General features: G+C 68.9%; 46 protein-coding genes and 1 pseudogene (1 of these 47 only partly in view). 24 read left to right on the top strand and 23 right to left on the bottom strand.

Annotated elements, in window-relative coordinates:
- Positions 1 to 10 precede the first annotated feature (10 nt).
- The 6 genes from badH (at position 11) to ACSVDO_RS01630 (ending at position 8,067) form a co-directional block, all read left to right on the top strand.
- Positions 11 to 778: a 2-hydroxycyclohexanecarboxyl-CoA dehydrogenase gene (badH, locus tag ACSVDO_RS01605; RefSeq protein WP_489594683.1), complete on the top strand. Its 768-nt coding sequence runs from the start codon at positions 11 to 13 to the stop codon at positions 776 to 778.
- 31 nt (positions 779 to 809) lie between these two features.
- Positions 810 to 1,592 (top strand): 2-ketocyclohexanecarboxyl-CoA hydrolase, encoded by a 783-nt coding sequence (badI, locus tag ACSVDO_RS01610; protein WP_332535724.1) that lies wholly within the window; start codon positions 810 to 812, stop codon positions 1,590 to 1,592.
- 21 nt (positions 1,593 to 1,613) lie between these two features.
- Entirely contained in the window at positions 1,614 to 2,765 is a 1,152-nt protein-coding gene (gene aliB / locus ACSVDO_RS01615; protein ID WP_489594684.1) for a cyclohexanecarboxyl-CoA dehydrogenase, read from the top strand.
- A 27-nt stretch (positions 2,766 to 2,792) separates the two neighbouring features.
- Positions 2,793 to 4,436, top strand: a complete 1,644-nt coding sequence (gene aliA / locus ACSVDO_RS01620; protein WP_489594685.1) for a cyclohexanecarboxylate-CoA ligase — start codon at positions 2,793 to 2,795, stop codon at positions 4,434 to 4,436.
- A 39-nt stretch (positions 4,437 to 4,475) separates the two neighbouring features.
- On the top strand, positions 4,476 to 5,465 hold the full coding sequence (locus tag ACSVDO_RS01625) for a Bug family tripartite tricarboxylate transporter substrate binding protein (RefSeq protein ID WP_489594686.1): 990 nt from the start codon (positions 4,476 to 4,478) through the stop codon (positions 5,463 to 5,465).
- Positions 5,466 to 5,538: 73 nt separating this feature from the next.
- Positions 5,539 to 8,067 (top strand): mechanosensitive ion channel family protein, encoded by a 2,529-nt coding sequence (locus ACSVDO_RS01630; RefSeq protein WP_332535717.1) that lies wholly within the window; start codon positions 5,539 to 5,541, stop codon positions 8,065 to 8,067.
- Here ACSVDO_RS01630 and ACSVDO_RS01635 read toward each other — a convergent pair.
- Positions 8,000 to 8,356, bottom strand: a complete 357-nt coding sequence (locus ACSVDO_RS01635) for a response regulator (RefSeq protein WP_332535716.1) — start codon at positions 8,354 to 8,356, stop codon at positions 8,000 to 8,002. The genes ACSVDO_RS01630 and ACSVDO_RS01635 overlap by 68 nt on opposite strands.
- Positions 8,357 to 8,836: 480 nt before the next feature.
- Here ACSVDO_RS01635 and ACSVDO_RS01640 point away from each other — a divergent pair, with 480 nt between their 5' ends.
- Positions 8,837 to 9,001, top strand: a complete 165-nt coding sequence (locus ACSVDO_RS01640) for a hypothetical protein (RefSeq protein ID WP_489594687.1) — start codon at positions 8,837 to 8,839, stop codon at positions 8,999 to 9,001.
- A gap of 80 nt (positions 9,002 to 9,081) precedes the next feature.
- Positions 9,082 to 10,074: a Bug family tripartite tricarboxylate transporter substrate binding protein gene (locus ACSVDO_RS01645; protein WP_489594688.1), complete on the top strand. Its 993-nt coding sequence runs from the start codon at positions 9,082 to 9,084 to the stop codon at positions 10,072 to 10,074.
- Positions 10,075 to 10,138: 64 nt separating this feature from the next.
- Here the strand turns inward: ACSVDO_RS01645 and ACSVDO_RS01650 are convergent, their stop codons facing one another.
- Positions 10,139 to 11,152, bottom strand: a complete 1,014-nt coding sequence (locus tag ACSVDO_RS01650) for a tripartite tricarboxylate transporter substrate binding protein (RefSeq protein ID WP_332535712.1) — start codon at positions 11,150 to 11,152, stop codon at positions 10,139 to 10,141.
- A 155-nt stretch (positions 11,153 to 11,307) separates the two neighbouring features.
- Between ACSVDO_RS01650 and ACSVDO_RS01655 the strand changes: the two genes are divergently transcribed.
- Positions 11,308 to 13,524 carry a rhodanese-like domain-containing protein gene (locus ACSVDO_RS01655; protein WP_489594689.1) on the top strand — a complete coding sequence of 739 codons (2,217 nt, stop codon included), beginning with the start codon at positions 11,308 to 11,310 and terminating at the stop codon, positions 13,522 to 13,524.
- Positions 13,525 to 13,815: 291 nt separating this feature from the next.
- Here the strand turns inward: ACSVDO_RS01655 and metC are convergent, their stop codons facing one another.
- From metC to ACSVDO_RS01725, 14 genes are all read right to left on the bottom strand, one after another.
- The gene (gene metC / locus ACSVDO_RS01660) at positions 13,816 to 15,039 is read right to left on the bottom strand and encodes a cystathionine beta-lyase (protein WP_489594690.1); all 1,224 of its coding nucleotides are present in this window, start codon (positions 15,037 to 15,039) and stop codon (positions 13,816 to 13,818) included.
- Positions 15,036 to 15,659, bottom strand: a complete 624-nt coding sequence (locus ACSVDO_RS01665) for a cysteine dioxygenase family protein (protein WP_489594691.1) — start codon at positions 15,657 to 15,659, stop codon at positions 15,036 to 15,038. The genes metC and ACSVDO_RS01665 overlap by 4 nt, the downstream gene beginning before the upstream one ends.
- A gap of 21 nt (positions 15,660 to 15,680) precedes the next feature.
- Positions 15,681 to 16,538, bottom strand: coding sequence for an amino acid ABC transporter ATP-binding protein (locus ACSVDO_RS01670; protein ID WP_489594692.1), 858 nt, complete (start codon positions 16,536 to 16,538; stop codon positions 15,681 to 15,683).
- The gene (locus ACSVDO_RS01675; RefSeq protein WP_489594693.1) at positions 16,525 to 17,325 is read right to left on the bottom strand and encodes an amino acid ABC transporter permease; all 801 of its coding nucleotides are present in this window, start codon (positions 17,323 to 17,325) and stop codon (positions 16,525 to 16,527) included. Before ACSVDO_RS01675 ends, ACSVDO_RS01670 begins: the two co-directional genes overlap by 14 nt.
- The gene (locus ACSVDO_RS01680; protein ID WP_489594694.1) at positions 17,315 to 18,064 is read right to left on the bottom strand and encodes an amino acid ABC transporter permease; all 750 of its coding nucleotides are present in this window, start codon (positions 18,062 to 18,064) and stop codon (positions 17,315 to 17,317) included. The genes ACSVDO_RS01675 and ACSVDO_RS01680 overlap by 11 nt, the downstream gene beginning before the upstream one ends.
- Positions 18,065 to 18,072: 8 nt before the next feature.
- Entirely contained in the window at positions 18,073 to 18,924 is an 852-nt protein-coding gene (locus ACSVDO_RS01685) for a transporter substrate-binding domain-containing protein (RefSeq protein WP_489594695.1), read from the bottom strand.
- Positions 18,925 to 19,048: 124 nt separating this feature from the next.
- Positions 19,049 to 20,641, bottom strand: coding sequence for a rhodanese-like domain-containing protein (locus tag ACSVDO_RS01690; RefSeq protein ID WP_489594696.1), 1,593 nt, complete (start codon positions 20,639 to 20,641; stop codon positions 19,049 to 19,051).
- A 426-nt stretch (positions 20,642 to 21,067) separates the two neighbouring features.
- On the bottom strand, positions 21,068 to 22,054 hold the full coding sequence (locus ACSVDO_RS01695; RefSeq protein WP_489594697.1) for a Bug family tripartite tricarboxylate transporter substrate binding protein: 987 nt from the start codon (positions 22,052 to 22,054) through the stop codon (positions 21,068 to 21,070).
- 60 nt (positions 22,055 to 22,114) lie between these two features.
- Positions 22,115 to 23,320, bottom strand: coding sequence for an SDR family NAD(P)-dependent oxidoreductase (locus tag ACSVDO_RS01700; RefSeq protein WP_489594698.1), 1,206 nt, complete (start codon positions 23,318 to 23,320; stop codon positions 22,115 to 22,117).
- A gap of 2 nt (positions 23,321 to 23,322) precedes the next feature.
- Complete coding sequence (locus ACSVDO_RS01705; RefSeq protein ID WP_332682355.1) at positions 23,323 to 24,090, bottom strand: SDR family NAD(P)-dependent oxidoreductase; 768 nt, start codon at positions 24,088 to 24,090, stop codon at positions 23,323 to 23,325.
- Positions 24,087 to 25,076 carry an acyl-CoA dehydrogenase family protein gene (locus ACSVDO_RS01710; protein WP_489594699.1) on the bottom strand — a complete coding sequence of 330 codons (990 nt, stop codon included), beginning with the start codon at positions 25,074 to 25,076 and terminating at the stop codon, positions 24,087 to 24,089. The genes ACSVDO_RS01705 and ACSVDO_RS01710 overlap by 4 nt, the downstream gene beginning before the upstream one ends.
- Position 25,077: 1 nt before the next feature.
- Positions 25,078 to 26,265 carry an acyl-CoA dehydrogenase family protein gene (locus ACSVDO_RS01715; protein ID WP_489594700.1) on the bottom strand — a complete coding sequence of 396 codons (1,188 nt, stop codon included), beginning with the start codon at positions 26,263 to 26,265 and terminating at the stop codon, positions 25,078 to 25,080.
- Entirely contained in the window at positions 26,255 to 28,411 is a 2,157-nt protein-coding gene (locus ACSVDO_RS01720; RefSeq protein ID WP_489594701.1) for an acetate--CoA ligase family protein, read from the bottom strand. Before ACSVDO_RS01720 ends, ACSVDO_RS01715 begins: the two co-directional genes overlap by 11 nt.
- 3 nt (positions 28,412 to 28,414) lie before the next feature.
- Positions 28,415 to 29,185 (bottom strand): enoyl-CoA hydratase/isomerase family protein, encoded by a 771-nt coding sequence (locus ACSVDO_RS01725; RefSeq protein WP_332535687.1) that lies wholly within the window; start codon positions 29,183 to 29,185, stop codon positions 28,415 to 28,417.
- Between the two features lie 288 nt (positions 29,186 to 29,473).
- Between ACSVDO_RS01725 and ACSVDO_RS01730 the strand changes: the two genes are divergently transcribed.
- The gene (locus ACSVDO_RS01730; protein ID WP_489594702.1) at positions 29,474 to 30,379 is read left to right on the top strand and encodes an SMP-30/gluconolactonase/LRE family protein; all 906 of its coding nucleotides are present in this window, start codon (positions 29,474 to 29,476) and stop codon (positions 30,377 to 30,379) included.
- Here the strand turns inward: ACSVDO_RS01730 and ACSVDO_RS01735 are convergent.
- Complete coding sequence (locus ACSVDO_RS01735) at positions 30,364 to 31,302, bottom strand: LysR family transcriptional regulator (protein WP_489594703.1); 939 nt, start codon at positions 31,300 to 31,302, stop codon at positions 30,364 to 30,366. The two genes, ACSVDO_RS01730 and ACSVDO_RS01735, sit on opposite strands and share 16 nt — an antisense overlap.
- A gap of 130 nt (positions 31,303 to 31,432) precedes the next feature.
- On the opposite strand from ACSVDO_RS01735, the gene ACSVDO_RS01740 reads away from it, so the two are divergent.
- The 7 genes from ACSVDO_RS01740 to recD all read left to right on the top strand — a co-directional run bounded on the left by ACSVDO_RS01740 (position 31,433) and on the right by recD (position 44,680).
- The gene (locus tag ACSVDO_RS01740; protein WP_332535683.1) at positions 31,433 to 32,503 is read left to right on the top strand and encodes an LLM class flavin-dependent oxidoreductase; all 1,071 of its coding nucleotides are present in this window, start codon (positions 31,433 to 31,435) and stop codon (positions 32,501 to 32,503) included.
- 10 nt (positions 32,504 to 32,513) lie between these two features.
- Entirely contained in the window at positions 32,514 to 33,299 is a 786-nt protein-coding gene (locus tag ACSVDO_RS01745) for a flavin reductase family protein (RefSeq protein WP_332535681.1), read from the top strand.
- A 14-nt stretch (positions 33,300 to 33,313) separates the two neighbouring features.
- The gene (locus tag ACSVDO_RS01750; protein ID WP_489594704.1) at positions 33,314 to 34,069 is read left to right on the top strand and encodes an SDR family NAD(P)-dependent oxidoreductase; all 756 of its coding nucleotides are present in this window, start codon (positions 33,314 to 33,316) and stop codon (positions 34,067 to 34,069) included.
- A gap of 57 nt (positions 34,070 to 34,126) precedes the next feature.
- Positions 34,127 to 35,092 carry a Bug family tripartite tricarboxylate transporter substrate binding protein gene (locus ACSVDO_RS01755; protein ID WP_332535678.1) on the top strand — a complete coding sequence of 322 codons (966 nt, stop codon included), beginning with the start codon at positions 34,127 to 34,129 and terminating at the stop codon, positions 35,090 to 35,092.
- A gap of 266 nt (positions 35,093 to 35,358) precedes the next feature.
- Entirely contained in the window at positions 35,359 to 38,892 is a 3,534-nt protein-coding gene (recC, locus tag ACSVDO_RS01760) for an exodeoxyribonuclease V subunit gamma (protein WP_489594705.1), read from the top strand.
- On the top strand, positions 38,889 to 42,581 hold the full coding sequence (gene recB / locus ACSVDO_RS01765) for an exodeoxyribonuclease V subunit beta (RefSeq protein ID WP_489594706.1): 3,693 nt from the start codon (positions 38,889 to 38,891) through the stop codon (positions 42,579 to 42,581). The genes recC and recB overlap by 4 nt, the downstream gene beginning before the upstream one ends.
- Entirely contained in the window at positions 42,578 to 44,680 is a 2,103-nt protein-coding gene (gene recD, locus ACSVDO_RS01770) for an exodeoxyribonuclease V subunit alpha (protein WP_489594707.1), read from the top strand. The genes recB and recD overlap by 4 nt, the downstream gene beginning before the upstream one ends.
- 22 nt (positions 44,681 to 44,702) lie before the next feature.
- Here recD and ACSVDO_RS01775 read toward each other — a convergent pair whose 3' ends face one another.
- Positions 44,703 to 45,674: a tripartite tricarboxylate transporter substrate binding protein gene (locus ACSVDO_RS01775; RefSeq protein WP_489594708.1), complete on the bottom strand. Its 972-nt coding sequence runs from the start codon at positions 45,672 to 45,674 to the stop codon at positions 44,703 to 44,705.
- Positions 45,675 to 45,700: 26 nt separating this feature from the next.
- Positions 45,701 to 47,017: a sulfatase family protein gene (locus ACSVDO_RS01780; protein ID WP_332535671.1), complete on the bottom strand. Its 1,317-nt coding sequence runs from the start codon at positions 47,015 to 47,017 to the stop codon at positions 45,701 to 45,703.
- Positions 47,018 to 47,153: 136 nt separating this feature from the next.
- Between ACSVDO_RS01780 and ACSVDO_RS01785 the strand changes: the two genes are divergently transcribed.
- Complete coding sequence (locus tag ACSVDO_RS01785) at positions 47,154 to 47,687, top strand: MarR family winged helix-turn-helix transcriptional regulator (protein ID WP_489594709.1); 534 nt, start codon at positions 47,154 to 47,156, stop codon at positions 47,685 to 47,687.
- A 6-nt stretch (positions 47,688 to 47,693) separates the two neighbouring features.
- Here ACSVDO_RS01785 and ACSVDO_RS01790 read toward each other — a convergent pair whose 3' ends face one another.
- Entirely contained in the window at positions 47,694 to 48,341 is a 648-nt protein-coding gene (locus ACSVDO_RS01790) for a glutathione S-transferase family protein (protein ID WP_489594710.1), read from the bottom strand.
- A 130-nt stretch (positions 48,342 to 48,471) separates the two neighbouring features.
- Between ACSVDO_RS01790 and ACSVDO_RS01795 the strand changes: the two genes are divergently transcribed.
- From ACSVDO_RS01795 to ACSVDO_RS01815, 5 genes and pseudogenes are all read left to right on the top strand, one after another.
- On the top strand, positions 48,472 to 48,855 hold the full coding sequence (locus ACSVDO_RS01795) for a hypothetical protein (RefSeq protein ID WP_489594711.1): 384 nt from the start codon (positions 48,472 to 48,474) through the stop codon (positions 48,853 to 48,855).
- A gap of 104 nt (positions 48,856 to 48,959) precedes the next feature.
- Positions 48,960 to 49,469: a copper chaperone PCu(A)C gene (locus ACSVDO_RS01800; RefSeq protein ID WP_332535664.1), complete on the top strand. Its 510-nt coding sequence runs from the start codon at positions 48,960 to 48,962 to the stop codon at positions 49,467 to 49,469.
- Positions 49,470 to 49,590: 121 nt separating this feature from the next.
- Positions 49,591 to 50,379: a PhaM family polyhydroxyalkanoate granule multifunctional regulatory protein gene (locus tag ACSVDO_RS01805; protein ID WP_489594712.1), complete on the top strand. Its 789-nt coding sequence runs from the start codon at positions 49,591 to 49,593 to the stop codon at positions 50,377 to 50,379.
- Positions 50,380 to 50,423: 44 nt separating this feature from the next.
- A pseudogene (locus tag ACSVDO_RS01810) lies at positions 50,424 to 51,740 on the top strand (MFS transporter); the annotation flags it as partial.
- Positions 51,741 to 51,767: 27 nt separating this feature from the next.
- A complete protein-coding gene (locus ACSVDO_RS01815; protein ID WP_489594713.1) occupies positions 51,768 to 52,859 on the top strand; it encodes a serine endopeptidase in 1,092 nt (363 codons plus the stop codon).
- Here the strand turns inward: ACSVDO_RS01815 and ACSVDO_RS01820 are convergent.
- Both ACSVDO_RS01820 and tgt read right to left on the bottom strand, forming a co-directional pair.
- On the bottom strand, positions 52,836 to 54,302 hold the full coding sequence (locus ACSVDO_RS01820) for a GGDEF domain-containing protein (RefSeq protein ID WP_489594714.1): 1,467 nt from the start codon (positions 54,300 to 54,302) through the stop codon (positions 52,836 to 52,838). The two genes, ACSVDO_RS01815 and ACSVDO_RS01820, sit on opposite strands and share 24 nt — an antisense overlap.
- Before the next feature lie 128 nt (positions 54,303 to 54,430).
- Positions 54,431 to 55,603: a tRNA guanosine(34) transglycosylase Tgt gene (tgt, locus tag ACSVDO_RS01825; RefSeq protein WP_489594715.1), complete on the bottom strand. Its 1,173-nt coding sequence runs from the start codon at positions 55,601 to 55,603 to the stop codon at positions 54,431 to 54,433.
- Between the two features lie 95 nt (positions 55,604 to 55,698).
- On the opposite strand from tgt, the gene ACSVDO_RS01830 reads away from it, so the two are divergent.
- On the top strand, positions 55,699 to 56,172 hold the full coding sequence (locus ACSVDO_RS01830; RefSeq protein WP_489594716.1) for a universal stress protein: 474 nt from the start codon (positions 55,699 to 55,701) through the stop codon (positions 56,170 to 56,172).
- 9 nt (positions 56,173 to 56,181) lie between these two features.
- Here the strand turns inward: ACSVDO_RS01830 and ACSVDO_RS01835 are convergent, their stop codons facing one another.
- Positions 56,182 to 56,280: the 3' end of a hypothetical protein gene (locus ACSVDO_RS01835; protein WP_489594717.1), read on the bottom strand. The gene runs 294 nt beyond the window's last position; 99 of the gene's 393 nt are visible here — the last part of the coding sequence; the start codon falls outside the window, past its right edge; it ends in the stop codon at positions 56,182 to 56,184.

The raw sequence follows: 56,280 nt of genomic DNA on the forward strand, positions 1-56,280 counted from the left end.
AGGAGATGCAATGCAGCGATTTGAAAACAAGACCGTCGTGGTGACGGGCGGGGGCGGCGGCATAGGCGGCGCGACATCGCGGCGCTTCGGCCTGGAAGGCGCGCGCGTCGCGGTCTTCGATCTGAATCTGGCGGCCGCCGAGCAGGTCGCGGCGCAGATCCGTGCCGAGGGCGCGACGGCGCTGGCGCTGCTGTGCGACATCACGGACCGCGCCAGCGTCGACGCCGCCGTGGCCGCGACCGAAGCGGCGCTGGGGCCGATCGACGTGCTGGTCAACAACGCGGGCTGGGACGTGTTCAAGCCGTTCACCAAGACCGAGCCCGCGCAGTGGGACAAGCTGATCGCCATCAATCTGGTCGGCGCGCTGCACCTGCACCACGCGGTGCTGCCCGGCATGGCGGCGCGCAAGGCGGGACGCATCGTCAACATCGCCTCCGACGCGGCGCGCGTCGGGTCTTCGGGCGAGGCGGTCTATGCGGCCTGCAAGGGCGGGCTGGTGGCCTTCTCCAAGACGATTGCGCGCGAGCATGCGCGCCACGGCATCACGGTCAACGTGGTGTGCCCCGGGCCCACCGACACCGCGCTGTTTGCCGACTACAAGGAAGGCGCGGGCAACCCCGAGAAGCTGATGGAGGCGTTCACGCGCTCGATTCCGCTGGGCCGCATAGGCCAGCCCGCGGACCTGGCCGGCGCCATCGTGTTCTTCGCCAGCGACGACGCGGCCTTCATCACCGGCCAGGTGCTGAGCGTGTCCGGCGGCCTGACCATGAACGGCTGATTTCGTTGCAACCCCGAACTGGAGAGACACCATGAACTTCGAAGACATCCTGTACGAGGTGCGCAACGGCGTGGCCTGGATCACCATCAACCGGCCCGAGAAGATGAACGCGTTTCGCGGCCAGACCTGCGACGAGATCATCCGCGCGCTGAACAAGGCCGGCTACGACAAGCAAGTGGGCGCGATCGTGCTGGCCGGTGCGGGCGAGAAGGCGTTCTGCACGGGCGGCGACCAGTCGGCGCACAACGGCAACTACGACGGCCGCGGCACCATAGGCCTGCCGATGGAGGAACTGCACACCGCGATCCGCGACGTGCCCAAGCCGGTGATCGCGCGCGTGCAGGGCTATGCGATTGGCGGCGGCAACGTGCTGTGCACCATCTGCGATCTGACGATTGCATCCGAGAAGGCCATCTTCGGCCAGGTCGGACCGAAGATGGGCTCGGTCGATCCCGGCTACGGCACGGCTTTCCTGGCGCGCGTGGTGGGCGAGAAGAAGGCGCGCGAGATCTGGTATCTGAACCGCCGCTACAGCGGCGCCGAGGCCGTGGCCATGGGCCTGGCCAACGTGGTCGTGCCGCACGAGCAGCTTGACGCCGAAGTGCAGAAGTGGGCCGAGGAGATCTGCGAGCGCAGCCCCACGGCAATTGCCATTGCCAAGCGCAGCTTCAATGCCGACACCGCGCACCAGAGCGGCATCGCGGGCCTGGGCATGTATGCGCTCAAGCTGTACTACGACACCGAGGAGTCGCGCGAAGGCGTCAATGCGCTGACCGAAAAGCGCAAGCCCGACTTCCGCAAGTACGCCAAGTAGCCCGCGCGCGGAGGACACAGCATGAACCCCTATATCGACGAAGACCTGCGCACGCTGGCCGAACATGCGCGCCGCTTTGCCGCGGGCCGCGTGGCGCCGGGCTTTCTGGAGCGCGACCAGACCCGGGTGCTTGACCGCGCGCTGATGCGCGAGATGGGCGAGATGGGCTTCATCGCGCCCGAGCTGCCCGAAGCCGTCGGCGGCCAGGGCCTGGGATGCCTGGCGGCCGGCGTGATCCACGAGGAAATCGCGCGCGCCGACCTGAGCCTGAGCTACATCAATCTGCTGGCCTCGCTCAACGGCCAGATCCTCGCCGAACACGGCCGGCCCGAAGTCGCCGGGCCCTGGCTCGCGAAGCTGACGCGCGGGCAGGCGCTGTTCGCGATCGCGCTGACCGAGCCGCGCGGCGGCTCCGACGCGGCCAATCTGCGCCTGCGCATCGAGCGCGTCGGCAGCGAATACGTGCTCAACGGCGAGAAGACTTCGATCTCGGCTGCCGACCAGGCCGATGCCGCGGTGGTGTTCGGGCGCACGGGCCCGGTCGATGCGGGCGCGCATGGCGTCACCGCGCTGCTGGTGCCGATGGACGCGCCCGGCGTCACGCGCAACCGCTTCGACTGCCATGGGCAGCGCGCCATTGGCCGCGGCTCGCTGTTCTTCGAGAACGTGCGCATTCCCGTCGACCATAGGCTGGGCGACGAGAACCAGGGCTTCGTGCAGGTGATGCAGGGCTTTGACTTCTCGCGCGCGCTGATCGGTCTGCAGGTGCTGGCCGTGGCGCGCGTGGCGCTGGACGAAACCTGGGAGTACGTGGCGCAGCGCGAGGCCTTCGGCAAGCCGCTGTCGGCGTTCCAGGGCGTGTCGCACCCGCTGGCCGATTTCGACACCCAGGTGGAGGCCGCGCGCCTGCTGTGCCTGCAGACGCTGTGGCTCAAGGACCGGCAGCTGCCGCACACCGCCGAGGCCGCGATGTGCAAGTGGTGGGCGCCCAAGCTGGCCTACGACGCCATCCACCAGTGCCTGCTGATGTTCGGCCACGGCGGTTACGACCGCGGGCCGATGGAGCAGCGGCTGCGCGATGTGCTGGGCTTTCAGATAGGCGACGGCACGGCCCAGATCATGAAGACCATCGTCGCGCGCACCCGCGCCGGACGCCAGGCCGTTCCGGCCTGAACGCAGCGCACAACAAGGAGACAAAACATGGAATTCGACGCCGTACTCCTGCCCGCGCGCCGCGCGCGCATGGTGGCCCAGGGCCTGTGGCATGACCGCACCATCAACGACGATCTCGATGCCTGCGTCGCGGTCTGCCCCGACAAGCTGGCGCTCACGGCGCTGCAGGTCGAGAGCGGGGCCGTGCAGCGCTTCACCTACCGCGAAATGGCGCGCATGGCCGACCGCATTGCCGTCGGGCTGTCGCGGCTGGGCGTGGGCCGCAACGATGTCGTCGCCTGCCAGCTGCCCAACTGGTGGCAGTTCACGCTGACGTATCTCGCCTGCTCGCGCATAGGTGCGGTGATGAATCCGCTGATGCATATCTTTCGCGAGCGCGAGCTGTCTTTCATGCTGCAGCACGGTGAGGCCAAGGTGCTGATCGCGCCCAGGACGTTTCGCGGCTTCGACTTCGAGGCCATGGCGGCCGGCCTGCAGCCGCAGCTTCCCGGCCTGGAGCATGTCGTGCTGGTCGGCGGCGCAGGCGCCAACAGCTTCGAGGCGCTGCTCAGCGGGCCCGAATGGGAGAACGCGCCCGATGCACGCGAGATCCTCACGCGCAGCCGGCCCGGGCCCGACGATGTGACCCAGCTGATCTACACCTCGGGAACGACGGGCGAGCCCAAGGGCGTGATGCATTCGGCCAACAGCGTGATGGCCAACATCATTCCCTACGCCCGGCGCCTGCAGCTGGGCGCGGACGACGTGGTGCTGATGGCCTCGCCGATGGCGCATCAGACAGGCTTCATGTACGGGCTGATGATGCCCATCATGCTGCGCACCAGCGTGGTGCTGCAGGACATCTGGGAGCCCAGGCAGGCGATCGCGCTGGTGCGCCAGGAGGGCGCGACGTTCACCATGGCGTCTACGCCGTTCCTCACCGACCTGGCCAGAACCGTGGCCGAGACCGGCGAGGGCCTGCCCACGCTGCGCACCTTCCTGTGCGCGGGCGCGCCGATTCCCGGGCCGCTGGTGGAGCAGGCGCGCGCCGCGCTCGGCGCCAAGGTGGTCTCGGCCTGGGGCATGACCGAGAACGGCGCGGTGACGCTCACGCGGCTCGATGACAGCGACGAGCGCTCGTTCAACACCGACGGCTGCCCGCTGCCCGGCGTGGAGATCAAGGTGGTCGACGTCGACGGCCAGGACCTTGCCGTGGGCGAGGCCGGCCGGCTGCTGCTGCGCGCCTGCTCCAATTTCGGCGGCTATCTGCGCCGCCCGCACCTCAACGCCACCGATGCCGAGGACTGGCTGGACACCGGCGACCTGGGCTATCTCGACGCCCGCGGCTATCTGCGCATCACGGGCCGCAGCAAGGACGTGATCATCCGCGGCGGCGAGAACATCCCGGTGGTGGAAATCGAGTCGCTGCTGTACCGCCACCCGGCGATCGCCATGGCGGCCATCGTCGCCTACCCCGACGAACGCCTGGGCGAGCGCGCCTGCGCGGTGGTCGTGCCCAAGCCCGGCCAGAGCATCGATCTGCGCGCCATCCAGGACTTCCTCAAGGCGCAGAAGGTCGCGATCCAGTACATCCCCGAACGGCTGATCGTGCGCGACGCGATTCCGTCGACGCCCTCCGGGAAGATTCAGAAATTCAAGCTGCGCGAGATGCTGCTGGCCGATCCGGCCTGAACCCCCCCGGCCATTCCCACCACCATGACGGAGACAACGATGAGCTTTCCCCTGAGAAAAACCGCGCTGCGCCGCTGCGCGCTGGCCGCCCTGTCTCTGTGCGCTGCGGGGGCGCTGCAGGCGCAGAGCGCCGCGCCCTGGCCGACCAAGACAATACGCATCGTCGTGGGCTTTGCGCCGGGCGGCAGCACCGACGTGATGGCGCGCATTCTGGCGCAGTCCATGGGCGAGTCGCTGGGCCAGGCGGTGATCATCGAGAACAAGCCCGGTGCGAGCGGCAACATCGCGGCCGCCGAAGTGGTGCGCGCCGCGCCCGACGGCTACGCTTTCCTGATCGCGCCGACTTCGGTGGAGACCGCCAATCCCTCGCTGTTCAAGTCCAGCCTGCTGCCGTCGCGCGACCTCACTCCCGTGGGCGGCGTGGGCCGCACGCAGATGTACCTCGTGGCCAAGCCGCAGATGGATGTCAAGGACGCGCGCGGACTGGTTGCGCTCGCCAGGGCGCAGCCCGGCAAGCTGTCCTATGCGTCGGCCGGCACGGGCACGCCGCCGCACCTGGCCTGCGAGCTGTTCAAGCTGGCCACGGGCACCTACGTGACCCATGTGCCCTACCGCGGCGCGGCGCCGGCGCTGCTTGACGTGGTCTCGGGCCAGGCCGACTTCGTCTGCGATCCCGGCATCGCGTTTCCGCATATCCGCAGCCACAAGGTCAAGCTGCTGGGCGTGGTCAGCTCCAAGCGCTCGCCGTTCTTTCCCGAGGTGCCCACCATCGCCGAGCAGGGCTTTGCGGGCGCGGACCTCGATATCTGGTTCGGCATGTGGGCGCCCAACGGCACGCCGGCCGAAGTCATCGCGCGCATGAACCGCGAGCTCGCCAAGGCGCTGGCGCTGCCGGTCACCAGGGCACGCTATGCCGATCTCGGCGCCGAGCCGGTGCCGCTGACTACGCCCGAGTTCAAGTCGCTGCTGGTCAACGAAGGCAAGCTGCTGTCGGCCTTGATCAAGGAGCAGAAGATCGTCGTCGACTGAGCGCCTGGCGCCGACGGCAGCGTGATGGCAACAGGGCTTGCCAAGAACCCTGCATTGCTCCGACCATAGCGGAATGCAACGTTACGCTCTTTCGCTTTACGCCTTTGCCCTGGCCGCCTTCATGGCACTGGCGTGCACGCTGGCCCAGGCCCAGCAGGCGGGCGCCCCGGCGCCGCCCGCCGCGGTCCAGCCGATCGCGCTGCAGGACATCCTGGCGCGCGCCGATGACGATCAGCAGCGCGTCGAGCAGGCCAAGCGCCTGCTGGCCGCGCCCGACCCGCTGCTGCATCTGCAAAAGCAGCTCGGCGAGATCGCCGCGCCGGTCGATGCCAAACTGCACAACGCCGCCGGCGTTGCCTTGCGCGAGCTGCCCGTCATGCGCCTGGAAAGCCTGGCGCGGCACTGGCAGTTCGACATCCGCCGTCATGAGCGCTGGGAAGCCGAGGCGCGCCGGGCGTTTGCGCCTTATGGCGACAGCGCGCTCTATCTGGCACAGCGCCGCGCGGCCTGGTCGGCGACGCGCGCCCAGGGCCTGCTGGAAGGCCTGCCAGCGGTGCTGGCCGAGCGCGTGGAGGGCATGCTCAGTGGCATCGATGCCGCCGAGGCCGCGCTGGGCGCGGCGCTGTCGCGCCAGTTCGCACTGCTGCAGCAAGCCAGCGAACTCAAGGCGCGCATCGATGCCGGCGGCAACGATGTGGCCGCCGCCATCGCCGAGATCGACCGCGGGCTGCTGCGCAAGGACGCGCCGGCGCTGTGGCAGGGATTGGAGCGGGCGGATGCGGCAGCGCCGTCTCCGCAGCTGCAGATGGATCGCGGGCTGGAGATAGAGCGGCAGTTCGCCATCGACTACAACGCCGCGGACACCGGCAATCAGCGCGCGCTGCAGGCAGTGCAGCTGCTGCTGCTGCCCGTCATCGTCTGGCTGGTGGTGCGCAGCCGGCATGCGCTGCCGGCGGCCGATGCAGCGCGCAGCGCAGCGTCGGCCGCCACGCTGGCACTGCGCCGCCCGCTGTCGGCCTGGCTGCTGCTGTCTTTGCTGGCGGTGCTGGCCTTCGAAGCCGATGCGCCGCTGCTGGTGCAGGAGTTTGTGCTGCTGCTGGCGCTGGTGCCTGCGCTGCGCCTGCTGCCCGCGGGCGCGCTGCGCGCGCTCGGTGCCTGGCCCTATGTGGCCGTGGTGCTGTACGTGCTGGACCGCGTGGGCGTGGCCGTGCCCGTCGACAAGGGCTGGTACCGCCTGTACCTGCTGGGGCTCAACGCGCTGGCGCTGGGGCTGACGGTCTGGCTGCTGCGCCGCAGCGCGCGCCAGTCGCCGGTGCCCGCAGGGGCCGGCCTGCGCCTGCGCGAGACCGTGCGCACCGTGGCCTGGGCCGTGCTGGGCCTGCTGGCGGTTGCGGCCATCGCCAACGTCGTGGGCAATGTGTCGCTGGCCGAAACGCTGACCAGCGGCGTGATCGACAGCGGCTACATGGCGCTGCTGCTGTATGCGGGCGTGAACGCCTGCCTGGGCCTGCTGCGCGCCTTGTTCGGCCAGCCCGAGCTGGTCCACCGGCGGCTGGTGCGCGAGCATGGCGCGCTGGTGCAGACCGCCTGCACGCGACTGCTGCTGCTGGCCGCGGGCATCGGCTGGCTGATCTACAGCATGGACCGGTTCCGCGTGCTGCGCCCCTTGCATGACGCGAGCACCAACGTGCTGGCGCTCGGCATCAGCGCGGGGGAAGTGTCCATTCACCTGGGCGATGTGCTGACGTTCGCGTTCTCCGCCTGGCTCGCGCTGTGGGCCGCGCGTGCCGTGCGCCGCCTGCTGCGCGACGAGCTTCCGGGCCGTGCGGGCCTGCCGCGCGGCGCGGGCAACAGCATTGCCTCGCTGAGCTATTACGGCGTGCTGCTGGTGGGGCTGCTGATTGCGCTGTCGGCCGCGGGCTTCAAGGTCAGCCAGCTGACGCTGGTGTTCGGCGCGCTGGGCGTGGGCATAGGCTTCGGACTGCAGAACGTGGTCAACAACTTTGTCTCGGGCCTGGTGCTGATGTTCGAGCGGCCCATACAGCCCGGCGATGTGGTGGACGTGGCCGGCATTTCGGGCACGGTGCGCGGCATAGGTTTGCGCGCCACCGTGATCCGCACGTTCGAAGGCGCGGACGTGGTCGTGCCGAACGGGCAGCTGCTCAACGGCAATCTGAGCAACTGGACGATGTATGACCGCAACCGGCGCGTGGAAGTGCCGGTCAGCGTGGCCTATGGCAGCGATGTCGGCCGGGTTGTCGCCTTGCTGCAGGCCGCGGCTGCCCAGACACCGGGCGTCGCCGAGACACCGGCGCCCGTGGTCGCGATGACGGGCTATGGCGACAGCGGGCTCAACTTCTCGGTGCGTGTCTGGACCCATGACCAGGACGGCTGGGTCGTGCTGCGCAGCGATCTGCTGGCGCGCATGCTCATGGCACTGGACGCCGCAGGGATTACAATTCCTTACAATCGACTGGATGTCACGCTGCGCTCTGCAATGCCGCCGGTGGAGGCCGAGACCGGCGAGAGGACGATCAGGCCGGGAACAGCTTCTGTATCTGTTCCAGCGTCACCGGCTTCTGGAAATAGTGGTCCACGGTGACGAAGGTCTCGCGCACGCGCGGGTCGTCGGGGGGGGATCCGGTGACCGCGACCAGGATCACGTCGTCGCCGAATTGTTCGCGGAACTGGCGCGCGAGTTCGAGGCCGTCCATGCCGGCCATGGTGATGTCGAGCATGACGCAATGCGGCCTGTCGGTTTGCGCCCGCGCCAGGGCATCTTCGCCGCCATAAAAAGGCCGGGCATGATGGCCCATGAGACCCAGCAGCGTGGCAAGCGAGTCCGCGGCATCCCTCGAGTCGTCGACGACGTAGACTGTCAACTGGTCCACAATATTCCTTCACGTGCGTGATCCGCCATTGTGCCTGTTTGGCGCCGGCAAACATACTCGGTAAACCCATGGACAGGCAGGAAAACCACGCGGCCGCAAGCTTGACCGAAATCCTGCGCCTGCCGGGCTGGCGCGTGCACACAGCCTATGTGGTCGCATGGTGCTCGACGCCGCTATCGAGTACCAGGCCAGCGCGGTGTTCCTGCACATAGGCACGCCGGAGATGGACAGCACTGCCGTGCTGTGCGCACGGCAAGGCGATGTTCGCCGCCGCGGTCACCGCCTGGGGTGCCGAAGACCAACGCGCCGACCGGCCCTGGTGTGAGCCTTGCCCGCCATACATCGACGCGATCGAACGAACCCTCGCAAATAAATCAATAGATAGTTGCCCCGCCAGAAACTACGCTTGTGCCGTGACTGCAGTGCCTTTCCCTCTGGGCACGCAGCGCGAGAAATGACAAAAAGCACAAGGAGACATCGATGGCGGAAATGACCCAATACCAGCGGTTGGCGCTGGTGGACAGCAGACAGATCGCAGCGGGTACACGCCCGCTGCCCATCCGGGTGAACCGGTCCGGCAACACCTTCCTCGAAGATGGCCTTGCATTCGACACGCGCGCGGCGCGGGAGCGCGTTCGCCGCTGAGTTCCCGGCCTCGCGGCCCTTGCCTTGTCATTGCACCTTCCCCTGCTGGGGAAGGCTTGAAGATTTTCGTCTGTTCCCTCATGAAGCCCCTGCACCATCTCACCGCGGCCGTCGTTGCCGCCGCCGCATTCCTGCCCGCCCTGGCGAGCGCACAGGCTCCGGCCGCGTTTCCCGGCAAGCCTGTGAACATCGTCGTGCCCTATGCGGCCGGCGGCCCTGTCGACAACCTCGCGCGCGCGCTGGCCATGCGTCTGAACAAGACCTGGGGCCAGCCGGTGGTGGTCATCAACCGCACCGGTGCCAATGAAATCATAGGCGCCGAGTTCGCTGCCAAGAGCGCGCCCGACGGCTACACGCTGTTCGCCGCGACTGAAGCCGCGCTGAGCATGAACCCGCACCTGTACAAGAAGCTGCCGTACAACCCGCAAAAGGACTTCGCGCCCATCTCGCGGCTGATCAGCGTGCCCATGGTGTTCTTCGTGCCGCAGAACTCCAAGGCGAACACGCTGCAAGAATTCATCGCCCAGGCGAAGCAGGCCGGCAAGACCAAGCCGCTGACCTATGGCTCCTCGGGCGCGGGGGGCATCGTGCACCTGCCGCTGGCGATGTTCGCCAAGCAGGAAGGGCTGGAGATGGTGCATGTGCCCTACAAGGGCGCGGCGCCGCTGATCCCGGAAATCATCGCCGGCCAGATCGATGCCGCGGTGCTGGGCGTCTCGGTGATCGAGCAGCACATCAAGGGTGGCCGGCTCAAGGCGCTGGCCGTGTCTTCGGAAGCGCGCAGCGTGGCGCTGCCAGATGTGCCCACGTTCCGTGAAGCCGGCGTGCGCGACATCCAGGCGGTGTTCAACATCGGCCTGCTCGCGCCCGCGGGCACGCCCGCGCCGCTGGTTGAGAAGATTTCCGCCGACGTGCGCAAGATTCTGCTCGAGCCCGAGTTCCGCAAGACGCAGATCGACGCGTTCTCCTATGTGGCCGTGGCTTCGACGCCCGCCGAATACCGCGACTTCCTGGTGCGCGACTATCAGGTGCAGGGCGAGCGCGTGCGCGCCTCGGGGGCTTCGCTGGACTGAAGCGCCTGGCAATGCAAAAAGCCGCCACCACCCATGCGGGCCGTGGCGGCTTTTTTTGGACTGATCAGCGAATCGCCAGGCCCGCGGTCTTGATGGCCTGGGCGTAGCGCGGCTGCTCGGTCTGCAGGCTCTTTGCAAGATCGGCCGAAGAGCCGCCCGCGACCTTGAAGCCCTGGCTTTCCAGCTGGGCGCGCACTTCGGGCAACTGCAGCACCTGGTTGATGTCGCGGTTGATCTTCTGCACGATGGCCGCCGGCGTGCCGGCCGGCGCGAAGTAGCCCTGCCAGCTTTCGACCGAGAAGTTCGGCAGCTGGGCGGCTTCGGCCACGGTGGGCACATTGGGCAGAGCGGGCGAGCGGTAGCTGGTGGTCACGGCCAGCGCGCGCAGCTTGCCGGCGCGCACGTATTCGGTGACCGCGGCCAGCGTGATCAGCGTCGCGTTGGCATGGCCGGCGAGCACATCGACGGCCGCCGGGCCGCCGCCGGGATAGGGAATGTAGTTGACCTTGGCGCCGGTCTCCTGGGCCAGGATTTCATGCGCCACATGCGCGATGCCGCCGTTGCCCGGCAGCGCCAGGCTGATGCTTTCGGGCTGGGCCTTGGCGCGCGCCAGGTAGTCGGCCAGGGTGTTGATGCCGGTTCCCGGGTTCACGACCAGCACCTGCGGGTTGACCACGGCCTTGACGATGGGCGAGAAGCTGCGCGCGGTGTCGTAGGGCAGGTCGCGGAAAAGTATGCTGTTGAGCATCAGGCCTTCGCCCTGTTGCAGCAGCGTGTAGCCGTCAGGCGCGGCCTTGGCGACCTTGCCTGCGCCAATGGTGCCGCTGGCGCCCGCGACGTTCTCGACAATCACCGTCTGGCCCCAGAGCACCGACAGGCGTTCGCCCAGCGTGCGCGTGAGCTTGTCGGCGCTGCCACCCGGCGCCACCGGAACGATGATGCGCACCGGCTTGTTGGGAAAAGTGCTGGACTTGTCGGTGGCCGCGTGCAGCGAAGACACATACAGCGCGCCGCCGCCGGCGGCGGACAGTGCGATGGCCGACGCCAGGGTGCGCAGGAAGAAACGTTTGGTGGTCATGGGTCGGCTCGCTCGGCGGGAAAGAAGGAATGGCTCGAATCTAGGGGCCGGGCGGCGGCGCGTGAACTAAGCTTTTCAGCTAACGATCTGCGGTTTTCTTCGTTGGCCAGGCGCGCGCGGCTGCGTACCGTGGGGGCAATTTCCCGGAGACCCCCATGACACAGACCCATGTTTCCCTCGACTTCAGCGGCAGCGATATCGCCAGCCGCCGCACCGCTGCCGTGGCGGACTTCATTGCCCAGGCGCGCCGCCTGGTGCCCGACCCGGAGCGCGCCACGCCCGAGCAGCTGCGCGCCGTCGCCACGCTGCTCGAGCGCCTGGGCACGCAGCGCGAACTGTTTGCCGCGGAGCATTTCCCGGTGTCGGCGCAGAACCCGGCCCAGGTCTATCGCCTGAGCGAGGACGCGGCCGGCCGCTACGCGCTGTACCTGTCGACCGGCCTGCCGGGCAAGTCGCAGCCGCCGCACGACCACACGACCTGGGCCATCATTGCCGGCGTGTCGGGCAACGAGCGCAATGTGTTTTTCCGACGCGACAAGACGCCGGACGCGACGCGCGACACCCTCACCGCCGAGCGCAGCGTCGATGTGTCCTCCGGCGTGTCCGTCGTGCTGTCGCCCACCGACGTGCACACCATCGAACTGATCGGCGACGAGCCCGGCCTGCACCTGCATTTCTACGGCCTGGCGATCGATCGCCTGCCCGGCCGCGTGGTGTTTGAAAGCCTCGAAGGCGGCAGCTTCCGCACCTTCGGCCCGCCCAAGTCCATTCGCCACCCCGTGGTCTCGCCCCAGGCGCTCAAGACCGCGCTGTTTGACGGCGAGGAGATCGCCGTGCTTGACGTGCGCGAGACCGGCGTGTTTGCCCACCGACATATCCTGTTCGCGGCGTCGGCGCCGCTGTGGCGGCTGGAGCTGGTGATAGACCGCCTGGTGCCGCGCCGCGGCACGCGCATCGTGCTGGTCGATGCCGACGAGTCGCTGTCGCACCAGGCCGCGGCCAAGCTCGCGCGCCTGGGCTGGCGCAATGTGTCGGTGCTCGAAGGCGGCACCGACGGCTGGGCCGCCGCGGGCTTTGAAATCTTCAGCGGCACCAACGTGCCCAGCAAGGCGTTTGGCGAAGTCATCGAACACGAGAAGCACACGCCCTGGATCACTTCCGACGAGCTGCAGCAGCGTGTGGAGCGCGGCGACAACATCGTTGTCGTCGACAGCCGCACGCCCGAGGAGTTCGCGGCGTTCAGCCTGCCGTTCGCGCTGAGCCTGCCGGGCGCCGAGCTGGTGTATCGCATAGGCGAGATCGCTCCCGACCCCGAGACTTTCGTGGTGGTGAACTGCGCCGGGCGCACGCGCAGCATCGTCGGCGCGCAGACGCTGATCGACGCCGGCATTCCCAACCGTGTGGCCTCGCTGCGCAACGGCACCATGGACTGGCTGCTCACCGGCCGCACGCTGGCCCATGGCCGCGGCGCGAGCTTTCCCGAGCCCGCGCCCGCAACGCTGGCCAAGGCGCGCGAACGCGCGGCCGACGTGGCGCAGCGCGCGGGCGTGCAGCGCATAGATGCGGCGGAGCTCGCGCGTTTCGAAGGCGAGGCGCAGGAGCGCACGCTTTACCGCTTCGACGTGCGCACCGAGCAGGAATACGCAGCCGGCCATCTGCCGGGCTGGCGCTGGGCGCCGGGCGGCCAACTGGTGCAGGCCACGGACGAATACGCGGCGGCGCGCGGCGCGCGCATCGTGCTGGCCGACTGGGACGGCGTGCGCGCGCTGACCACGGGCGCCTGGCTGGCCCAGCTGGGCGGCTACGAAGTCTTTCTGTACTCGCCGCCGGCCCTGGCCGCGCTGGAAATCGGCGCCGAACCGGTGCGTGTGCTGGCGCTGCATGCACCGGCTCCGCTGGTGTCGCCGCAGCAGGCCCAGGCGCAGCTGTTGGCCGGGACTGCCAGCGTGTTTGACATCGACCGCCGCGCGGCCTTCGAGAAAAAGCACATTGCGGGCGCGCGCTTCGCGGTGCCCGATCGCCTCGAGGCGCTGGTCGCCGAGCTGCCCGCGGCGCAGACCGTGCTGCTGCATTCGCCCGATGGCGTGCTGGCGCGCAGCGTCGCGGCCGAACTCGCGGCGCGCACCGGACGCGATGTGCGTGCGATCGCGGGCGGCACGGCTGCGTGGGTGGCCGCCGACCTGCCGGTGGCGCAGGGCGCCGAAGGCGTGCTGACCGGCGACGACGACCATTGGTACAGCCCTTATGCCCACCATGACCTGGAGCTGCGCAACGCGGGCTTCCAGCAGTACCTGGACTGGGAGCTGGGCCTGGTGGCGCAGCTGGAGCGCGAGGGAACGACGGGAATCCGCTTGCTGCCCGTGGCTGGTTAGTTGGGACGCAAGGGGGGAACGCAGCGGCCAGGGGATGGCCGCTGCGACATGGCAGACAACAACGGCGCCTTTGGGCGCCGTTGTTGTTGGTGGGAATGATCGTGAGGCATGACCTCAAAAAAGCCGTTCGTCCTGAGCTTGTCGAAGGATGAACGGCCTGCGCTCAAGTCATGAGGACGGGCCGTTCATGGTTCGACAGGCTCACCACGAACGGGTTTGCCGTTCGCCCTGAGTCTGCCTCGCTGGCCGCGTCGAAGGATGAACGGCCTGCGCTCATGAGCAAGCCCATTTTCACGCCGGCGCCAACTCCACGCCCTGCGCCACCCGCGCAAACGCCTGCGCCAGATCCGCAATCAGATCCTGCGGGTCTTCAAGCCCTACATGCAGGCGCACGACGGGCTGGGTGCCGGTCCAGACACTGTGCTCGCGCAGGCGCTCGGGCGAGGCCACCAGCGCCAGGCTTTCGTAGCCGCCCCAGGACGCGCCAATGCCGAAGAAGCGCAGCGCGTCGATGAATTGCTCGCCGGCGCGCGCGTCCACGCCTTCTTCAAAGGCAAACGACACCAGGCCGTTGGCGCCGCTGAAGTCGCGTTGCCACAGCGCATGGCCGGGGTCGGAGGCCAGCGCGGGATAGAACACGCGGCTGACCTGGGGCTGGACCTGCAGCCATTCGGCGACCTGGGTCGCATGGCGCTGGTGCTGGGCCAGGCGCACGGGCAGCGTGCGCAGGCCGCGCAGCGCGAGATAGGCGTCGTCGGCGCCCACCGTCAGGCCCAGCGCTTCATGCGCCGTGGCAATCTTCGCGGAGAGCGCCGCGGAGTCGGTGACGACAATGCCCTGCATCACGTCCGAATGGCCCGAGATGTACTTGGTCGCGGCGTGAATGGAGAGGTTCGCGCCCAGCGCCAGCGGCTGGTAGAACCAGCCCGCGCCCCAGGTGTTGTCGGTCGCGACAGGAATGCCATGGGCGCGCGCCACAGCCGCCAGCGCGGGCAGGTCCAGCACTTCGTAGAGCAGCGAACTCGGCGACTCGAGATAGACCAGCTTGGTGTTTGGCCGGATCTTCGCCGCCAGATCGTCCTGCGATGGCGAGAAGTATTCCAGCGTGATTCCCAGGCGCTGCAGCAGCGAGTCGTCGACGCGGCGCACGGGCGAGTAGACGCTGTCGGCCACCAGCGCATGGTCGCCGGGCGACAGCAGCGCCACCAGCACCAGCGTGATCGCCGACAGGCCCGAAGGGGTGAGAAACGCGCGGTGGCCGCCTTCGAGCGCGGTCACCGCGTCTTCCAGCGCGCGGTGGGTGTCGAGGCCGTGGCGGCCGTAGGTGGCCAGGCGCTCGCCCGCGGCGCGGCGGTGGTGTAGATCGGCATAGGCGGCGCTGCTTTCAAAGCGCACGGTGCTGGTGCGCACCACGGGAACGTTGACCGGGCCCGAGCCGCCGCGCAGATCGGGTGCGCCCGCATGCAGCAGGCGGGTGGAACGGCCCAGGCGTGAGGAGGAAGCGTCGTTGCTCATGCGGCGACCTTGCTGGGCTGGAACTGGGTGGCGTTGTAGTTGGTGATCGCGCCGGTCTCGGCATCGATGCCTATGCGGCCGGTCAGGCGTTCCAGCGGCTTGCCGTAGAGGTGAAAGTGCAGCGTGGGCGAATCGCCGACGACATGGATGCTGTGCACGTCGTCGGGCAGGAACGCAATCGACGCGCCGGGCTGCACCGTGAATTCGCGCGCCAGGTGGATCTTGGCCTGCGCGGGGTTGCTGCGGTCGTCGCTACGGTCGTAAAGCCGGTTCACTTCCTGGCCTTCGACGGCGACGATCACCGCCCAGGTGGTGTGGTTGTGCGGCTGCGTGGTCTTGCCCGGCAGGATGGAGTTCAGGTACAGCGCCAGGCCTTCGTCGCCGTCGTCGGCGTTGAGGCGGTAGCGCGTCGACGCGCCCACGCCCTGGCCGGCGTCCGGCGGCGGGAAGTCGGCGCGCGTGAACAGTTCGCGCTGCGCGGCCAGCGCTTCGAGACGCGCGCTGATGGCGGCCAGCGCGGCGCGGTCGGGAGCGCCTGCGGCAACCAGTTGGCGCACATCGGCAAGCGTGGCGGCAACCGCGGCGCGGCGCTGTTCGGACAGGGAGGAAGTGGTGCTCATGGGGTCCTCTTGGAGTGGGAATTACAGGGCGAAACGCAATTGGTTGAAGCGCAGCGCCGCGGTGGGCGGCGCGGGGCGCGCGCGCTGGCCTTCGCCCAGGGCGCGCTGCAGGAACTGGCGCGTGCGCTCGCTGCGTGGCGCGCCGAAGATCTGGGCCACGGGGCCGTGCTCGACGATGCGGCCGGCTTCGGTGAAATAGACCTGGTCGCTGATCTCCTCGGCAAAGCGCATTTCATGCGTGACCAGCACGCAGGTCATGCCTTCCTTGACCAGGTCGCGAATCACCGTGAGCACCTCGCCCACGGTCTCGGGGTCCAGCGCCGAAGTGACTTCGTCAAACAGGATCAGCTCGGGCTGCATGGCCAGCGCGCGCGCGATCGCCACGCGCTGCTGCTGGCCGCCCGACAGCTCGCCGGGATAGGCGTCGGCCTTGTGCGCCAGGCGCACCTTCTCGAGCAGCGCGCGCGCGTCGCGCTCGGCGACGGCGCGGCTGCGCCCGACCACGCGCGTGGGCGCGATCACCAGGTTCTGCAGCACCGTGAGGTGCGGAAACAGGTTGTACTGCTGGAACACGAAACCCACGCGCTTGCGCAGGGCGATCAGCTCGGCCTCGGTGCGCAGCGCGTCGACGCGCGTATCGCCCACGGTGATACGCCCGGCTTGAGGCCGCAGCAGTCCCGTGATGCAGCGCAGGATGGTCGACTTGCCCGAGCCCGAGGGCCCGATGATGGACACCGCCTGGCCGCGCCGCACTTCGACGTTGATGCCCTTGAGCACCTGGTTGTCGCCAAAGGACAGGTGCACGTTCTCGAGCTGCACCAGCGGCGCCTCGAGCGCGTCGGCCGCGGGCGTGGAGAAAAAGGAATCAGTGGCGTTCATGGCGTCGCTCCAGGGCGCGGGTGGCGCGGGCAATCGGATAGCAGTAGGCGAAGAACAGCGCCAGCAGCGTGAAATAGACAAGGATGGTGAAGTCGGTGCGCACCACGGTGTTGCTGGCGATCTGCGCCATGTCGACGACATCGTGCACGCCCACCAGCGAGGCCAGCGAAGTGCTCATGGTGATGCTGGCGTAGAGGTTCATCCACGGCGGCAGCATGCGCCGCAGGCACTGGGGCAGGACGATCAGGCGGAAGATCTCGCTGCGCTTGAACGCCAGCGACTGCGCGGCCTCCCACTGGGCGCTGGGAATCGACTGGATCGCGCCGCGAAAGATCTCGGCAACGTTGGCGCTGGTCGGCAGCGCCAGGCCCAGCACCACCTTGACCCAGTCGGGAAAGGGAAAGCTCCACTGCACGACATGCACTTCAAAGGGAAACACATAGGTCGTGAAATAGATCAGCACCAGCACCGGCGCATTGCGAAACGCCTGCACATAGAGGCGCGCCATGCGGCGCACGCCGGCCGAGGGCGACAGCAGCAGCGCGCCTATCACCAGGCCGACCACCGTGCCCAGCGCCACCGCCAGCACGCTGATCTCGATGTTGACCAGCAGGCCGCGCAGCAGCGAGGGCAGCCATTTCCACAGCAGAGCGACGGCCACCGGCGTCGTGCCCGTGGCGCTCCAGAACGCCAGCAGCGCAAGCAGCGCCAGGCCGGCAATCAGCCAGGGATTGCGCAGCGCATGGCCGCGCCACGGCGGCAGGGGCAGGGTGGCGTCATTGGCCATAGCCAGGCATCCTCAGTCGTTGTTCCAGCCAGCGGCCCGCCAGGCTCAGCAGCCAGGTCAGCAGGCCGAACCACAGCAGTATCAGCAGCAGCAGCTCGAGCACGTTGTCGCGCTGCGTCCAGATCATGATGGATTGATAGGTCACGTCGCCGACGGCAATGGCCGAGGCCACGGCCGTCATCTTCACCAGATCGATCAGGTTGTTGATCAGCGACGGCAGCGCAAAGCGCAGCGCCAGCGGCAGCTGCACGCGCGCCAGCAGCTGGCGGCGCGAAAAGCCCAGCGACCGCGCGGCTTCCAGCGTGGTCTGGGGCACGCTTTCTATGCCCGCGCGCAGCGCCTCGGCATGGAACACGCCCTTGTGCAGCGAGACCACGATCACCACCCAGATGAACGGCGTGAGCGGATTCGGGCCCGCGCCCCAGTCGCGCAGCTGCTGGGTGATCAGCATGTTGAGCACCAGGAAGGCGCAGTACAGCTGCACCAGCGTGGGTGTGTTGCGCGTGACTTCGACAAAGGCGCGCGCGGGCTGGGCCAGCCAGGCGCGGCCCGAGGTCAGCGCCGCGGCCAGCAGCACGCCCACGGCAAGACTGCCGGGAATGGTCAGCAGGCACAGCTGCAGCGACACGCCCAGGCCGCGCACGAAGGCCTGGCGCTCCATGTCGTCCAGCACGAAGGAATAGTTCAGTCCCAGCGCCTTGAACGCCTGCACGCCATGGACCAACAGGCTGTCGCTCATGGCAGCCTTCAGCGCGCGGCGGTCTTGAACTTGCTTTGCAGCTCGACCAGGTACGGGTTGGCCGGCGAGATGCCCAGGCGCTTCTCGGTGGCGATCAGCCAGCCGCTGCGGTGCCATTCCTGCACCACCTTGTCGACCGCGGCAATGGTGTCGGCCTCGCCCTTGCGCGTCCAGACCACCGACGGCGCGGGCAGGATTTCGGTAGTGATGGGCGCCGCGTACTGCGCCCATTCGGGATTGCCGCGCACCAGCGGATGGATCAGCGTGCTGTCATGCACGGCCGCGACGCAATTGCCGCCGCGCAGCGCCAGCAGCGAATCGGACGAGCTCTTGTAGCCCTGCACCTGGGCGCCGTACTCGGTGGTCAGCGGCTTGGCGAAGCTGCTGCCCTGCGATACGCACACCGCCTTGCCGCGCAGATCGGACCATTGGGTGATGCCGCTGTCCTTGCGCACCGCGGCCGTGCCGCCGACGCGGAAGAACGGCGTGGGCGCATAGCCCAGAATCTCGGCGCGGTCGGGGTTGAGCTCCATCGAGGCAATCAGCAGGTCGACCTTGCCCGCCTGCAGGAACTGCGTGCGCGTCGCAGTCTGCACCTGCACCAGCTCGGCTTCCACGCCCAGGCCCTTGGCCAGGGCGCGCGCGAGCTCGGGGTTCCAGCCCACGAGCTGCTGGGTCGCGGGGTCTATGGAGCCAAACGGGCCGCCGTTGGCCAGCACGCCGATGGTGACCTTGCCGCGCTGCTTGATCTTGTCGAGCGTGGCATCGGCATGGGCCGTGCCGGCCAGCAGGGCGAGGGCCGCGGCCACGCCGGTCAGCGAGCGGGCAATGGAGCGGGAAGAAGCAGGGAGTGGGCGCATGGTGGGCAGAACAGAGGAGTGCGGATAGGCACTTATCTTCTGACAGCCCCGCCATGGCGACAACAAAGCTTATCGATGAACGATATGCGGGCAGCGCGTTAAGGCGTTGGCCGGCGCGCCGGCCTCAGGCAGCGGCCGCCGCGGGCAGCCGGAAGCCGGCGAGTTCATCGGGCGCGCACTGGGCAATCAGCCCGGTTTCCCAGGACAGGTAGCGGCGCGCGGCGTCGAGGTTGCCGTCGTGGCGGTCGTGCACGAAGAACAGGTAGTCGATGGCCTCGCTGTCTGCCGGGCTGTGGGGCGTGCTTTCCTGCGGCAGGCCCGCGGCTTCCCAGTCGGCGGCCAGCGCCCATTGCAGCCTGCGGCCTGGCAGTTCGGTCAGCGCCAGGGCGGCGGTGGCGGCGTCGGGCGCGAGCAGCAGCACCGGCTGATCGGCGCGGGCCGCGGCCTGCACCTGCGCGGCCAGGCGCGGGCGCAGCGACCAGAGCGCACCGGCGGCATGCTTTTGGCGATAGGCCAGCGAAGCCTGCAGATCGACCAGCAGCGGCGCATGCTGCGCGTGCCAGGCCGCCAGATCCTGCCTTGCCAGCGGCGCCGTTGTCGGCGCTGTCGTTGGCGCTGCATCGGCCGGGGCCGGCAGGCGCAGCGGCGCGCGTATGCCGCCATCGACCGTGGCGGTTTCATAGCCCAGGCGCCAGAGCCAGCTGGCAATCACCGGCGCGCGAATGGCTTCGTCATCGAGCAGCAGCACGCGGCTGTGGCGCACGCCAATGCTCTGGTCGGTGGCCTGCAGCAGCTGGCCGCCGGGCGCGTGGCGCGCGCCTGCCAGCGTGCCCGCGGCAAATTCCTCGGCGCTGCGCACGTCAAGCACATAGGTGGTGCGTGTGCGCTCGTCTATCCAGGCCTGGGCCTGGGCGGCGCTGAGCTGCGGCACGCCGAGTTCTTCGGCCAGCGCCGCGGCCGCGGCCTGGTCCTGCGGGCGCACGTCACCGGCGCTGGGATTGCGGCGCGCGCTGCCGTGCTCGAGCTGCAGGCCGGCCAGCGCCCAGCCCTGGGTGCCGTTCTCCAGCGCGATCACCGGGTTGGGAATGCCCAGGCTGCGCAGGATCTGCGCGCCAATGATGCTGCGCGTGCGGCCCGCGCAATGCACGACGATGGGCGTATGCGGATCGGGCGCGAGCGCATGCCAGCGCAGCGCGAGTTCGCCGTTGGGCAGGGGCGTGGCGCCGGGAATCGTCATCTTGCGGTGCTCGCCCAGCGTGCGGCCGTCCAGCAGCACCAGCGGCTCGCCGGCCTGCTGGCGGCGCTGCAACTCCTGCGCCGAAAGCCGCGGCGTGTCGAACGCATGCTCGACGAGTTCGCCAAAGGTCTTGGACGGCAGATTCACGCCCTGGAACAGCACATAGCCCGCGGCCGCCCAGGCCGGCGCGCCGCCTTCGAGCACATGCAGGTGGGTGTACTTCAGCGCCGCAAGGCGGTGGGCGGCGCGCTCGGCGACGCCGTCGCCGGCATCGAGCAGCACGATGCGCGTGTCGCGCCGCGGCACCAGGCGCGGCACCTCGTTTTCCAACTGGCTGTAGGCCGCGGGAATCGCGAAGAAAGGGTGGCCCTCGCCGAACTGGCCGGCTTCGCGCACATCGAGCAGCGCGATTTCCGCGCCATCGTTGAGCCAGGCACGCAGCGTGGTGGCGGGAACCAGGGAAAAGAAGGGGGAGGGCATGGGCGAGAAGGCGCGTGCGCGCGGCAAAGATGGAAGGAGGACCCTGTGGTCCGCCTGAATCTACGCGCGCGTACGGCCCGGGCCAAGGAAGGAATGTGCATATGCAATGCAGGAAATCTTCTTTGGGGGCTGGCAGCGGGGCGCTATCCGTTCGCCCTGAGCCCGTCGAAGGGTGAACGGCCTGTCCTCTGGTTTGAGTGCAGGGCGTTCATGGTTCGACCGGGCCGCGCAGACAGGCTCACCACGAACGGGGGCGCGCTAACCGTTCGCCCTGAGCCCGTCGAAGGGTGAACGGCCTGTCTTCTGGTTTGAGTGCAGGGCGTTCATGGTTCGACCGGGCCGCGCAGACAAGCTCACCACGAACGGGGGCGCGCTAACCGTTCGCCCTGAGCCCGTCGAAGGGTGAACGGCCTGTCCTCCAGCGCGTCAATCCACCCGCAGCTTGGCCACCTTTGCCAGGTTCTGCCACACCGCCACATCCTGCTTCACCGTGGTCGCGAACTGCTCCACGCTCTTGATCGGCGGCTTGGCCATGTTCTGCAGCGCGAACTTCTGGATCACGTCGTCGGTCGCCAGGATGCGGTTGATTTCCTGGTTCAGGCGCTGCACGACTTCGGGCGGCGTGCCGGCCGGCGCGAACACGCCGTACCAGCCGTTCATGTCGAAGCGAAAGCCCTGCTCGTACAGCGTCGTCACTTCGGGCAGCGCCGGGCCGCGCGCCGAGCCGGTGCAGCCCAGGGCGCTGAGCTTGCCGGCGCGGATATGCGGCACGGGCGAGGCAATGTCGGTGAAACCCACCGAGATGTTGTTGCCCAGCAGATCGGTCACCAGCGGGGCCACGCCCTTGAACGGCACATGTTCCATCTGCAGCCCGTAGTGGGCCTTGATGCCTTCCATTGCCAGGTGACCGGTCGAGCCGCTGCCCCAGGAGCCGTAGACCAGCTTGTTGGGATTGGCCTTGACGTGGCGCACCAGGTCGCCGAGGTTCTTGAAGCCGGTCGAGGGATGGGCCACGAGCAGCACGCCGGCCGAGCCGACCTGGGCCACGGGCAGCAGGTCCTTCTCGGTGTCGTAGGGCATCTTGGCCTGGATCACGGGATTGATGGCGATCGCCGACGAGGGCGAGAGCAGCAGCGTATAGCCGTCGGCCTGGGCCTTGGCGACGTTGTCCGTGCCTATCAGGCTGTTGGCGCCGGGCTTGTTGTCGACCACCACGGTCTGGCGCAGCGCTTCCTGCAGGTTCACCGCCAGCAGGCGGCCAAAGATGTCCATGCCCGAGCCCGCGGGGCCGGGAACGACCAGGCGTATGGTGCGTGCCGGCCAGTTGCCCGTGCTGCTGCTGGCATGGGCCTGGAGGGCGAAGGCGGCCGTACCGGCCAGCAGCGTGCGGCGGGTGAGAGGCGTGTGGATCATGATTTGTCTCCTTTATGTTCTGCGTGGTCAGCTACCGGGCTGCCCGCAATTGGGTTGGCATCATGGCAGGGCAGGCATAAGCACCTGGCCTGTAAGGAACTGGGCGCGCGCGCCGCTCATGTAGTCAAGCAGCGCCACGCAGTCGGCGGGCGCGCAGGCGGGCGCCAGCGCATTGATGCGCAGGCCCGCCGCGCCCCATTCGGCGGCCAGCGTGCTGAGGGCCATGCGCGCCGCGGCGGCGTCGCCAGCAAGCTGCCAGTCGACAGCCGCAGGGGGTGGCGGCAGCAGCAGCGTGAGGCTGGCCTGGCGCGCATGCCGGGCGCGGAAGGCACGCGCCGCCTCCAGCACGGCGGCAAGCAGGCCGCCGGCAGGTGCCTGCAAGGCACGGCCGTCGATCACGGCCGGGTAGCCGGCCGTGGCGCTGGGCAGCTGCGCCAGCACGGCCTGCCATTCGGCGCAATCAATGGATGCGGCCTGCAGCGCGCGCGGGGTGTCGAACGCCAGCGCGGTCAATTGCGTGGGCGGCAAAGGCTGGCTGCCGCCATAGACGGACGAGCCGCCATCGAGCACCAGCAGCTGGCCGGAGCAGGTCCGCGCGCCGGGGCTCACGAGAAACGCCAGCGCCTCGGCCATGTCTTCGGGCTCGGCCATGCGCGCCAGCGGAATGCGCGCCAGCACCTGGGGCAGGTCCAGGCGCTGGCTGGCGATCAGCCGCTGCACGAGCTCGGTGCGCACAAAGCCCGGCGACAGCGCGCTCACGCTCCAGTCGGGCCGGGCGCGCGCCAATGCCTGGGTCTGGGCAATCACGCCGGCCTTGCTGGCGCTGTACAGCCCGCGCCAGGGAATCGCGCGCAGGCCCGCGCCCGAGGCGACATTGACGATGCGCGCGCCGGCGCGCAGCTGCGGCGCGCAGGCCTGCACCATGCGCGCCGGCGCTTCGAGATTGAGCGCCAGCAGCCGCTGCGCCGCGCCGTCCTCGACACCCGCCAGCACCTCGGCACCGCCGGCCGACATGCCGGCGTTGTTGATCAGCGCGTCCAGCGGCGGCAGCTGCGGGCCGAGCGCGGCAATGCGCGCCGCGTCGGTGAGATCGGCCACCAGCGCCAGCGGCGCGCGCGCCTGCTGCGGCCATTCGGCCTGCAGGCGATCGAGCGCCGCGGCGTCGGCATCGACCAGCACGCAGTGCCAGCCGCGCCGCGCCAGCAGCAGCGCCGTGGCGCGGCCTATGCCGCCGGCGGCGCCTGTGATGAGTACGCTGCCTGGCATGGTCAGAGATTGGTGAAGGTCACGCCGCCGTCGACGGCCAGGCCCTGGGCGGTGACAAAGCCGGCGTCGTCGCTGGCCAGGAAGCAGATGGTGCGCGCGATGTCTTCAACCGTGCCCAGCCTGCCCATGGGCGTGGCGGCAATGCGCGCCGCGTCGCGCTCGGCGTTGCGGTTGCGCTGCGTGCCCTCGGTGGGCACGGCCGAAGGGCAGACCGCGTTGACGCGTATGCGCTGCGCGCCGAGTTCGGCTGCGGCCGCGCGCGTGATGCCCAGGATGCCCGACTTGATGCCCGAATAGACCAGCGAGTTGGGCGCCGAGCGCAAAGCGGCCGTGGAGGCGACGTTGACGATCGCGCCGCCGCGCTCGGCGTCCATGGCTGCCGTGGCGGCCTGAATGCCCCAGATCACGGCCTTGAAGCCTACGTCGAGCATGCGCTCCATGGTGTCGGCCTGGATGTCGGCCACGGCCTGGTAGCGCACCCAGGCCGCGTTGTTGACCAGGATGTCGAAACGCCCGCCTTCGCTGCGCGCCTGGGCCACGGCCGCATGGATGCCTTCGCGGCTGGCGATGTTCTGCACCACGCCAAACGCGCGGCCGCCGGCGGCGCGGATCTCGTCGACCACGGCCAGCACGAATTCGGGCTTGAGGTCGTTGACGGCCACCACGGCGCCGCGCGCCGCCATCTGGCGCGCGGTTTCACGGCCAATGCCGTTGCCCGCGCCGGTGATCAGGGCCACGCGGTCCTGCAAGTCGAGTTTGGCGCTGCTCATGCGGCCTCCTGTGCATTGATGAAGTCTTGTCCGATCCGGCGCGCGGCAGCGCCCGCGCCGCAGGCCGCGTCCAGCGTGCGCACGCTGCGCAGCGCGCGGTGCAGCGGCAGCTCCCAGGTGAAGCCCATGCCCCCGTGCAGATGCATGGCCTTTTCGATGATGAACGCCGCGTGCTGCAGATTGAGCACCAGCGCGCTGCGCGCCACGCGTGCAGGCTTGGCGCGTTCGGGTTCCGCGGGATCGACGCGCAGCGCGTGGTAGATGGCCGCGCCGCTGGTCTCGTGGAACAGCTTCATGCGCGCCAGCCAGTGGCGCACGGCCTGGCGTGTCGACAGCGGTGCGCCGAACTGCACGCGCGTGCCGGTGTGTTCGACTGCGGCCTGCAGCGCGCCGTCGGCCGCGCCATGGGCGCTGGCCGCAAACAGCAGATCGAGGTCATGCCACAGCGCGGCGGCGGCCGCGGCATCGAGCTGCGCCAGCACCCGGGCCTGCGACAGGTCCAGCCAGGCCGCGGGTTCCTCGGGGTCCAGCGACGGGTCGAGTTCGCGCGGCGCGCCGGCGAGATCGACCAGCTGCGCGCCGTCCCCTTCGGGCGCACGCAGCAGCAGCCAGTCGGCCTGCTGCGCCTGGCGCGCATGGCCTACCCAGGCATCGCCCAGGCGGCCCTGGGCGGCAATGGTCGCGCGGCGGCTGCCGTCGATCAGCGCGGCGCGCAGCGCGGCATCGGGCAGGTGGCGGGCCAGCACGATCTGCTCGGCCAGCGCAAAGCGCAGGCGCAGCTTTCCTGCGGCCTGCACCACGGGCACGGCAAAGGCCAGCGGCAGGTTCATGCCGCCGTCCTCTTCGGGTGCGCAGACGCCGAACAGGCCGGCCGCGGCCAGCACGCCCGCATGGGTGTCTTCGGGGCGGCCGAGCGCATCGGTGATCGCGGCTTCGGCGGCCTCGCCGAACTCTTCGGGGCGCAGCCCCTGGTCTTGTTGGGTCATGTCAGTGCTCCCGGGGCAGCTGGAGAATGCGTTGGGCAATCAGATCGAGCTGGACTTCGGAAGTCCCCGCATAGATCGTCTCGGCGCGTGAGAACAGGTAGGCCTGGGTGAAGACCTTGCGCGCGCGCCGGGCCAGCGCGCTCGACTGCGGGCCGATCTGGCTGACCTGAGACAGCGCGAAACTGGCGAACGACTGGTGGCATTCGGACCAGAACAGCTTGGTCAGCGAGCCGCGGGCGCCCACGGCCTGGCCTTGCAGGATCTGGTCGACCGAGCGCTCGACCAGTCCCTTGAGGCCGTCGATCTCGGCCAGCAGCTCGCCGACACGGCTCTGCACGCCGCCGTCTTCCAGCTGGAGCGCGAGCTGCGGGTCGGAGCGCAGCGCGCGCACCAGAAAGCCCAGCTCGGCTTCGAAGCGCCAGGGACGGTACATGCGGTTGGTCGCGCGCTCTATGCCCAGCACCTTGAGCGCCGCGGCCCAGCCTTCGTCGGGCGCGCCCAGGCGCGCGCTGTCGGGCACGACCACGTCGTCAAAGAACACTTCGGCAAACGAGTCCTTGCCGTCGATCGACTTGATAGGCACCACGCGGATGCCGGGCGTGTTCATGGGCACGGCAAACATCAGCAGGCCGCGGTGGCGGTCGGCAACGGTGCCGGTGCGCGCCAGCAGCAGGCAGTAGTGGGCCTTGGCCGCGCCGCTGGTCCAGATCTTCTGGCCGTTGATGCGCCACTGGTCGCCTTCCTGTACGGCCTTGGTGCGCAGGCGCGCGAGATCCGAGCCCGCGTCGGGCTCGGAAAAGCCCTGGCACCAGAATTCGCGCATGGCCAGGATATTGGCCAGGAAGCTCTGCTTTTGTTCCTCGGTGCCCACGGCCATGATGATCGGGCCCGCAAGCTCCTTGCCTATGGAGCTCACGCTGTCGGGCATCAGCAGGCGGCCGACTTCCTGGTTCACGACCAGGTGTTCGCGCAGGCTCAGACCATGGCCGCCGTAGATCTTGGGCCAGGTCATGCCCGCCAGGCCGGCCTGGTGCATTGCGGCTTCCCAGGCACTGCTTTCCTGCAGCGTGGGCGTGCGGTAATCGAGGCTGTCGCCGCGCATGTGCGCGGGCAGGTGGGTCGCGAGCCAGTCGTGGGCATGGCGGCGGTAGCCGGCCAGGTCGACGCTCATAGGGAAATCATTCAGCATGGGCGCTCTCGGTTTCAGGAATGCAGGCCACCATCAGCGCGTCCAGGATGGCAATGCCTTGGCCAGCGGGGCGCACGAGAATGGGGTTGAGGTCGATTTCGCCGACCTGGTCGCGGTGCGTGCAGGCGAATTCGGACAGCCGGGCGACGGCGCGCGCCGCGGCATCGATATCGGCCCTGGCCTGGCCGCGCGCGCCGTCGAGCAGCGGGAACAGGCGCAGCGAGCGGATCATGGCCAGCGCCTGGGCCTGGCTCACGGGCGCGGGTTGCACGGCGACATCGCGCAGCACTTCGGCGTAGATGCCGCCCATGCCGACCATGACCACCGGGCCGAACACCGGGTCGCGCGAGATGCCGGCGATCAGCTCGGTGCCGCCGCGCAGCATGGGCGCGACCAGCAGGCCCTCGATGCGCGCATCGGGCGCATGCGCGGCGACGCTCGCAAAGATGCGCGCGCTCGCGGCGCGCACCGCAGCGGCATCGGCCAGGTTCAGCGCCACGCCGCCGGCTTCGGTCTTGTGCGCAATGTCTTCCGACAGGATCTTCAGCACCACCGGATAGCCCAGCGCGTCGGCGGCCTGCACGGCGGCGTCGGCGTCCTTGACGCTGCGCTCCAGCGGCACTTCGAAGCCGGCATCGATCAGCACCTGCTTGGCCGCGTACTCGTTGCGGAACGCGGACTCGGGCAGGCGCGCGCCAGCGCTGCGCGCCGGGACCGCAGGAGGCTGTTCGGCGGCCAGCAGTTCGGCCTGGCGCACCAGCGCCGCGATGCCGCGCGCCGCGGCGTCTATGCTCGAAAACACTGGAATGCCCAGCGCCTGGATCTGCACCACGGCATCGGCCGGGCCACGGCTGATGATGATCAGCGGGCGCTGCGGATAGGCCGCGCGCAGCTGGGCCAGCGCCTGCAGGTAGATATCGCGCAGCCGGCTGCTGTACAGGCCCAGCGAGAGAAACAGCACGGTCGTGGCTTCGCCCGGGTCTTCCTGCAAGGCGGACAGCACTTCGAACAGGATGTCGGGGCGGCTGGAAATCTGCGCCGAGGCATCGACGGGATTGCTGGTGCTTGCGCCGGGCAGCACCTCGTGGATGCGCGCGCGCGTGGCGGCGGCAAGCGCGGGCAGGGCCAGGCCGGCGTCGCTCATCGCGTCGGCCATCATGATGCCGAAGCCGCCCGAGGCCGCAACCAGCGTCACCGCGGGCTTGCGCGGCAGGCTGTGAGGCAGGAGCTGGCTCAGCGCCTGGCCGATTTCCACCAGGTCTTCATGCGAGCGCACGCGCAGCGCGCCATGGCGGCGCAGCACGGCATCAATCACCGCGTCCGAGCCGGCAAGCGCGCCGGTGTGCGAGGCGGCCGCGGCCTGGCCTTGTTCCGTCGCGCCTATCTTGAGCACCACCACGGGCGTCTGGTGTTCACGCGCAATTGCCAGCGCCTGGGTCAGGCGTTCGCCGTCGCGGCAGGTTTCCATGCAGCACAGGATCACGCGCGTTGCCGGGTCGCGCGCCAGTGCGGCAATGCCGTCGGCCAGATCGACTTCGGCTTCGTTGCCCGTGGTCACCATGCGGCTGATGCCCACGCCGCGCTGCACCAGCAGCTGCAGCGTGTAGCTGCCGATATTGCCCGACTGCGAAACAATGCCGATCGCGCCGGGCCGGGGGTAGTAGTCTTCCAGCGCGACCGAGAACGAGGCAATGGCGCGCTCGGCCACGCCCACCGTGCCCAGGCAGTTGGGGCCCAGCAGGCGCATGCCGTGGCGCAGCGCCGTGGCGCGCATCGCCGCCTGCCAGGCCGCGCCTTGCGCGCCGGCTTCGGCAAAGCCCGACGACAGCACGACCACGGCGCGCACGCCGCGCGCCGCGCAGTCCTCGACGGCCTGCAGCGCGTGGGCTGCCGGCACGGCAATCAGCGCCAGTTCGGGCGCTTCGGGCGTGTCGGCCAGGCGGGCATAGGCCGGCAGGCCCTGGATTTCACCGCCCTTGGGGTTGATGGGATAGATGGCGCCGGCATAGCCGTGGCGGCGCAGCAGGTGCACGGGGCGCCCGCCGATCTTGGTGGCGTCGGCCGAGGCGCCGATCACGGCAATGCCGCGCGCCAGGAAAAAGGCGTCCATCCCGGCCCCCGGGGCGGGTGTCTGGTAGTCGCTCATGGTTCAGCGGCCCTTGAATTGCGGCTCGCGCTTTTCGAGAAACGCCATGCGCGCTTCGCGTGCGTCCTCGGTGCGCGCCAGCGTCATGGTGAATTCCTGCTCGAAGCGGTAGGCGTCGCGCTGCGGCATCACGTCGACCATGTTGGCCGCGCGCTTGGCGTAGATCACGGCCAGCGGTGCCTTGGACGCGATTTCATGCGCCAGCTTCATGGCCACGGGCAGCAGTTCCTCGGGCGGCAGCACGGCTTCGAGCACATTGCGCTGCAGCAGCTCGGCGGCCGTGAGGCGCTGGCCGGTGAAGAACATGCGGCGTGCCGTGGAGCGGCCAAACAGCGTGCGCAGCATGGACGCGCCGCCGGCCAGGCCGACGTTGATCTCGGGCATGCCGAAGGTCGCGTTGTCCGAGGCGTAGAGGATGTCGCAGGCCGCGGCCAGCCCCAGGCCCGCGCCCAGCGCCGCGCCGTTGATCGCGGCAATCACGGGCTTGGCGCATTCGCGTATCGCATTGCCGGTTTCGCGGGTAATGCGGTTGTGTTCGAGAAAATCGCCGGGAATATCGGCGTCCGGGCGGTCCTTCAAATCGGCGCCGGCGCAGAAAACCGAGCCCTGGGCCGTCAATACCGCGCAGCGAATATCATCACGCGCTGAAATGTCGTCGAAGATCGCGACGATTTCCCGGCGCATTGCACGGTTGAGCGCATTGACGGGCGGGCGGTTGAGCGTGACCAGAGCGACTTTGTCCTTGACTTCAAACAGTACGCTTTTTTCAGCCATGGTTCACCTCCGCCAGATTAATAAGGGCATTTGCCGGGCAGGAATGGAAAATGTCCGCGGTCTGGCGCGGAAAATCGGTGGCGTTCAAGTTTGTCTCCTGGTATTCGGGGTAAACCCGAGCCCTCTACAAGGGGGGCGCAGGGAAATTCTAGGGACGAACCGGGCAGATCAGTCCCCGTCAAATCGTTGGATGTGTTCTGCGAAAACGTACGGAGTCGCGCTGTCATCCCCTCGTAAGATGAGCGCAATCGCCTCGCCCTTGCGGGCCTTTCACACGAGCTTTCCGCCATGTCCGCCTTCCCCGCTTCCCGTCCCGAGATCCAGGCGTTTGGCGCGCTGCACACGCGTCTGGGCGAATGCCCGGTCTGGGACGCGCGCCAGCAACTGCTGTGGCTGATCGACAGCCGCGACGGCCTGCTGCTGGCGCTAGATGCCCAGGGCGATGAATGCCGGCGCTTCGAGCTGCCCGCGCCGCTGGGTTCGTTTGCGCTCAACAGCGACGGCCGCCTGGTGGTCGCGCTGCGCGAAAGCGTGGTGCTGCTAGACCCGGCCAGCGGCCGCCTGCAGACGCTGGGCCGGCTGGAAGAGCAGCACCCCAACCTGCGCCTGAACGACGGCGCGGCCTTGGCCGACGGCAGCTTTTGCGTGGGCACCATGCACACGTTTCGCGAACCGGGCGAAGCGCCGCTGGGCGGCTTGTACCGCGTGGACCCCACGGGGCACATGGCGCGCGTGGATCAAGGCTATGGCGTGGTCAACGGCCCGGTCCAGCACCCGGTCGACGGCCGGGTGTTCGTCTGCGACAGCGCGGCGCGGCGCATCTATGTCTACCCGCAGGCCGGCGCTGCGCCCTGGCAGCGTTCCTTGTTTGCCGATACCCAGCCGCTGGGCTCGGCGCCCGACGGCTGCTGCTTCGACGACGAAGGCGGGCTGTGGAGCGCGCTGGTGCATACCGGCGAGATCGTGCGCTTCGACGCCCAGGGCCGGCCGGGCCAGCGCCTGCGCCTGCCGCTGGCCCACCCCAGCTCACTGTGTTTTGGCGGCCCGCTGCTCGACGAGCTCTATGTGACTTCGATTTCCGACAGCGGCCGGCTCAGCGCCAGCGGCCCGCTTGACGGGCGCGTGCTGCGCCTGCGCGGCCTGGGCCGGCGCGGCGCCTCGCGCCCGGCCTGCAATATTCAGCCGCCAACCTGATCGCTGGCCGCGGGCTCGTCGCCCAGCGCGATGAAACGGTTGCTCTCGCCCGACACATGCTCGACGACGAAGTCGAGAAACAACCGCAGCTTGGTCGGCACCATGGGCGTGTCGAGGATGGTCGCGTACATGCCTTCCTCGTAGGTGGTGTTGGTCACCTGGTAGTCTGGCAGCAGCCGCAGCAGGCTGCCGCGTTCCAGGTCGGCATGCACCGTGTAGTCGTCGAGCAGGGCAATGCCTTCGCCCAGGCGCGCCATCTCGAGCAGCGCCATGCCGTTGTTGCTGGCGTGGCGCGGCTGGAAGGCCAGGTCCTCGATCTGGCCAGCCTGGCTGAAATGCCAGACGCTTTCGCCGCCGGGTCGCAGGTAGTTCAGGCAGTCATGCTCGCCCAGGTCGGCAGGCTTTTGCGGCAGCGCGCGCCCTTGCAGGTAGGCGGGCGCGGCCACAAGATAGCGCGCGCTGCGAAACAGGATGCGGCGCTTGACGCCGGCCTCGACCGGCGGCGAGATGCGGAAGTCGATGTCGATCTGGTCGCGCCGCAGGTCGGCCGGCGTTTCCGACAGGATCAGCTCGATGTGGATGTCGCGGTAGAGCTTGCGAAAGCGCGCGATCAGCGGCGGCAGCACGCCCAGGCCGAACATCATGCGCGAGTGCACCCTCAGGTGGCCCTTGGGCGCCTCGCGTATCGCGGTGATGCTGGAGTGGGCCGCGTTGATGTTCCAGAGAATGCCTTCGAGCTGGCGCGCATATTCCTCACCCGATTCGGTCAGCATGATCTGGCGCGTGGAGCGCAGCAGCAATTTGACGCCCAGCGAATCCTCGAAATCGGTGATCAGCCGTGAAACCGCGGTTGCAGATACCCCGAACGTGCGCGCCGTGGTTGAAAAGTTCTTGGTTTGCGAAACCGAAAGAAAAAACTCCATAGCACGCAGCCGATCCATGACTTCTCCAATATCCGCAGGACAGAACCTCGATTTTCATGCATTCCGGCCGGCGCCGTGCCTTCCTAGAATCATTTATCAGATTCACGGCTATCAAAACAAGGAGCACAGCATGGAATTCGGCGTCTTCATCCTCGCGCAGCAACGTGGCTATCACCAGAGTTCGCAGCAGGTGATCCAGAACTCTATCGAGCAGACCGTGGTCGCGGAACAGGCCGGCTTCCACAGCGCCTGGTATGCCGAGCACCACTTCAACAACTACTCGCTGTCGCCCTCGCCGCTGATGATGGTCGCGCATGTGGCCGCCAAGACCAGCCGCATCCGCCTGGGCACGGCGGTCTGCATCCTGCCGCTGTACCATCCCGCGCGCTTCCTGGCCGAAGTCGGCTTTGTCGACACCGTGTCCAACGGCCGCCTCGATCTGGGCGTGGGCTCGGGCTATCAGGAGTTCGAATTCGAGCGCTTCGGCGTGAAGATCGCCGAGTCGGGCGAGATCTTCAACGAGTTCCTCGACATCATTCCCAAGGGCCTGGGCGAACGCATCTTCGAATACCACGGCAAGCACCTCGATGTGCCGCCGAGCTCGATTGCCGTGCGCTGCCTGCAGAACCCCATGCCCCCGCTGTGGGTCACCTCGGGCAATCCCACGGTGCTGGGCCGCGGCGTGCGCGAGAACCACAACCTGTTCGTCACCGCGCTGCTCAACGGCAACGACGCGATCACTAGCCTGCGCGCGCGCCTGGACAAGGTCGCCGAGGACAACGGCAAGGACCTGGACCGCGATGTGAAGTTCGGCTTCCTGCGCTGCGCCTATGCGTCCGACAACCGCGCCGAAGTCGACTCCTATCTCGACAACGCGCGCTTCCAGCGGCGCATTTCCGAAAGCCTCAAGTTCCGCCGCGCGCAAAGCGAGGACGGCTACATGGTGCAGGAAGAGCCTTCGCCCACCGACATGAGCTTCGACCAGATGCGCGCCAACCTGCCCGTGGGTTCGGTCAACCAGGTGATAGACAAGATGCTCGAAGAGATCAGCATCCTGCGCCCCAAGCACATCGCGCTGCAGACCCAGCTCGGTGATTTCGACCAGAAGACCATGCTGCGCCAGATCGAACTCTGGGGCGAACGCATCATTCCCGCGATCCGCAAGGAAGTGGGCGAACTCAGCGTCGCCACCGCCGCCTAAGGAGACCCATATGCGCTTTCATCTGTCCGATTCCGGGACCCTGTCCCTGCGCGAGCCCATGGATTTCAAGCGGCTCGAGGTGCTGATCGATCCCCAGCCGCCCGAGGCCGTGGAGCGCGCGATACGCCGCATCGGCCAGCGTGAGGGCGACACCCATGTGCGGCTCGCGCCCTCGGTGCTGCGCTTCGTCAGCGGCCATGCGGGCGAGCCCGAATGGGAGGAGGGCTTTGCGCGCATGCTCGACTACGCGCAGCGCAACGGCTGGGTCGACGCACAGGGCCAGGTGCGAGCCCACATCAGCCATGGCGACCAGGAAGAAGTGGTGTCCATCGCTGAATTCAAGACCGCGCTGCGCGCGCTGCCCGCGGGCATCTGCGCGGTGAGCACGGGCCAGGGCGACGAGGTCGCGGGAATGATTGTGTCCAGCCTCACCGCGGTCTGCGCCGAGCCGCCGATGATTGGTTTTTTCGCCCACCGCCAGTCGTCGTTCACCGCGCCGCTGCTTGAGAGCGGGCGCTTTGCGGCCAATGTGCTGGGCGAAGGGCATGACGCCGTGATGGCCCAGTTCCTGCAGGCGCCGCAGGGCCTGGCGCGCTTCTCGGACGAGCGCTGGCACAGCGAGAGCGGCCAGGCGCCCGTGCTGGCCGACGCGCTGGCCAGCATGGAATGCGATGTGGTCTGGACCCAGGAGCTGGGCACGCATGTGCTGGTCGTCGGCAAGGTGCGGCGCTCGCGCAACAGCCCGTCCAACCCGGTGGTGCACTTCAACGCCGCCACCCACCGCATCGCGGCGTGAACCGGGACGCCGCCATGTACACACCCTTGCTGGGAAAAATTGCGCTGGTGACCGGCGCGGGCTCGGGCATAGGCCGGGCCCACTGCGAACTGCTGGCCGCGCGCGGCGCGGCAGTCATCGTCAACGACCTGCACGCCGATGCCGCCCACGAGACCGTGGCGCGGGTGCGCGCGGCCGGCGGACAGGCCCTGGCCTGCGTCGCCGATGTCTCGAACCGCGCCAGCGTTTCAGAGGCGTTCGCTGCCGCACAGCAGCAGCTGGGCGCGGTCGACATCCTGGTCAACAACGCCGGCATTCCCGGCGGCATGCGGCCGCTCGAAGAGATTGACGAGGCGGCCATCGATCTGATGCTGGCCGTGACGGTCAAGGGCGCCATGCTCTGCACCCAGGCCGTGCTGCCCGCGATGAAAGCGCGGCGCAGCGGCCGCATCATCAACACCGCGTCGATCACCGCCTATGGCACGCACCGCAACGTGAGCGCCTATGCGGCGGCCAAGGGCGCCATCATCAGCCTGACGCGCGCCTGGGCGCGCGAATTCGCCGAGTGGAACATCCTCGTCAACGCCGTCGCGCCCGGCCGCGTGCAGACGCCCATGAGCGCCGAACTCAGCGCCAACCCCGAATACGCGCGCGAAGTGCAACTGCGCGTGCCTCTGGGCCGGCGCGCCCAGCCCGAGGAAATCGCCTCGGTGGTGGCGTTTCTCGCCTCCCCGGACGCCGACTACATGACCGGCCAGATCCTCGGACCCAACGGCGGCGAAGTCATGTAGCCGCGCGCTTTCAGCATGAAGCGTGCGCAGGTCGAAAAATAACTACCGGAGACAAAAATGCACCTTCTCAAGATACTGGGAGTCGCCGCTGCCGTGGCCGCCACCCTGCCGCTGCAGGCCCAGGAAGCCTTTCCCAAGCGCCCCGTGACCATCGTCGTGCCGTTCTCGGCCGGCGGCGTGACCGACCTGTTCGCGCGCACCACCGGGCTCAAGCTCGGCGCGCTGTGGGGCCAGCCCGTGATCGTGGAGAACCGCGTGGGCGCAGGCACCATCATCGGCACCCAGCATGTGAGCCGCGCGCCGGCCGACGGCTATACGCTGCTGTTCACCAGCTATGCGTTCACCTCGAACCCCGAGCTGCGCAAGAACCTGCCTTATTCGCCGGCGGCGTTCCGCCCGGTGGCGCTGCTGGGCTCCACGCACAACATCCTGCTGGTCAACAACAAGCTCAAGGGCAAGTCGCTGGCCGAGCTGATCGCACTGGCCAAGGCCCAGGCGCCCAAGGGCGGGCTGTCGCTGGGCTCGTCGGGCGCGGGCTCTAGCCCGCATATCGGCGCCGAGCTGTTTGCCCAGCAGGCGGGCATTCCGTTCACCCATGTGCCCTACAAGGGCCAGGGGCCGGCGATGATAGACCTGACCTCGGGCGTTTTTGACGGCATGTTCGACGGCATGTCGTCGTACCCCCAGGTGCAGCGCGGTTCGGTCAGCGCCGTGGCAATTGCCGCGCCCAAACGCCATCCCGACGCGCCGGAGCTGCCCACGTTCCGCGAACTGGGAATGGACTTTGTCGCCGGCAGCTGGTTCGGCCTGCTCGCGCCCGCGGGCGTGCCCGACGAGATCGTCGCCAAGATCAACGCCGACCTGCGCGAAGTGCTCAAGGACCCCGAGCTCAAGGCGCAGATCGCCAAGACCGGCCTGCAGGTTTCGACCTCCACGCCCGAAGCCTTTGGCAAGTTCCTGGCGCAGGAGACGGAGAAGCTGCGCAATCTGATACGGCAGGGGGCGAAGATTGACATCAACTAGTGGGTTGTTGGAAAGGGCAGAGTGAGTCTTGTCTTGAGGACAGGACGTTCATGGTTCGACGCGGCCGGCGAGGCAGGCTCACCACGAACGGGTAACTGACCGTTCGCCCTGTCGAAGGGTGAACGTCCCGCGTTAGGAAAAAATTCCCAGCCCTTGCCGCCCCCGCCGCAAGGGCTTTTTGCATGCCTGCAACAACCCCTCTCGCCGCGTTAAGCTTTACGTCTGGCGCAGCGCCCTGCTGACGCTCCCCTTGCAAGGAAAAGACGTTGGCATCGACACTGCAGCCCGGGCTCATTGCCCTGCACGGCAACCGCACCGAAACCCTGGCCGAGACCGTGTTCTCGTGGCTGAGCGCGCACCCGCTGGGGCCGCTGGAGCAGGAAGTGGTGCTGGTGCAGAGCAACGGCATGGCCGAGTGGTTCAAGATGGGCATGGCGCAATCGCTGGGCGTGTGCGCCGCGGCGCGCGTCGAGCTGCCCGCACGTTTCCTGTGGCGCAGCTACCGCCAGGTGCTGGGTGCGGCCGCCGTGCCGCGCCAGTCGCCGCTCGACAAGACCGCGCTGACCTGGCGGCTCATGCGCCAATTGCCCGAATGCGCGGCGCAGGGCGGGTATGAGGCGATAGGAGGGTTTCTCGCGCCCGGTGATGCCGAGCGACTGCTGCAGCTGTCCGAACGTCTTGCCGACCTTTTTGATCAATACCAGATCTACCGCGCTGACTGGCTGGACGACTGGGCCGCGGGCCGCGATGTGCTGGCCACGCCCGGGCGGCCCACGCTGGCCGTGCCCGAAGACCAGCTGTGGCAGCCCATGCTGTGGCGCTGCATACTGGCCGGGCTCGATGAAAGCCAGCGCGCCAGCACGCGGCCGCAGCTGCACCGCCAGGTGATTGCCACGCTCGAAAGCGGCGCGCCGCTGGTACAGCCGCTGGCGCGCCGCGTGGTGCTGTTCGGCATGAGCCACTTGCCGTTGTCCATGCTGCAGACGCTGGCCGCGATGTCGCGCCACAGCCAGATCCTGCTGGCCGTGCCCAACCCCTGCCGCTTTCACTGGGCCGACGCGATCGACGGCCGCGAACTGCTGCGCATCGAGCGTCGGCGCCAGCCGCTCAAGAACGGGCGCGACCTGGCCGCGCTGCCGCTGGAAATGATGCATGCCCATGCGCACCCGCTGCTGTCGTCCTGGGGCCGGCAGGCGCGCGACTATGTGCGCCAGCTCGATGCGTTCGAGACCCAGCTGCCCGAAGGCATTGCGGCCGAGCTGCCGCGCATAGATATCTTCGACGAAGAGGTGGACCCCGACGCGCCGCTGCTGTCCCTGGTGCAGCAGGCGATACGCGACATGGTGCCGCTGACCGAGCACGCGCACAGCGCCGTCGCGCGCGCCGACCACTCCATCGTCTTCCACAGCGCGCACAGCATGGTGCGCGAACTCGAAGTGCTGCACGACCAGCTGCTGGCGCTGCTGGCCGAGCCCGCAGAGGCCGGCCGCCCGGCGTTGCAGCCGCGTGATGTGGTGGTGATGGTGCCGGCGATCGAAGGCGTGGCGGCGTCGATTCGCGCGGTGTTCGGCCAGTACGGCCGGCATGACGCGCGCCATATTCCTTTCGATATCGCCGACTTGAGCGCCAGCGACAACAACCCGCTGGTCGCGGCGCTGCAGTGGCTGCTGCGCCTGCCGCAGCAGCGCTGCCGGCTGAGCGAACTGCGCGATCTGCTGGACGTGCCGGCCGTGGCCGCGCGCTTCGGGCTCGATGCCGATGATCTTCCCCAGCTCAGCGCCTGGATGGCCGGCGCGGGCATACGCTGGGGGCTCAACGCCCAGCAGCGCGGCGCGCTCGGGCTCGCGGCCTGCGGCGAGCAGAACAGCGCCTGGTTCGGCCTGCACCGCATGCTGCTGGGCTTTGCCAGCGGCAGCGGCGCCTTTGACGCTGGCGCGGCCGGCGACGCCTCGGGCCTGGCGCAGATCGAGCCCTACGCGGAAGTCGGCGGCCTGGGCGCCGAGCTCGCGGGCCAGCTGGCGACGCTGCTCGAGCGCCTGCTGGACTGGTGGGCGCTGGCCGGCGCTGCGGCCGATCCCGCGGGTTGGGCGCAGCGCTTTCGCCGCCTGCTGGCCGATTTCTTCGCGCCGCAGACCGACAGTGACCGCGCGCTGCTGGCCGCGCTCGACAGCGCGCTGTCGTCCTGGCTCGAAGCCTGCGAACTCGGCGGCTTTGACGACCCGGTGGAGCTGATCGTCGCCCAGCAGGCCTGGCTCGACATCGTGCAGCAGCCTTCGGTCGACAGCCGCTTCCGTGCGGGCGGGGTGACGTTCTGTACGCTGATGCCCATGCGCGCGATTCCATTTGAAGTCGTGTGCCTGCTGGGCATGAACGACGGCGACTACCCGCGCCGCGCCATGCGCAGCGACTTCGATCTGATGGCCTTGCCAGGCCAGCTGCGCCCCGGCGACCGCGCGCGCCGCGACGACGACCGCCAGCTGATGCTCGAGGCGCTGCTGTCGGCGCGGCGCATGCTCTACATCAGCTGGGCCGGGCGCAGCGTGCGCGACAACAGCGAGCAGCCGCCGTCGGTGCTGGTCTCGCAACTGCGCGACTATCTGGCCGCGGGCTGGGTGGGCGAGGGCGGCGATCTGCTTGCGCAGCGCACTTTCCACCACCCGCTGCAGCCGTTCAGCCGCAGCTATTTTTCGCCCGACTCCACGCTGCGCACCTATGCGCGCGAATGGCGCGCGGCGCATTTGCTGCGCGCGGACGACCCGGCGAGCGCCGTGCCGGCGCTCGCGGCCTTCGTGCCCGACATCGAGGTCCCGCTGACGCTGTCCCAGCTGCATGGTTTTGTGCGCCATCCGGCCCAGGCGTTCTTCCGCCACCGGCTCAATGTGCGCTTCGAGAAAGAGGAGCAGCTGAGCCTTGACGAAGAGGCTTTCGGCCTGCAGGGCCTGGCGGGCTACAGCGTGATCGAGCAGCTGCAGACCCAGGTGGTGGCCGATATCGAGGCCGCGCCGGCCGTGGGCATTGCGCTGGAGCAGCGCGTCGCCGGCCATCTGGCGCGCATCGAACGCGCGGGCACGCTGCCGCTCGCGGGCCTGGGCACGCGCAAGCGCGCCGAGCTGCAGGAGGCCGTGCTGCCTTCGCTGCAGTCGTGGCTGGCGCATCGCAACCGGTTCGACCGGCCGGTACAGCGCCAGCGCCTGCATTTCGCCCAGGACGGCCTGGTGTTCGAGGACTGGCTCGATGATCTGCGCGTTCCCGACCGCGACGGCGAAGCCGTTCCGGCCTGGATCTCGCTGCAGGCGCGCGCGCTGCTGGGAACGCGCGGCGAAGTGCGCCCGGCCGCGGTGCTGCTGCCCTATCTGCGCAGCCTGGTGGCCGCGGCCTGCGGCGTGCAGGTCCAGGGCATCATCGTCGCGCGCGATGCGACGCTGGCGCTGCAGCCCATGCCGCCGGGCGAAGCGATGGCGCAGTTCCAGACGCTGCTGCAGGTCTGGCAGGCGGGCCAGGACAGCCCGCTGCCGCTGCCGCTCAGGACCGCGCTGGCCGCGGCGGCGGCGGGCGAAGACCTGGCGCGCGCCGAGACCGCCTATGAAGGCGATGGCTTTGCCCAGGCGGGCGAGGCCGACGACGCCTGCTGGGCGCGCCTCTATCCCGATTTCGACGCGCTGACCGCCGACGGCCGCTTCGCGCCGCTGGCCGAGGCCGTGCATGCACCGCTGCTGGCCTGGCTGGCCGATCAGGTGCAGGTGCTGGAGCCGGGAACGCTGGCGCCGGTGATCTATCTGTTGCCGCTGGAGCAGGCATGAGCCATGTATTGAACGCACACGACTTTCCGCTGTGGGGCAGTCGCCTGATCGAAGCCAGCGCGGGCACGGGCAAGACCTGGACCATTGCCGCGCTCTACCTGCGGCTGGTGCTGGGCCATGGCGGCGCGAACGCGCATCCGCGCGCGCTGCTGCCGTCCGAGATCCTGGTCATGACCTTCACGCGCGCCGCGACGCGCGAGCTCTCGGACCGCATACGCGCGCGCCTGACCGAAGCCGTGCAGTGCTTTCGCGGCGAAGCCCAACCCGCGGCGCACGACACGCTGCTGCAGGGCCTGCTGGCCGACTACCCCGAAGGCCAGGAACGCACGGCGGCCGCCTGGCGCCTGGCAATGGCCGCCGAAGCCATGGACGACGCCGCGGTGTTCACCATCGACGCCTGGTGCCAGCGCATGCTGCGCGAGCATGCGTTCGACAGCGGAAATCTGTTTGACGAGGAGCTGGCGGCCGACGAGGAGCAGCTGCGCCGCGAGGCGGTGCAGGACTACTGGCGCCAGCAGTGCTATCCGCTGGGCGGCGAACTGCTGGAAACCGTGCTGGGCGTGTGGAGCGGGCTGGACGCGCTGGCGCAGGACATGCGCGGTCTGCTCGATCAGGCCGTGGACCCGGCCGCGGGCGCGGGCAGCCTGGCCGACGCCGTGCAGGCCGCCCAGGCCGAGCGCGCGACGGCATTGACCGATCTCGCCCAGGGCTGGGGCGCGCAGGCGCAGGCGCTGCGCGACTGGCTTGATGCCCAGGTCGCGGCGCCGGGCGCGCACTGGGACGGGCGCAAGCTCGCGCCACGCCATTACACGGGCTGGCTGCAAAGCGTGATCGACTGGGCTGCGGCCCCGCAGGAAGTCGAGCTGACATTGACCGAATCCGCGCGCCACCGGCTCAGCCCCGAAGGCCTGCTCGAAGCGCGTAAAAAAGGGGCGCCTGCGCTTGCAGTTCCGCCGGGCTTCGAGGCGCTGCAGCAGCTGCTTGCCGACATGGCCAGGCTGCCGCAACTGGGCAGTCGGCTGCGCCTGCATGCCGCGGCGCGCGTGCTGCAGCGCCTGGCCCAGCTCAAGCGCCAGCAGGGCACGTTCGGCTTTGCCGACCTGCTGCAGCGGCTGGACCGCGCGCTTGCGGGCGACAACGGCGCAGCGCTGCGCGCGCGCATCCAGGCGCAGTATCCGGCCGCGCTGATCGACGAATTCCAGGACACCTCGCCGCTGCAATACCGGCTGTTCGAGCGCATCTACCGCACGCAGGAAAACGACGCGCAGACCGCGCTGCTGCTGATCGGCGACCCCAAGCAATCGATCTACGGCTTTCGCGGCGCCGATATCTACAGCTACCTGCAGGCGCGCGATGCGACGGCCGGGCGCCACTATGTGCTCGACAGGAATTACCGCTCGACCCAGGCGCTGGTCGACGCCGTCAACCACTGGTTCGGCCAGGCCGAGCAGCGCGGCGGCGCGGGCGCGTTCATGTTCCGCAGCGAGGCGGGCAATCCCCTGCCTTTCGTTGCCGTGCAGGCCCAGGGCCGCAAGGAAGTGTTCCAAGCTGCCGGCGGCCCCGTGCCCGCGCTGCAGCTGCAGGTGGAGCTCGACCCGCTGCAGACCGCCAAGCGCGCGCAGCGCGGTTTCGCCGCGCGCTGCGCCGCGCAGATCGTGCAATGGCTCAACGACCCCGAAGCCGGCTTTGCCGCGCCCGGCGAGGCGCTGGCGCGGCTGCGCCCGGCCGACATCGCGGTGCTGGTGCGCACCGGCAACGAGGCGCGCGCCGTGCGGCGGGAACTCGGCGCGCGCGGCGTGGCCTCGGTCTATCTCTCCGACAACGAATCGGTGTTTGCCGGCAGCGAGGCCCAGGATCTCGTCGTGTGGCTGCACGCCGTGGCCGCGCCGCGCGATGCGCGCGCCGTGCGCGCCGGCCTGGCGACGCGGCTGCTTGATCTGTCGCTCGACGAACTCGGCTGGCTTGCGGCCGACGACGAAGCCTTCGACGCGCGCTGCGAGCAGCTGCGCGGACTGCAGGGCGTATGGCAGGGTCAGGGCGTGCTGGCGATGCTGCGCCAGACGCTGCACCAGTTCGATCTGCCCGCGCGCTGGCTCGCCGAGACCGGCGGCGAGCGCCGGCTGACCAACTACCTGCACCTGGCCGAGCTGCTGCAAAGCGCCAGCGCCCAGCTCGAAGGCGAGCATGCGCTGATACGCTGGCTCACCACGCAGTGCGCGGGCGAAGGCAGCCACAGCGACGAACAGATCGTGCGGCTGGAAAGCGACGCCGACCTGGTCAAGGTGGTCACGGTGCACAAGAGCAAGGGGCTCGAGTACCCCGTGGTGTTCCTGCCGTTCGCCTGCAGCTTCCGCGAGATCAACCGCCGCATGGACCGCTTCGTGAGCCTGCCCAAGCCTGAAGGCGGGCGCGCGCTGCGCCTGGATTACGACGACGCCGAACTCGCCCAGGCCGACGACGAACGCCTGCGCGAAGACCTGCGCCTGCTGTACGTGGCGCTGACGCGTGCGCGCCATGCGCTGTGGCTGGGCGTTCCCATGCTGCAGGCCGCGCGCAGCAAGGCCACGACCACCATCAACCACAAGAGCGCGACCGGCTATGCGCTGGCTGGTCCCGAGGAGCGCACGCCCGATGACTGGCGCGCGCTGCTCGATGTGTTCAGCGCCGGCCAGGACGCAGTGCAATGGCAGGCGGTGCAGGATGCGCCCGCGCGCAGCCTGCTGCAGGCACGCGCAGCGCCGCCGCAATTGCTGGACGCGCCACCATACGCCGCACAGTTCGACCGGCGCTGGGGCATAGGCAGCTTTTCCTCGCTGGTGCGCGCGCTGGCCGCGCCCACCTTGCCGGTCTCGCCCGTGCCGCTGCAGCAGCCCGCCGACGACGAACTGCCGATGGAAAGCGACGCGCCCGCGCCGGCCCAGCCCGCGGCGCCGGCCCAGGCTGCGGTCTGGCACCGCTTCATGAAAGGCCCGGTGGTCGGCAACTGGGTACACGACGAACTCGAATGGCTGGCCGGCGAAGGCTTTGCGCTCGAAGCCGACGGCCAGGGGCCGCTGGCCCAGCGCCTGCTGCAGCGCAGCGAGCGCGCGGGCCGCGCGGCCCAGGGCGCCGATCTGCTGGCATGGCTCAAGGCCGTGGTCCACCATCCGCTCGCGCCGCTCGGCGTGCCGCTGTCGGGGCTGGACCAGGTGCTGGCCGAAATGGAGTTCTGGCTGCCCGCGGCGCGCCTGCCCGCGCCCGAGATCGACAGGCTGTGCCAGCAGCATCTGCTGGCCGGCCAGCCCCGGCCGGCATTGCCCGCGCGCCAGCTGCACGGCATGCTGATGGGCTTTGCCGATCTGGTGTTCGAGCATGAGGGCCGCTACTGGGTGCTCGACTACAAGACCAACTTCCTGGGGCGCGACGCCGCGGCCTATGACGAGCGCGCGCTGCGCGAAGCCATGGCGGCCCACCGCTACGACGTGCAGGCCGCGCTCTATCTGCTCGCGCTGCACCGGCTGCTGCAAAGCCGGCTGGGCGCGGCCTACGACCCGGAGCAACATCTGGGCGGCGCGCTTTACTTCTTCGTGCGCGGCATCGACGGCCCGGCGCTGGGAATGCATGTGGTGCCGCCTTCGCTGGCGCTGCTCGATGCACTCGGTACGCTGCTCGACACTCCAGACCTTGAGACGCAAGCCAATCTGCCATGAAATCCGTCGACAACCTGACCTTCGATCTGTTTGCCGATCCCGAACCGGCCGCTGCGCCGCCGGCCACGCCCATGGATGTGCTCGCCACCCTGCGCGACTGGAGCGAGCAAGGCCTGCTGCGCCACCTCGATACCGCGCTGGCGCGTTTCATTGCCGCCCAGGACCCCGAGGCCGCACCCGAACTGCTGGTCGCCACCGCCGTGCTGGTGCAGATGGAAGGCCGCGGCCACAGCTGCCTGCCGCTGGCCACGCTGATTGCCGACCCGAACGCCGTGCTGGCCTGGCCCGCCGATGCGCAGGACGCGCTCAACGCGCTCTGGGCGCAGTTGCCCGCGCGGCTCGCGCCATGGCAGGACGCGCTGGCGCGCAGCCCGCTGGTGCGCGTTGCCGCCAGCGCGCCCGACCAGGGCCAGCCGCTGGTGCTGGGCGGGCCTGACGACGCGCCCCTGCTGTATCTGCGCCGCTACTGGGACTACGAGCGCCAGGTCGCGGCGCAGATCACCGAGCGCAGCACGGCCGTGCTGCCGGTCGACGCGGCCGAAGTGAAGCGCTGGCTGGACAAGATGTTCGCGCCCGCGCCCGCGACTTTCGACTGGCAGCGCCTGGCCTGCGCGGTCGCGCTGCGCGGCCGTTTCTCGGTGATCACCGGCGGTCCGGGAACGGGCAAGACCTATACGGTCGCGCGCCTGCTGGCGCTGCTGTTTGCCACCGCGCCCGAGCCCGAACGGCTGCGCGTAGCGCTGGCCGCGCCCACGGGCAAGGCCGCGGCGCGGCTCAAGCAATCGATAGACAAATCGCTCAAGGAGCTGCATGCAAGCCTGGGCGGGCTGCTCGATCTCGAAGCGCTGGTGAAGCGCGTGGGCGCGGCGCGCACGCTGCACTCGCTGCTGGGAGCGCGCCCCGACACGCGCGCGTTTGCGTTCCACCATGGCCGGCCGTTGGACATCGACGTGCTGATCGTCGATGAAGCCTCGATGATCCACCTCGAAATGATGGCTGCGCTGCTCGACGCCTTGCCCGCGACGGCGCGCGTGGTGTTCCTCGGCGACAAGGATCAGCTGGCCTCGGTCGAGGCTGGCGCCGTGCTCGGCGACTTGTGCCGCAGCGCCGAAGCCGGCCACTACACGCCCGAGACCGCGCGCTATGCGCTGGCCGCGGCCGGCCAGCAGCTGCCTGCGGCATTTCTTGCGGATGCCGACAACGCCTTGCCGCTGGCCCAGCAGACCGTGATGCTGCGCGAGAGCCGGCGCTTTGGCGGCCCCATAGGCCAGCTGGCCGAAGCCGTGAATACCGGCGACAGCGCGCGCGCGCTGGCGCTGCTGCAGGCCGGCGAGGGCGGCGTGCTGCGCCTGCGCGAAGGCGCGCCCGCGGCCAGCGTCTGGCAGATGGCCGTGGAGGATATCGGTGACCACGTGAACTACCAGGCCTTTGCCCAGGCGCTGGCCGCGCGCCCCGCACCCGCGCTCGGCGTTGAAGCGCATACCGCCTGGGTGCGCGACGTGCTTACGGCGTTCGAGCGCTTTCGTCTGCTGTGCGCGGTACGCGAAGGCGACTGGGGCGTGGCCGGACTCAACCGCGCCATCGAGAAAGCGCTCGCTGCACAAGGCGCGATCGCGCCGCGCGGCGAATGGTATGCGGGCCGGCCGGTGATGATCACGCGCAACGACGCGGCGCTGGGCGTGTTCAACGGCGACATCGGCGTGGCGCTGCCGGGCGCGGCTGCGGGCGCCGGTCTGCGCGTCTACTTCATGGACGGCCCTGAATTGCGCGCCGTGGGCGTGAGCCGGCTGGCGCATGTCGAGACCGCGTTTGCGATGACGGTACACAAGAGCCAGGGCTCGGAGTTCGAGCACACGGCGCTGGTGCTGTCGGCGCACGCGGGCAGCGTGCTGGGCCGCGAGCTGCTCTACACCGGCATCACGCGCGCGCGCCAGGCCTTCACCTTGATGGCCCAGGCGCCTGGCCTGCTGGCCACGGCCGTACACAGCCCCACGCAGCGCGCCAGCGGGCTGCTGCGGTTTCTGGAGCGGGAGGCTACGGCGGCGCGGGCAGCGCCGGTGGCGGGCGTGCCCGACGAACTCGCGCCCTGGGTCGATTGAGCCCGGGCCCGCGGCTCAGGCGTCAATCGAGCTGAAGCCCGATCTTGCGCGCCACCGCGCCCCAGGTTCGGGAGTCCTCGGCGATGCGCGCCGCCGCCGCTTGGGCCGAGCTGGCGACGACTTCCTGATCGGTCTGACGCAGCCGCTCCACGACTTCGGCCTGCTGGAGCGCGCCGGCCAGGGCCGTGTGCATGGCGTCGATGATGGGCTGGGGCGTGCCGCGCGGCGCGAACAGCAGCAGCGAGAACGTTGCGTCGAAGCCGGGAAAGCCCGCCTGGGCCACGGTGGGGACTTCGGGCAGCAGCGGCGAGCGCCTGGCGCCCGACACCGCGAGCGCGACCAGCTTGCCCGCGCGCACATGCTGCAGGACCGTGGGACCGGCGAGAAAGCCGCAGTCCACCTGGCCGCCCATCACGTCCTGGATCGCCGGCGCCGGCCCCTTGTACGGCACATGCATCATCTCGATGCCCGCGGCGGACTTGAGCAGTTCGGTCGTGAGGTGGCCCGGCGAGCCCGCGCCGCCAGAGGCATAGCTCATCTTGGTCTGCCGCGCTTTCTGCAGCAGCTCGCCCAGCGTGCGCACGCCCGCCGACTGGCCGCAGACCAGCGTCTGGCTGAAGGCGCTGGCGCGCATCACCGGCTGCAGGTCTTCGGCCTTGAAGCTGAGCTTGGGGTAGATGTGCGGGTTGACCGTCACCAGCGTGTCCGTGGTCCAGAGCCAGGTATAGCCGTCGGGTTTGGCGCGCGCGGCTTCGGCTGCGCCCAGGTTGCCTGCGGCACCCGGCTTGTTGTCGATGACTATGGGCTGCTTGAGCAGCACATGCATTTTCTCGGCCGCGCTGCGCAGCACGATGTCGCTGGGGCCGCCAGGAGGCAGCGGCACGATGACGCGGATCGGGCGGTCGGGCCAGCGCGTCTGGGCTGCGCCCGGGCTGGCGCCGGCGGCGAGAGCGCCGGCGATGGCAAGGCTGAAGGCGAGAGAACGGATGGGCATGGAAAAGGTCTCCTTTGTTGTGGGGCTCAGCGCTGCGGCATGTCCTTGACCGAATAGCCCAGGCTCACGGTCGCGTCGTCTGGAATCGCCGGCATGCCTGCATTCCATGCGAGCCAGTCGGCGCGCATCGCGGCCAGGCGCTGGGGCGCATGCGCTGCGAGGTTGGCGCGCTCGCGCTCGTCGGCCGCGATATCGAACAGATATTCGTTGCCGTCGACCTGCAGGTATTTCCAGCGCCCCTGGCGCAGCGCGCGCTGGCCGCGGTGCTTCATGCGCCAGTACATCGGGCGCTCGAACTCCGCGCCGCCGCGCAGCAGCGGCAGCAGCGAAACGCCGTCGAGCGCGTGCGTGGGCGCGGGCGCGACGCCGGCGGCGTCGAGTACCGTGGCCGTCCAGTCCATGGTCAGGCAGTGCTGGGTGCTCACGCGGCCGGGGGCGATGGCGCGCGGCCAGCGCGCAATCCAGGGAACGCGTATGCCGCCTTCGGTCAGGTCCATCTTGCCGCCGACCAGCGGCCAGTTGTCCGAGAAGCGTTCGCCGCCGTTGTCGCTGGTGAAGATGACCAGCGTGTTGTCGGCCACGCCATTGCGCTGCAGCGCGGCCATCACCTGGCCGATTCCTTCGTCCATCTGCTGGATCATGCGGCGGTAGGTGTTGACGTTGCCGCCGTCCAGATGAAACAGCGAGCCGCGCATGGCCGAGCTCACGGCCGCGTCTTCGCGTGTTTCCCAGGGCCAGTGCGGCGCGGTGTAGTGCAGGCTCAGCAGGAACGGCGCGCCTTCGCCGGCCACGCCGTCTATCCAGTCGGCGGCGCGTTGCGACAGCAGGTCGGTCAGATAGCCGCTGTGCTCGACTTCGCGCTCGCCTTCGAACAGGTCCGGCACGCCGTTGGTGCCGCGGTGGCTGAAGTAGTCGACGCCGCCCGACATCGGTCCGTAGAACATGTCGTAGCCCGAGCGCAGCGGGCCGAAATGCGGCGGATAGCCCAGGTGCCACTTGCCGATCAGTGCCGTGCGCCAGCCCGCCTGCTGCAGCAGCGACGGCATGCTGGGATGCTCTGGCGGCAGGCCCAGCACGGCACTGTCGCGCGAACGGCTGCTGATGGGCTCGTCGGCCGCGCCGCGCAGGCGATACTGGTAGCGCCCGGTCATCAGCGCGAAGCGCGTGGGCGAGCACACGGGCGAGTTCGCATAGCCTTGCGTGAGCCGCAGGCCCTGGGCCGCGAGCCCGTCGATTACGGGCGAGACGGCGCCGAAGTCCGCGGGCCGGCCGCCATAGCAGCCCAGATCGGCATAGCCCAGATCGTCGGCGACGATGAACACGATGTTTGGAGGTTGGTGCATGCGCAGCTTTCAGTTCTTCGATGGCCCGGTGCGATTCCCATGCGCGCCATGGGTTGTCGTCGGATCAGCCATCTGTGCGCGAGACTACGGCGCGGCAAGACAGTTCATCTAATCAATCAAACTCAGGGATTGCCCCATGCCTTCACCGTCCCCCTTGCAAAACCCCACGTCGCTCGATGAGCTGCTGCTGTTCCGCATCGGCCGCCTGCTGGCGATCGCGGGGGCTCCGGTGATACGTCTGTGCGAAGGCCAGTACGGCATCACGCGGCGCGAGTGGCGGCTCATCGCGGTGCTCGCGCAGCAGGGCCCCCTGCTGTCGTCGGTGCTGGCCGAACGCGCGCACCTCGACCGCGGCCGTACCTCGAAGACGGTTTCGGATCTGGTGCGAAAGAATCTGTTGGTGCGCACGCCGCTGCCGCAGGACCGGCGCTATGCGCAACTCACGCTGACGGATGCGGCCCGGGAAATCTACGCGGCGCTGTTTCCCGTGATCGTGCAGCTGAACCAGTCACTGCTCGACGGCCTGGCGCCGGCCGACGTGCAGCATTTCGATGCCGTGCTCGCGCAATTGCAGCAACGCGCCGCGCAGCAGCCGCTGGCGCAGGACCTGCCCAAGGCCGACAGGCGCAAGGGCGCGCGCGCCACGGCCGTGCGCGTGGCGCCGGGCTGAGCGCTGTCAGCGCTGCGCCATGCGCGCCATCATCAACGCGGTACTGGTCTTGCGATCGGCCTGCACCTTCTGCACCGTGGGGCGCTCGCCCATGCGCGCCAGGTAGTCGCGCACCGGCAGCTCGGCCAGCACGTCGCGGCCGCCGACGATCTTGCTTGCGGCGCTGATCAGCGGCAGGTGGACGATGGCGCAGCAGTCGGCAAACGTGAACTGCTCGCCGGCAATGAAGGGGCTCCAGCGCGCGAGCTGGCCCAGCGCCCTGGCGCTCTTGTCGAGCTGGGCCATGCTGCGCTCGCGCACGCCGTCGCTGACCTTGCCGCCGAAAAACGCCTGGGGGTAGAGATTGCGCGCCACCAGTTCCAGGTGCAGATCGAGATACAGCGCCAGCTCGCGCACCTTGGCCGCGGCAAACGGGTCGGCGGGCAGCAGCGGGTGGGCGGGATAGGCCTGCTCTATGTATTCGAGCATCACCGCCGACTCGCTGAGCGCGCCGTGTTCGGTGCGCATGTAGGGCACCTTGCCCAGGGGCGAAGCCGCAGGGTCGGTTTCGCCCAGCCAGGCAAGTTCCTCCTCGTAAGCGACGCCTTTTTCAAGCAGTGCGAGCTTGACCTTGTTGTAGTAGTTGCTGGCAGAAAAACCACAGAGCTGAAGCATGGGAAGTCCTTGATGGCTGGGGGAGGGACGCAACGCTGGCGGCGCCGGCGGCGCTGACTGCGTGCCATGCTAGGCGATCGCCGCCGGGCCTGGCGTCACGCAGATGACGGGGCCTGCCTACAATGCTGTGATGTTCCGGCTGCGCTCCTTCCCCCCTGCATGGCTGCGTTCGCGGCCCATGGGGCTTGCGCGCGCCACTCTGGCCGCCTGGCTGCTGGTGCTTTTTGCGGGCCTGTTCACGCCCTGGGTCCAGGCGCGCAGCCTCGATGCCGTGTGTTCAGGTGCGGGCCATCGCAGCTATATGCTGGCGCCGCATGCCGATGGGCTCGCGCATGCGCTGCATGGGCTCGAGTGTCCGCAGTGCATGCCGCAATTGGCCGCACCGCCGCCCAAAGTGGTCGCGCTGCTGGCCGCCGCGCCGCATCCGGGCCGGCCGCTGCGTGCGCGGGCCATGGCCTGGACGCCCGTGCCCTCGGCCTGCCCGCCACCGGCACGCGGGCCGCCTGTGCGATGAATCAAAGCGTCGGCCGCGCCTGCGCGCTGCAGACTATTTTTTCCCGGGCCTGGCCCCGGAAGTTTTCATCCCACAGAGTCCCCGCAGGGGACAAGAGCATTCCCATGACCAAGAACCAATGGATTTCCCCTTTCATCGTTGCCGCCGCCCTGGTGGCCGGTTTTGCGGGCAACGCATCTGCCCATACTGAAGCCGCGCATGTCGAAGTCGACGGCGCCTGGGTCCGCGCCACGGTGCCCGGCCAGCAGGGAACGGGCGGTTTCATGCGCCTGAAGGCCAAGGAGTCGCTGACCCTGGTCGGCGTGCGCTCGGAAGCGGCCGCGGTGTCCGAAGTGCATGAAATGAAAATGGAGGGCGACGTGATGCGCATGCGCGCCATCAGCGCGCTGGCGCTGCCCGCGGGCAAGACGGTCGAGCTCAAGTCGGGCGGCTACCACCTGATGCTGCAGCAACTCAAGGCGCCGCTGCTCAAGGGCACGGAAGTGCCGGTCACGCTCGAGTTCAAGGATGCGAAGGGTGAACTGTCGCGCCTGCACCTGCGCCTGCCCGTCGCCATGACCGCGCCCACCGGCGCGAGCCCGGCTGCGGAACACAGCCACGGCCACGCGCACTGAACTGTTTGCCGGGCACGCCCGGATGGTGTCATCGCCGGATCGCCGTTACAGTAGGCTTGGTGGCGCGCCCCGGCCTGGCCGGGGTTGTCGCATGATGTCCCATGTCCCAGCGAGGTAGGCGATGAGCAATCCCAACGGTTCCGATCCTTTCGGCTTTGCCAAATTCATTCCCGGCTTTGAGTTCCTGCAAAGCCTGTCCCAGGGCGCAGCGGGGGCGGCCGGCGCCGGTGCCGAGGCACCGCTGGCCGGCATGGCGCAGTGGGTCGCGCCCACGGTCAACGCCGAGGAAATCGACAAGCGCATCAAGGAGCTGCGCGCCGTGCAGTTCTGGCTCGAACAGAACGGCCGCGCGCTCACGGCGACGATACAGGCGCTCGAAGTACAGAAGATGACCCTGGCCGCGCTGCAGAGCATGCAGGGCGGAATCAACGACTGGGCCAAGGCCTCGCCGTTCAAGATGCCCGAGGCGGGCGCAGCCGCGAGCCCGGCCCCTGCGCCCGCATCGCCGCCACCGGCTGCCGCGCCGGCCGCCGCCGCCACCGATGCCGCCGCTGCGGCCCAGGCGCCTGCCGCCGCGGCCGTCGATCCGTTGCAGTGGTGGGGCGCATTGACCCAGCAGTTCCAGCAGATCGCGACCCAGGCGCTGCAGGAACCCGCAGGCCAGAAGGTCATGGAAGCCGGCACGCAGATGGCGGGCGAGTTCGCGCGCAGCGCAATGCAATCCGCCGCGGATCTGGCCAAGGCCGTGCCTGCGGCGGCGGTCATGCCTTTGGCCGCCAAGCCTGCAGCCAGGGCCTCCGCGCCGGCGACCAAGAAAGCCGCGCCGCGCAAACCAGCCGCGGCGCCAACGCCCCAAGCCGCGGTCAAGAAAACCACCGCCGCCCGCAAGACTCCGCGCCGCGCGCCCTGATCGCGGCACAATGCCGGCAATGCTTCACCTCAAGGATTGCCGGCATGCATGACGATGACGCGGACCGCCCCAATCAGTACGCGCTGCTGTGCCAGCGCCGTTTCGGGCCGTTCTTCTGGACCCAGTTCGCGGGCGCGGCAAACGACAACCTGTTCAAGTTCGCGTTCACGGTCCTGGTGACCTACCAGCTGAGCGTGTCGTGGCTGCCGCCTTCGCTCGCCGGCCTGGTGATAGGCGCGCTTTTCATCCTGCCCTATCTGCTGTTCTCGGCGACGTCGGGCCAGCTTGCCGACAAGTGGGACAAGCGGCGCATCTTCCTGCTGACCAAGAACCTCGAGATCTCCATCATGGCGCTGGTCGCCTGGGGCATGCTCGCGCAGAACGTGCCGCTGCTGCTGGCCTGCATCTTCCTGATGGGCACGCATTCGACGCTGTTCGGTCCGGCCAAGTTCGCCTATCTGCCCCAGGTGCTGTCCGAGCGCGAGCTCACGGGCGGCAATGGCATGGTCGAGATGGGCACTTTTGTCGCCATTTTGCTCGGCAATGTCGCCGGCGGCCTGCTGGTTGCCGTGCCCGAGGTCGGCCATGCACAGGTCGCGGTCGCCGGCCTGTTGCTCGCGCTGCTGGGCCGGCTGTCGGCACAGTTCATTCCCGCGGGGCCGGCAACCGACCCCGATCTGCGCATCAACTGGAACCTGTTCAGCGAAACCTGGCGCAACCTGCGGCTCGCGCATGCGCATCCCGTGGTGTTCCGCTCGCTGCTGGGCATCAGCTGGATGTGGTTCTTCGGCGCAGTGTTCCTGGCGCAGTTTCCGGCATTCGCGAAAGAGGTGCTGCACGGCAACGAGCAGGTCGCGGCGCTGCTGCTGGTGGTGTTCTCCGTCGGCGTGGGCGCGGGCGCGCTGCTGTGCGAGCGGCTGAGCCGCGCCCAGGTCGAGATCGGCCTGGTGCCGCTGGGCGCGCTGGGAATGAGCCTGTTTGCCGCCGACCTGTATCTGGCGTCGCGCAGCCTGCCGCCGGGCAGCCTGATGGACATGGCGGCGTTCCTGTCGCGGCCCGCGCACTGGCGCGTGGTCGCCGACCTGCTGCTGCTGTCCATGGCCGTGGGCATCTACAGCGTGCCCATGTACGCGCTGATCCAGCTGCGCAGCCAGCCCACGCACCGCGCGCGCATCATTGCCGCGAACAACATCCTGAATGCGCTGTTCATGATCGCCAGCAGCCTGATCGCGGGCGCTTTGCTGTCGGCAGGCTGCAGCATTCCGCAGCTGTTTCTGATCATCGCCGGCGCCAATCTGCTGGTGTCGATGGCGGTGTTCCTGCTGGTGCCTGAATACCTGTCGCGCTGCGTGGCGCTGGTGCGCACCGCGCGTGCATGAGGAGTCTCCATGAGTAAAGCCTTGCGTCTTCCCGAGAAATGGTTTCGCCGCGGCCTGTGGCTGGTGGCGCTGGTCTTCGCCTGGTTCCTGGTCGGTCTGGGCAGCCTGGTGGTCGGCGATCTGCCGCAGGTCGAAAGCGTGCAGCGCATCGAGGATTTCATGCCGCCCGAGCGCGCGGCCCAGGTCAAGCTGCAGCGCCAGACATCGGAGCAGCTGCGCGACCAGGCCGCGAGCGCGCTGGAGCAGGCCGAGCTCAAGTACCGCGCCGCGCGCAAGTCCTATGCCGCGGCGCGCGAAGCGTTCGACAACTGGGTCGCGACGCGCAGCGCCACGCAGCGCGCCGACCAGGACGAAGAACTGCTGGCGCGCACGCGCGCGCTCGACCAGCTCAAGGAAGCCGAGCGCCGCGCGGGCGTTGCCGTCGAGGCCCAGCAGCAGCAGCAGCTCGACGCCCAGCAGGCGCTGGCGCGCGCCGAGGCCGACTGGCAGCAGCTCAACGACGGCGCGCGCGAAAAATGGCAGGCCGCGCAGCGCGCCCAGGAACTGCGCGTATTCCTGTACCGGCTGGCCTTGACGCTGCCGCTGCTGCTGGTCGCGGGCTGGCTGTTTGCCAAGAAGCGCCGCAGCAATGCCTGGCCTTTCGTCTGGGGCTTCATCTTCTTTGCATTGTTCGCGTTCTTTGTCGAACTCGTGCCCTATCTGCCGGATTACGGCGGCTATGTGCGCTATATCGTCGGCATCGTGCTCACGGTGGTGCTTGGCCGCGCGGCCATCCAGGCGTTCAACCGCTATCTTGAAAAGCAAAAGCGCCAGGAAGCCATGCCCGACGCCCAGCGGCGCGTGGAGTTGAGCTATGACACCGCGCTGTCGCGCCTGGCCAAGGGCGTTTGTCCGGGCTGCGAGCGGGTGGTGGATCTCAAGGATCCGGGAATCGACTTCTGCCCGCATTGCGGCATAGGCCTGTTCGACCGCTGCGGCAACTGCGCCACGCGCAAGAGCACGTTCTCGCGCTTTTGCCATGCCTGCGGGACACCGGCCGCGGCCGTGCCCGCGAGCGCTCCGCTGCCGCCGTCGGCGTCAGATCCCCAGGTTCGCGACTAGCGCCGGGTTGTGGGCGTCGGCGGCAGCGCACAGGCTCCAGCCATCGCGACCCGCAGCCTTGGCCTGATAGAGCGCGACATCGGCGCGCTGCAGCAGCTCTGCCAGCGTCTGCGCCTTTCCGTCGGTCAATGCCACACCGATGCTGACCGTGACCGTCAATTGCTCTCCCTGGGGCAGCACCAGCCGCTGCGCGCGCACGGCCGTGCAGATGCGCGTGGCAATCTGCTGGGCCGCCGAGGCGCGCACGCCCGGCAGCAAGACGGCGAATTCCTCGCCGCCCACACGGCCCAGCAGATCCTGAGGCCGCAGGACCTGGCTTACGGTCTGGGCGAAGGCACGCAGCGCGGCGTCGCCCGCGGCATGGCCATGGTGGTCGTTGACCAGCTTGAAGTGGTCGAGGTCCAGCATCAGCACGGCCGCGGGTTCGGTCGACTGCTGCAGGCGTTCGAGCCGGCGCTGGCCCTGGCTCAGGAAAGCGGCGCGCGCCAGCACATCGGTCAGCGAGTCATGGCTGACCGCACGGTCGAGTCGGCGCAGCAGCTCGCTGCGCGCAATCTGCGAGCAGGCCACGGCCAGCGGTCCCATGGACAGCAGCGTCAGGCCCAGCCGCAGCGAGACCGCGACATCGAGGTCGGCGGGCGTGAACTCGAGCATTCCCGCTGAAATGGTGGCGATTTTCCAGATGCAGACCAGCAGGCTCAGCAAGGTCGTGGTGAACAGGCGGTAGGCCAGCGCGCACCACAACAGCGAGGGCACGGTGAAGGCCAGCGCGCCCGGTCCGCCCAGTGCGATTGCCGCGTATTCGGTGGCAATCACGGACAGCAGCGGCAAGGCCATGGTCCATGAAGCGCGCGACTTGATGCGCGCGAACCAGCGCCCAGGGCTGCGGGTCGGGATGCTCAGGATCAGCGGCAGGATCAGCATCTGGTTCATCAACTCTGTGCTGAACCACATCATGGCGGTCTGCGGCCAGCTGCTATGGAACAGCAGGGGGCCGGTGCCGGCGCCGACCAGTGTCGAGCCTGCGGCGGCGAGCGTACAGCCCACGAGCAGATACAGCACCGAACTCTGGCGCCGCATGTAAAGCCGCGGCGCGTCGAGGCGGCGCATGAACCACCAGCCGCAGGCGACGCCGAACAGGTTCGCGATCGACAGCCAGACTGCGGCCAACGGATTGCTGCCTGTGAGCAGGTCGGCGAGCACGAATGCCACCAGGGCCACCAGCCACGAGGCCTTTTGCGCGAGCCGGGGCCAGCGCAGCAGCATGCCCAGCAGTACCGCGTTCGCCGGCCAGAATGCGGACAGGAATCCTGAGGGCCGGCTCAGGATGCCTGCCAGGCATGCGAGAAACAGGCACAGCCCCAGGCCCATGACGCTCGCCATCGGGGCGAGCGCGGGCATGGAGCGGTTGCGCGCAGTGGAGGCAAAGGAAGGCAAAGGCATTTATTGGACGAGAAACCGTGGTCTCGGCCAATATAGCGGCGGGGTGCGACAGGGTTTGTCAACTCTTGTCAGATGGCATGCAAAGGCCGCGCCGGGGGTGACCACTTACCCCGGACGCCGGCAGGGTCTCAGACGCCGCGCGCGCGCTCGCTCTTGAACCGCGCACGGAACGCAGCGAATGTGCCCGCGTCCAGTGCATCGCGCACTTCCTGCATCAGGTTCAGGTAGTAGTGCAGGTTGTGGATGGTGGTCAGCATCGGGCCGAGCATTTCTCCGCAGCGATCGAGGTGGTGCAGGTAGGCGCGCGAGAAACCGTCGCGCCCGCCGTCGTCCCAGCTCACTCCCGAGGCGCCCGCGCAGGCGTGGCAGGTGCAGGTGGTGTCTATGGGCTGGTGGTCGGTCTTGTGGCGCGCATTGCGCAGCTTGAGGTCGCCAAAGCGCGTGAAGATGGTGCCGTTGCGCGCATTGCGCGTGGGCATCACGCAGTCGAACATGTCGACGCCGTCGGCCACGCCCTGCACCAGGTCTTCGGGCGTGCCCACGCCCATCAGGTAGCGCGGCTTGTGCGCCGGCAGGCGATGCGGCGTATGCGCCATGATCTGCAGCATCAGGTCCTTGGGCTCGCCCACGCTCACGCCGCCGACCGCATAGCCGGGGAAGTCCATCTCGACCAGCGCGTCCAGCGACTCCTGGCGCAGGTCCTCGAACATGCCGCCCTGCACGATGCCGAACAGCGCGTTGGGGTTCTCCAGGCGCTCGAACTCGTCCTTGGAGCGCTGGGCCCAGCGGCGGCTCATTTCCATCGACTTGCGCGCTTCGGCGGGGGTCGTGAGGTGGCCCTTGGTCTCATAGGGCGTGCACTCGTCGAGCTGCATCACGATGTCGGAGTTGAGCGTGGTCTGGATCTGCATGCTCACTTCGGGCGACATGAACAGCTTGTCGCCGTTCACGGGCGAAGCGAAGTGCACGCCTTCCTCGGTGATCTTGCGCATCGCGCCCAGGCTCCAGACCTGGAAGCCACCCGAGTCGGTCAGGATGGGCTTGTTCCACTTCTCGAAGCCGTGCAGGCCGCCGAAGCTTTCCATGATGTCGAGGCCGGGGCGCATCCACAGGTGGAAGGTATTGCCCAGGATGATCTGCGCGCCCATCTCTTCAAGGCTGCGCGGCATCACGCCCTTGACGGTGCCGTAGGTGCCCACGGGCATGAAGATCGGGGTCTGGACCACGCCGTGATTGAGCGTGAGCTTGCCACGGCGCGCGTGGCTGGAGGGGTCGTTTTGGAGGAGTTCGAACTGCAGCATGGGCGCCATTGTCCCAGACTGCCTGTGGACCGTGCTTCCCGAGGGGCAGCCCAGGGTCTGGCACACTGGGGTATCGATAACTTCCGGAGGCCTAGATGCTCAGAATCATGATTGCAGTGGATGGATCGGAACCCTCGCTGGACGCCGTGCGCCATGGCGTGAAGCTGGTGCGACAGGGGCTGCATGCCAGCCTGGTGCTGGCCCATGTGCAGCAGGAGGCCACGTTCTTCGAACTCGCGACCCAGGACCCCGACCTGATCGCCCGGGCCAGCGTCGCCGCGGGGCGGCATCTGATGGAGTCCGCCGTGGCGCTGGTCGAGGCCGCGGGCGTGAGCTATGAAACCGAAGTCGGCCTGGGCGAGCCCGCGCCCACGCTGGTCGACATGGCCGAGCGCAACGGCTGCGACATGATCATCATCGGCGCGCTGGGCCAGGGCGGTGTGCGCCGGACGTTGATCGGCTCGGTGTCACGCGAGATCGCGCGCCTGAGCAATGTGCCCGTGACCATCGTCAAGCATCCCGATCCGGCCGATGTGGCGGATGCGCAGGATGTGGTCGACGAGGAGTAAAGCCCCGAGTCAGGCCCGGCGAGACTGGTTGGAAGCCGTCTTGCCGGCCTGCCACTTGCCGTGGGGCAGGCTTGCCAGGCGCTGGAACATGCGCCGGCAGTAGCCGCG

The sequence above is a fragment of the Comamonas sp. DB36 genome (assembly GCF_057914905.1).

Bases quoted from the DNA above. Each gene is read 5' to 3' on its own strand.
- badH (WP_489594683.1), top strand. From the start codon at position 11: ATGCAGCGATTTGAAAACAAGACCGTCGTGGTGACGGGCGGGGGCGGC.
- badI (WP_332535724.1), top strand. From the start codon at position 810: ATGAACTTCGAAGACATCCTGTACGAGGTGCGCAACGGCGTGGCCTGG.
- aliB (WP_489594684.1), top strand. From the start codon at position 1,614: ATGAACCCCTATATCGACGAAGACCTGCGCACGCTGGCCGAACATGCG.
- aliA (WP_489594685.1), top strand. From the start codon at position 2,793: ATGGAATTCGACGCCGTACTCCTGCCCGCGCGCCGCGCGCGCATGGTG.
- ACSVDO_RS01625 (WP_489594686.1), top strand. From the start codon at position 4,476: ATGAGCTTTCCCCTGAGAAAAACCGCGCTGCGCCGCTGCGCGCTGGCC.
- ACSVDO_RS01630 (WP_332535717.1), top strand. From the start codon at position 5,539: ATGCAACGTTACGCTCTTTCGCTTTACGCCTTTGCCCTGGCCGCCTTC.
- ACSVDO_RS01640 (WP_489594687.1), top strand. From the start codon at position 8,837: ATGGCGGAAATGACCCAATACCAGCGGTTGGCGCTGGTGGACAGCAGA.
- ACSVDO_RS01645 (WP_489594688.1), top strand. From the start codon at position 9,082: ATGAAGCCCCTGCACCATCTCACCGCGGCCGTCGTTGCCGCCGCCGCA.
- ACSVDO_RS01650 (WP_332535712.1), bottom strand. From the start codon at position 11,152: ATGACCACCAAACGTTTCTTCCTGCGCACCCTGGCGTCGGCCATCGCA.
- ACSVDO_RS01655 (WP_489594689.1), top strand. From the start codon at position 11,308: ATGACACAGACCCATGTTTCCCTCGACTTCAGCGGCAGCGATATCGCC.
- metC (WP_489594690.1), bottom strand. From the start codon at position 15,039: ATGAGCAACGACGCTTCCTCCTCACGCCTGGGCCGTTCCACCCGCCTG.
- ACSVDO_RS01665 (WP_489594691.1), bottom strand. From the start codon at position 15,659: ATGAGCACCACTTCCTCCCTGTCCGAACAGCGCCGCGCCGCGGTTGCC.
- ACSVDO_RS01670 (WP_489594692.1), bottom strand. From the start codon at position 16,538: ATGAACGCCACTGATTCCTTTTTCTCCACGCCCGCGGCCGACGCGCTC.
- ACSVDO_RS01675 (WP_489594693.1), bottom strand. From the start codon at position 17,325: ATGGCCAATGACGCCACCCTGCCCCTGCCGCCGTGGCGCGGCCATGCG.
- ACSVDO_RS01680 (WP_489594694.1), bottom strand. From the start codon at position 18,064: ATGAGCGACAGCCTGTTGGTCCATGGCGTGCAGGCGTTCAAGGCGCTG.
- ACSVDO_RS01685 (WP_489594695.1), bottom strand. From the start codon at position 18,924: ATGCGCCCACTCCCTGCTTCTTCCCGCTCCATTGCCCGCTCGCTGACC.
- ACSVDO_RS01690 (WP_489594696.1), bottom strand. From the start codon at position 20,641: ATGCCCTCCCCCTTCTTTTCCCTGGTTCCCGCCACCACGCTGCGTGCC.
- ACSVDO_RS01695 (WP_489594697.1), bottom strand. From the start codon at position 22,054: ATGATCCACACGCCTCTCACCCGCCGCACGCTGCTGGCCGGTACGGCC.
- ACSVDO_RS01700 (WP_489594698.1), bottom strand. From the start codon at position 23,320: ATGCCAGGCAGCGTACTCATCACAGGCGCCGCCGGCGGCATAGGCCGC.
- ACSVDO_RS01705 (WP_332682355.1), bottom strand. From the start codon at position 24,090: ATGAGCAGCGCCAAACTCGACTTGCAGGACCGCGTGGCCCTGATCACC.
- ACSVDO_RS01710 (WP_489594699.1), bottom strand. From the start codon at position 25,076: ATGACCCAACAAGACCAGGGGCTGCGCCCCGAAGAGTTCGGCGAGGCC.
- ACSVDO_RS01715 (WP_489594700.1), bottom strand. From the start codon at position 26,265: ATGCTGAATGATTTCCCTATGAGCGTCGACCTGGCCGGCTACCGCCGC.
- ACSVDO_RS01720 (WP_489594701.1), bottom strand. From the start codon at position 28,411: ATGAGCGACTACCAGACACCCGCCCCGGGGGCCGGGATGGACGCCTTT.
- ACSVDO_RS01725 (WP_332535687.1), bottom strand. From the start codon at position 29,185: ATGGCTGAAAAAAGCGTACTGTTTGAAGTCAAGGACAAAGTCGCTCTG.
- ACSVDO_RS01730 (WP_489594702.1), top strand. From the start codon at position 29,474: ATGTCCGCCTTCCCCGCTTCCCGTCCCGAGATCCAGGCGTTTGGCGCG.
- ACSVDO_RS01735 (WP_489594703.1), bottom strand. From the start codon at position 31,302: ATGGAGTTTTTTCTTTCGGTTTCGCAAACCAAGAACTTTTCAACCACG.
- ACSVDO_RS01740 (WP_332535683.1), top strand. From the start codon at position 31,433: ATGGAATTCGGCGTCTTCATCCTCGCGCAGCAACGTGGCTATCACCAG.
- ACSVDO_RS01745 (WP_332535681.1), top strand. From the start codon at position 32,514: ATGCGCTTTCATCTGTCCGATTCCGGGACCCTGTCCCTGCGCGAGCCC.
- ACSVDO_RS01750 (WP_489594704.1), top strand. From the start codon at position 33,314: ATGTACACACCCTTGCTGGGAAAAATTGCGCTGGTGACCGGCGCGGGC.
- ACSVDO_RS01755 (WP_332535678.1), top strand. From the start codon at position 34,127: ATGCACCTTCTCAAGATACTGGGAGTCGCCGCTGCCGTGGCCGCCACC.
- recB (WP_489594706.1), top strand. From the start codon at position 38,889: ATGAGCCATGTATTGAACGCACACGACTTTCCGCTGTGGGGCAGTCGC.
- recD (WP_489594707.1), top strand. From the start codon at position 42,578: ATGAAATCCGTCGACAACCTGACCTTCGATCTGTTTGCCGATCCCGAA.
- ACSVDO_RS01775 (WP_489594708.1), bottom strand. From the start codon at position 45,674: ATGCCCATCCGTTCTCTCGCCTTCAGCCTTGCCATCGCCGGCGCTCTC.
- ACSVDO_RS01780 (WP_332535671.1), bottom strand. From the start codon at position 47,017: ATGCACCAACCTCCAAACATCGTGTTCATCGTCGCCGACGATCTGGGC.
- ACSVDO_RS01785 (WP_489594709.1), top strand. From the start codon at position 47,154: ATGCCTTCACCGTCCCCCTTGCAAAACCCCACGTCGCTCGATGAGCTG.
- ACSVDO_RS01790 (WP_489594710.1), bottom strand. From the start codon at position 48,341: ATGCTTCAGCTCTGTGGTTTTTCTGCCAGCAACTACTACAACAAGGTC.
- ACSVDO_RS01795 (WP_489594711.1), top strand. From the start codon at position 48,472: ATGTTCCGGCTGCGCTCCTTCCCCCCTGCATGGCTGCGTTCGCGGCCC.
- ACSVDO_RS01800 (WP_332535664.1), top strand. From the start codon at position 48,960: ATGACCAAGAACCAATGGATTTCCCCTTTCATCGTTGCCGCCGCCCTG.
- ACSVDO_RS01805 (WP_489594712.1), top strand. From the start codon at position 49,591: ATGAGCAATCCCAACGGTTCCGATCCTTTCGGCTTTGCCAAATTCATT.
- ACSVDO_RS01815 (WP_489594713.1), top strand. From the start codon at position 51,768: ATGAGTAAAGCCTTGCGTCTTCCCGAGAAATGGTTTCGCCGCGGCCTG.
- ACSVDO_RS01820 (WP_489594714.1), bottom strand. From the start codon at position 54,302: ATGCCTTTGCCTTCCTTTGCCTCCACTGCGCGCAACCGCTCCATGCCC.
- tgt (WP_489594715.1), bottom strand. From the start codon at position 55,603: ATGCTGCAGTTCGAACTCCTCCAAAACGACCCCTCCAGCCACGCGCGC.
- ACSVDO_RS01830 (WP_489594716.1), top strand. From the start codon at position 55,699: ATGCTCAGAATCATGATTGCAGTGGATGGATCGGAACCCTCGCTGGAC.